At 62.1% G+C, this 57671-nt stretch carries 51 protein-coding genes, 1 tRNA gene and 3 pseudogenes (1 of these 55 running past the window's edge); 34 read left to right on the forward strand and 21 right to left on the reverse strand.

Translation table 11 applies throughout. The features are described from left to right. Together AC1DYK_RS23735 and AC1DYK_RS23740 are read right to left on the reverse strand one after the other, a co-directional pair. Positions 1-1019 (reverse strand): OmpA family protein (locus AC1DYK_RS23735; RefSeq protein ID WP_478168520.1); only part of this gene is annotated, 1019 nt, incomplete at its 3' end. A 597-nt stretch (positions 1020-1616) separates the two neighbouring features. Next, a complete protein-coding gene (locus tag AC1DYK_RS23740) occupies positions 1617-1856 on the reverse strand; it encodes a hypothetical protein (protein ID WP_478168521.1) in 240 nt (79 codons plus the stop codon). A gap of 597 nt (positions 1857-2453) precedes the next feature. On the opposite strand from AC1DYK_RS23740, the pseudogene AC1DYK_RS23745 reads away from it, so the two are divergent. Continuing rightward, positions 2454-2720: pseudogene (locus AC1DYK_RS23745) on the forward strand (hypothetical protein); the annotation flags it as partial. Positions 2721-3681: 961 nt separating this feature from the next. Here the strand turns inward: AC1DYK_RS23745 and AC1DYK_RS23750 are convergent. Then, positions 3682-4204 (reverse strand): annotated as a pseudogene (locus AC1DYK_RS23750) (helix-turn-helix domain-containing protein). Positions 4205-4563: 359 nt separating this feature from the next. Between AC1DYK_RS23750 and AC1DYK_RS23755 the strand changes: the two are divergent. The 4 genes from AC1DYK_RS23755 to AC1DYK_RS23770 all read left to right on the forward strand — a co-directional run bounded on the left by AC1DYK_RS23755 (position 4564) and on the right by AC1DYK_RS23770 (position 6696). Further along, positions 4564-4791: a helix-turn-helix domain-containing protein gene (locus AC1DYK_RS23755; protein ID WP_478168580.1), complete on the forward strand. Its 228-nt coding sequence runs from the start codon at positions 4564-4566 to the stop codon at positions 4789-4791. Between the two features lie 316 nt (positions 4792-5107). Next, positions 5108-5419: a hypothetical protein gene (locus AC1DYK_RS23760; protein WP_478168522.1), complete on the forward strand. Its 312-nt coding sequence runs from the start codon at positions 5108-5110 to the stop codon at positions 5417-5419. A 169-nt stretch (positions 5420-5588) separates the two neighbouring features. Next, positions 5589-6071 carry an Hcp family type VI secretion system effector gene (locus tag AC1DYK_RS23765; protein WP_478168523.1) on the forward strand — a complete coding sequence of 161 codons (483 nt, stop codon included), beginning with the start codon at positions 5589-5591 and terminating at the stop codon, positions 6069-6071. A 106-nt stretch (positions 6072-6177) separates the two neighbouring features. Continuing rightward, positions 6178-6696 (forward strand): peptidoglycan recognition protein family protein, encoded by a 519-nt coding sequence (locus AC1DYK_RS23770; RefSeq protein WP_478168581.1) that lies wholly within the window; start codon positions 6178-6180, stop codon positions 6694-6696. Between the two features lie 242 nt (positions 6697-6938). On the opposite strand, the gene AC1DYK_RS23775 is transcribed toward AC1DYK_RS23770, so the two are convergent. Both AC1DYK_RS23775 and AC1DYK_RS23780 read right to left on the reverse strand, forming a co-directional pair. Beyond that, complete coding sequence (locus AC1DYK_RS23775) at positions 6939-7484, reverse strand: hypothetical protein (RefSeq protein ID WP_478168524.1); 546 nt, start codon at positions 7482-7484, stop codon at positions 6939-6941. 35 nt (positions 7485-7519) lie between these two features. Continuing rightward, complete coding sequence (locus AC1DYK_RS23780) at positions 7520-8152, reverse strand: chemotaxis protein CheB (protein WP_478168525.1); 633 nt, start codon at positions 8150-8152, stop codon at positions 7520-7522. Between the two features lie 112 nt (positions 8153-8264). Here AC1DYK_RS23780 and AC1DYK_RS23785 point away from each other — a divergent pair. The 12 genes and pseudogenes from AC1DYK_RS23785 to AC1DYK_RS23840 all read left to right on the forward strand — a co-directional run. After that, a pseudogene (locus tag AC1DYK_RS23785) lies at positions 8265-8585 on the forward strand (low molecular weight protein tyrosine phosphatase family protein); the annotation flags it as partial. 267 nt (positions 8586-8852) lie between these two features. After that, a complete protein-coding gene (locus tag AC1DYK_RS23790) occupies positions 8853-10193 on the forward strand; it encodes a tyrosine-type recombinase/integrase (protein ID WP_478168526.1) in 1341 nt (446 codons plus the stop codon). A 94-nt stretch (positions 10194-10287) separates the two neighbouring features. Continuing rightward, on the forward strand, positions 10288-11211 hold the full coding sequence (locus AC1DYK_RS23795) for a hypothetical protein (protein ID WP_478168527.1): 924 nt from the start codon (positions 10288-10290) through the stop codon (positions 11209-11211). Between the two features lie 161 nt (positions 11212-11372). Then, a complete protein-coding gene (locus AC1DYK_RS23800) occupies positions 11373-11621 on the forward strand; it encodes a hypothetical protein (RefSeq protein ID WP_478168528.1) in 249 nt (82 codons plus the stop codon). Next, on the forward strand, positions 11621-12439 hold the full coding sequence (locus AC1DYK_RS23805; RefSeq protein ID WP_478168529.1) for a phage antirepressor KilAC domain-containing protein: 819 nt from the start codon (positions 11621-11623) through the stop codon (positions 12437-12439). Before AC1DYK_RS23800 ends, AC1DYK_RS23805 begins: the two co-directional genes overlap by 1 nt. Beyond that, entirely contained in the window at positions 12439-12621 is a 183-nt protein-coding gene (locus AC1DYK_RS23810) for a hypothetical protein (protein ID WP_478168530.1), read from the forward strand. The genes AC1DYK_RS23805 and AC1DYK_RS23810 overlap by 1 nt, the downstream gene beginning before the upstream one ends. An 11-nt stretch (positions 12622-12632) precedes the next feature. Continuing rightward, a complete protein-coding gene (locus tag AC1DYK_RS23815; RefSeq protein WP_478168531.1) occupies positions 12633-13496 on the forward strand; it encodes a helix-turn-helix domain-containing protein in 864 nt (287 codons plus the stop codon). After that, complete coding sequence (locus tag AC1DYK_RS23820) at positions 13441-14049, forward strand: hypothetical protein (protein WP_478168532.1); 609 nt, start codon at positions 13441-13443, stop codon at positions 14047-14049. The genes AC1DYK_RS23815 and AC1DYK_RS23820 overlap by 56 nt, the downstream gene beginning before the upstream one ends. A 513-nt stretch (positions 14050-14562) precedes the next feature. After that, positions 14563-15201 carry a hypothetical protein gene (locus tag AC1DYK_RS23825; RefSeq protein WP_478168533.1) on the forward strand — a complete coding sequence of 213 codons (639 nt, stop codon included), beginning with the start codon at positions 14563-14565 and terminating at the stop codon, positions 15199-15201. Positions 15202-16169: 968 nt separating this feature from the next. Next, complete coding sequence (locus tag AC1DYK_RS23830) at positions 16170-17210, forward strand: hypothetical protein (RefSeq protein ID WP_478168534.1); 1041 nt, start codon at positions 16170-16172, stop codon at positions 17208-17210. A 6-nt stretch (positions 17211-17216) separates the two neighbouring features. Continuing rightward, complete coding sequence (locus AC1DYK_RS23835; RefSeq protein ID WP_478168535.1) at positions 17217-18362, forward strand: hypothetical protein; 1146 nt, start codon at positions 17217-17219, stop codon at positions 18360-18362. A 14-nt stretch (positions 18363-18376) separates the two neighbouring features. After that, complete coding sequence (locus AC1DYK_RS23840; RefSeq protein WP_478168536.1) at positions 18377-19843, forward strand: pre-toxin TG domain-containing protein; 1467 nt, start codon at positions 18377-18379, stop codon at positions 19841-19843. Positions 19844-20288: 445 nt separating this feature from the next. On the opposite strand, the gene AC1DYK_RS23845 is transcribed toward AC1DYK_RS23840, so the two are convergent. Continuing rightward, positions 20289-22901: a hypothetical protein gene (locus tag AC1DYK_RS23845; protein ID WP_478168537.1), complete on the reverse strand. Its 2613-nt coding sequence runs from the start codon at positions 22899-22901 to the stop codon at positions 20289-20291. Positions 22902-23233: 332 nt separating this feature from the next. Here AC1DYK_RS23845 and AC1DYK_RS23850 point away from each other — a divergent pair, with 332 nt between their 5' ends. From AC1DYK_RS23850 to AC1DYK_RS23890, 9 genes are all read left to right on the forward strand, one after another. After that, positions 23234-23776: a recombinase family protein gene (locus tag AC1DYK_RS23850; RefSeq protein WP_478168582.1), complete on the forward strand. Its 543-nt coding sequence runs from the start codon at positions 23234-23236 to the stop codon at positions 23774-23776. Positions 23777-24414: 638 nt separating this feature from the next. Beyond that, positions 24415-24528, forward strand: coding sequence for an LCI fold-containing protein (locus tag AC1DYK_RS23855; RefSeq protein WP_478168538.1), 114 nt, complete (start codon positions 24415-24417; stop codon positions 24526-24528). Between the two features lie 102 nt (positions 24529-24630). Further along, positions 24631-26208 (forward strand): hypothetical protein, encoded by a 1578-nt coding sequence (locus tag AC1DYK_RS23860; RefSeq protein ID WP_478168539.1) that lies wholly within the window; start codon positions 24631-24633, stop codon positions 26206-26208. Between the two features lie 9 nt (positions 26209-26217). After that, complete coding sequence (locus AC1DYK_RS23865; RefSeq protein WP_478168540.1) at positions 26218-26775, forward strand: hypothetical protein; 558 nt, start codon at positions 26218-26220, stop codon at positions 26773-26775. Between the two features lie 20 nt (positions 26776-26795). Then, entirely contained in the window at positions 26796-27512 is a 717-nt protein-coding gene (locus tag AC1DYK_RS23870; protein ID WP_478168541.1) for a hypothetical protein, read from the forward strand. Positions 27513-27705: 193 nt separating this feature from the next. Continuing rightward, entirely contained in the window at positions 27706-28194 is a 489-nt protein-coding gene (locus tag AC1DYK_RS23875; RefSeq protein WP_478168542.1) for a hypothetical protein, read from the forward strand. Between the two features lie 1455 nt (positions 28195-29649). After that, positions 29650-30837 (forward strand): DUF262 domain-containing protein, encoded by a 1188-nt coding sequence (locus AC1DYK_RS23880; RefSeq protein WP_478168543.1) that lies wholly within the window; start codon positions 29650-29652, stop codon positions 30835-30837. Then, the gene (locus AC1DYK_RS23885) at positions 30837-32315 is read left to right on the forward strand and encodes an AAA family ATPase (RefSeq protein WP_478168544.1); all 1479 of its coding nucleotides are present in this window, start codon (positions 30837-30839) and stop codon (positions 32313-32315) included. Before AC1DYK_RS23880 ends, AC1DYK_RS23885 begins: the two co-directional genes overlap by 1 nt. 407 nt (positions 32316-32722) lie before the next feature. Next, a complete protein-coding gene (locus tag AC1DYK_RS23890; RefSeq protein ID WP_478168545.1) occupies positions 32723-36598 on the forward strand; it encodes a hypothetical protein in 3876 nt (1291 codons plus the stop codon). Positions 36599-37061: 463 nt separating this feature from the next. Here AC1DYK_RS23890 and AC1DYK_RS23895 read toward each other — a convergent pair whose 3' ends face one another. The 9 genes from AC1DYK_RS23895 to AC1DYK_RS23935 form a co-directional block, all read right to left on the reverse strand. Next, positions 37062-37805 (reverse strand): hypothetical protein, encoded by a 744-nt coding sequence (locus AC1DYK_RS23895; protein WP_478168546.1) that lies wholly within the window; start codon positions 37803-37805, stop codon positions 37062-37064. 104 nt (positions 37806-37909) lie between these two features. Then, positions 37910-38362, reverse strand: a complete 453-nt coding sequence (locus AC1DYK_RS23900) for a hypothetical protein (RefSeq protein ID WP_478168547.1) — start codon at positions 38360-38362, stop codon at positions 37910-37912. Positions 38363-38964: 602 nt separating this feature from the next. Continuing rightward, positions 38965-39942, reverse strand: coding sequence for a hypothetical protein (locus AC1DYK_RS23905; RefSeq protein ID WP_478168548.1), 978 nt, complete (start codon positions 39940-39942; stop codon positions 38965-38967). A 320-nt stretch (positions 39943-40262) separates the two neighbouring features. Then, positions 40263-40338 (reverse strand) — tRNA-Thr (locus tag AC1DYK_RS23910). 11 nt (positions 40339-40349) lie between these two features. Then, the gene (locus AC1DYK_RS23915; protein WP_477650560.1) at positions 40350-41360 is read right to left on the reverse strand and encodes a class 1 fructose-bisphosphatase; all 1011 of its coding nucleotides are present in this window, start codon (positions 41358-41360) and stop codon (positions 40350-40352) included. Positions 41361-41381: 21 nt separating this feature from the next. After that, positions 41382-44072: an aminopeptidase N gene (pepN, locus tag AC1DYK_RS23920; protein ID WP_478168549.1), complete on the reverse strand. Its 2691-nt coding sequence runs from the start codon at positions 44070-44072 to the stop codon at positions 41382-41384. Beyond that, positions 44059-44742: an HAD family hydrolase gene (locus tag AC1DYK_RS23925; protein ID WP_478168550.1), complete on the reverse strand. Its 684-nt coding sequence runs from the start codon at positions 44740-44742 to the stop codon at positions 44059-44061. The genes pepN and AC1DYK_RS23925 overlap by 14 nt, the downstream gene beginning before the upstream one ends. A gap of 158 nt (positions 44743-44900) precedes the next feature. Then, positions 44901-46005, reverse strand: a protein-coding gene (gene prfB / locus AC1DYK_RS23930) for a peptide chain release factor 2 (protein WP_442284071.1) whose coding sequence is annotated in 2 segments (ribosomal slippage) — positions 44901-45923 and positions 45925-46005 — 1104 coding nt in all. Because the reading frame shifts where the segments join, the coding sequence is not laid out codon by codon here. 94 nt (positions 46006-46099) lie between these two features. Continuing rightward, a complete protein-coding gene (locus tag AC1DYK_RS23935; RefSeq protein ID WP_478168551.1) occupies positions 46100-47017 on the reverse strand; it encodes an alpha/beta fold hydrolase in 918 nt (305 codons plus the stop codon). An 87-nt stretch (positions 47018-47104) separates the two neighbouring features. Here AC1DYK_RS23935 and AC1DYK_RS23940 point away from each other — a divergent pair, with 87 nt between their 5' ends. The 4 genes from AC1DYK_RS23940 to AC1DYK_RS23955 all read left to right on the forward strand — a co-directional run bounded on the left by AC1DYK_RS23940 (position 47105) and on the right by AC1DYK_RS23955 (position 49935). Continuing rightward, the gene (locus AC1DYK_RS23940; RefSeq protein ID WP_478168552.1) at positions 47105-48166 is read left to right on the forward strand and encodes an aldo/keto reductase; all 1062 of its coding nucleotides are present in this window, start codon (positions 47105-47107) and stop codon (positions 48164-48166) included. Between the two features lie 249 nt (positions 48167-48415). Then, entirely contained in the window at positions 48416-48907 is a 492-nt protein-coding gene (locus AC1DYK_RS23945; RefSeq protein ID WP_478168553.1) for an aminoacyl-tRNA deacylase, read from the forward strand. 34 nt (positions 48908-48941) lie between these two features. Continuing rightward, positions 48942-49571 (forward strand): glycerol-3-phosphate 1-O-acyltransferase PlsY, encoded by a 630-nt coding sequence (plsY, locus tag AC1DYK_RS23950; RefSeq protein ID WP_478089396.1) that lies wholly within the window; start codon positions 48942-48944, stop codon positions 49569-49571. A gap of 10 nt (positions 49572-49581) precedes the next feature. Further along, a complete protein-coding gene (locus AC1DYK_RS23955; protein WP_478168554.1) occupies positions 49582-49935 on the forward strand; it encodes a RidA family protein in 354 nt (117 codons plus the stop codon). Positions 49936-49992: 57 nt separating this feature from the next. Here the strand turns inward: AC1DYK_RS23955 and AC1DYK_RS23960 are convergent, their stop codons facing one another. Then, the gene (locus tag AC1DYK_RS23960; RefSeq protein WP_478168555.1) at positions 49993-50631 is read right to left on the reverse strand and encodes a retropepsin-like aspartic protease family protein; all 639 of its coding nucleotides are present in this window, start codon (positions 50629-50631) and stop codon (positions 49993-49995) included. Positions 50632-50641: 10 nt separating this feature from the next. After that, complete coding sequence (locus AC1DYK_RS23965) at positions 50642-51127, reverse strand: YajQ family cyclic di-GMP-binding protein (protein WP_442284064.1); 486 nt, start codon at positions 51125-51127, stop codon at positions 50642-50644. A gap of 76 nt (positions 51128-51203) precedes the next feature. Here AC1DYK_RS23965 and murB point away from each other — a divergent pair, with 76 nt between their 5' ends. Further along, positions 51204-52256 carry a UDP-N-acetylmuramate dehydrogenase gene (murB, locus tag AC1DYK_RS23970; protein WP_478168556.1) on the forward strand — a complete coding sequence of 351 codons (1053 nt, stop codon included), beginning with the start codon at positions 51204-51206 and terminating at the stop codon, positions 52254-52256. A gap of 6 nt (positions 52257-52262) precedes the next feature. Here murB and argG read toward each other — a convergent pair whose 3' ends face one another. The 4 genes from argG to AC1DYK_RS23990 form a co-directional block, all read right to left on the reverse strand. Next, positions 52263-53603, reverse strand: coding sequence for an argininosuccinate synthase (argG, locus tag AC1DYK_RS23975; RefSeq protein ID WP_478168557.1), 1341 nt, complete (start codon positions 53601-53603; stop codon positions 52263-52265). Positions 53604-53618: 15 nt separating this feature from the next. Further along, positions 53619-53942: a pyrimidine/purine nucleoside phosphorylase gene (gene ppnP / locus AC1DYK_RS23980; RefSeq protein ID WP_478168558.1), complete on the reverse strand. Its 324-nt coding sequence runs from the start codon at positions 53940-53942 to the stop codon at positions 53619-53621. 127 nt (positions 53943-54069) lie between these two features. Next, positions 54070-54666: a hypothetical protein gene (locus tag AC1DYK_RS23985; RefSeq protein ID WP_478168559.1), complete on the reverse strand. Its 597-nt coding sequence runs from the start codon at positions 54664-54666 to the stop codon at positions 54070-54072. A gap of 80 nt (positions 54667-54746) precedes the next feature. After that, a complete protein-coding gene (locus AC1DYK_RS23990) occupies positions 54747-55100 on the reverse strand; it encodes an ArsC family reductase (RefSeq protein ID WP_478168560.1) in 354 nt (117 codons plus the stop codon). Between the two features lie 34 nt (positions 55101-55134). Here AC1DYK_RS23990 and folC point away from each other — a divergent pair, with 34 nt between their 5' ends. The 3 genes from folC to AC1DYK_RS24005 all read left to right on the forward strand — a co-directional run. Continuing rightward, positions 55135-56442 (forward strand): bifunctional tetrahydrofolate synthase/dihydrofolate synthase, encoded by a 1308-nt coding sequence (gene folC, locus AC1DYK_RS23995; protein WP_478168583.1) that lies wholly within the window; start codon positions 55135-55137, stop codon positions 56440-56442. 69 nt (positions 56443-56511) lie between these two features. Continuing rightward, on the forward strand, positions 56512-57369 hold the full coding sequence (locus AC1DYK_RS24000; protein WP_478168561.1) for an SPOR domain-containing protein: 858 nt from the start codon (positions 56512-56514) through the stop codon (positions 57367-57369). 14 nt (positions 57370-57383) lie between these two features. Further along, positions 57384-57671: the 5' portion of a CvpA family protein gene (locus AC1DYK_RS24005; RefSeq protein ID WP_478089385.1), read on the forward strand. It continues 198 nt past the right edge of the window; the window shows 288 of its 486 coding nt (coding positions 1-288); its start codon is at positions 57384-57386; the stop codon falls past the right edge of the window.

Here is a 57671-nt window from a genome sequence, read left to right on the forward strand (position 1 = left end):
TGCATGCAATCGGCCTCGGTGACCTTCAGGTCCGCCGGGCCGCGGCCTTCGGTCTGGATCACGTTGGCCGGCACGCCCTGGCTGACCAGGTAGTCGCGCACGGAGTTTGCCCGTGCCACGGACAGGCGCTGGTTGAACTCGAGGCTGCCTATCGGGTCGGTGTGCCCGACGATGGAGATCGAGCGCAGCCGGATGCCCGAGGACTTGAGCTCCGCGAGCGTGTTGTCGATGCGGGTGCGGCCGGCAGGCGTCAAGGCCGACTTGCCGAACGCGAACGTGCCGTCGGCCTTGAGCTCAAAGCTGCGCRCGGCCGGAGGSGGCGGCGGCGGTGGCGGTGGCATTGCCGCCGGCGGGGCGGGCGGCGGGGCCGCCTGCGCCACGCGCGGCGCGGGTCCGAAGGGGATCTGCAGGCCCACCGAGAASAGCCAGTCGTTCATGCTCTGCCGGTTTTGCGTCCTGCTGTTGTTGGCGTTGTCGACATAGCGGTAGCGTGCGTCGGCCACCATGCGGCCCCAGGAGGAGAACGGCCAGACGATGCCAACGCCCGCGTTGGCCATGAAGCTCGAGTGGCTGTCGTTGATGCCGAACGCCCGCTCCACCTTGTTGTCGATGGCACCGATCCCGCCCACGAGATAGGGGTGCACGCTGTTCGTCTGCCAGCGGTTGATCCCCTGGCGGCCCAGGAAGAACCACTGCGCGTCGAGCGTGCCGCTCCAGTTCTTGTACTTGTCAGTGCTGTTGAAGGCGCCAAAGCCGGTACCGAAATTGCCGTCGAGCTCCTCGTACTGGCCACGCAACTCGATGTTCCAGCTGGGGCTGATCGGCTTGCCAATGGACACGCCTCCGCCCCAACCGTTGTCGGCGTTGCGGTCACCGTCCGGATGAACGTAGGCACCGAAGGGCGTGATGTACCAGCGGTCGTCGAAGTACTGGTCCGCTGTGTATGTGGTCTGCGCAAGGCAGGCGCCATACGGGATGGCAAGTACACAGCAAGCCGCGAAGGTGCGTCGATCGAACATGAAAACCTCCTCACGAAGTAGTACTGGGTCAGTGTTGATGAGAGCTTCAGTCCAAGCCAATAGGCCGAAAGATGGATGGGCAAGCCGGCATTTCGCGTGCATGCGACTGACTGGATCGTCCGCACAGCAGGCGCAGGGCACCTTTGGTTTCACATATTTCAGCGTGCCGCGCCGCGCGGTTTGCGCACCGCGGCTGCGTTGGAGACGCTTGCAGATTCGCAGCTTTCAAGCGCTTCGCTTGAACGTTCGGGAGCGGTGCCAGGGCAGATCAGCGCGAGGTATTTGTCCTGTTCGGCGGCCGCTGCCGACGTCAGTTGACGGTTATCTCTGCAGCGGTTGCTTCGCTTGGATCACACGCGAACTTCGATCTGTAGACCGGCCGTTTGGGTGCGCGGCTAAGAGCAGCGTGACTGGAGCGCCACAAATCCTGCATCGAGCGCCTGGTCGTAGTCCCGGTAATGCTCCGATGACAGGGCAATAGGTTCCGCAAGGCCACCGCTGCTCGGTTGTCTTAGCAGTTCCCAACAGAACTTGTTCGGCCCGCACTGACGAACGGTAACCTTCAGCTCACTACGCGGAATCACGGTTTTGAGCCCGCTAGTGGCGCGCACCGGATCCGTACCCATACCCATACCCGAAGGATCTGGTTGCCGTGCGCCCCAGTGGCGTGACTTCCGCGACCGTGGCCGAGGTCCGATGATTGCGCTGGAACGGCTCAAAGCTGACCTTCCAGTAGCCTGCGTCGCGCAGGTCCTGAAGGCGGGCAGTGTCCGTAGGCACGAGGAAGTGCATCGGCAGTTGCCCGTCGACCACGCGCTTGAGGATTTCCTGAGTCATGAACTCTCTTTCCTTCCGTGCGAGAGGTCATTGCATGGCCCTCGACGTCCTCAATATTTGATGTACATCAAGCATTGAACACACGCCATCACGGTGGCCACTCGGCGCCGACGGCGTTCCGCCCTGGATTTCGATGCCGGCAGCCTCCAGCTTGGCCCGCACGTCGGGCATCCATTGGCGTCAATCGCAGCCCACGCGCTTCGGCTTCTACGCGTCATGGGGACCTATGCGAGGGGCGCAAACCATTGATGGAGGTACTCAAGGCGACCAAAATGCCGTGTCGATCACTGAATCAATGCTTGGAGACATTTGATGACTTCCATCAGCGCGACCAACGGCCCATCGGTTTCCGAGCCCAACGACGCAACCGAGCCGGCAGTGGTTGGTCCGCCGGTCCAGCCGCCGGCAGAGGCTGCAATCCCTGTCGCAACGGAACTGGCATCGAACCCGCCAGCCGAGGTGCTGGTCGCTCGTGAGGTGTTGGAGTTCAACAAGGCGCCGTGGCCCAGTGTCGAAGTAGCCGCCACCAGCGAGCCGGCCGCCAAGACGCCATCGTCTCGAACGACCGTGCCGACACAATCGGCGGTCACTCCGTCCTCGGCAGAAAGGGCGACGCCGGCCAATAAGGCGGCACCGACCAAGAAGGCAGCATCGGCCAAGAAGGCAGCACCGGCCAAGAAGGCGGCACCGACCAAGAAGGCGGCACCGGCCAAGAAGGCAGCACCGACCAAGAAGGTTGCACCGGCCAAGAAGGCAGTACCGGCCAAGAAGGTGGCACCGACCAAGAAGGCAGCATCGGCCAAGAAGGCGGCACCGACCAAGAAGGCGGCACCGACCAAGAAGGCAGCATCGGCTAAGAAGGCGGCACCGACCAAGAAGGCGGCACCGACCAAGAAGGTAGCACCGACCAGGAAGGCAGAACCGGCCAAGAAGGTGACACCGACCAAGAGGACGGCACCGACCAAAGTCGGCGTCAAGGCCGCCGCGCTGCCCCAGAAGAAGATGTCAGCGAAGAAGGCTGGACCTTCGAAGGCCAAGGCGGTGAAGGCCGTGGTCGCGCCGCCACCGGTCTCACCCCGTATTGCGGCAGAACCGGCAACGACGACCTCCTTGCGCACAGCCACGCCCGATGCTGTGCGCGACGACGCCAAGACAAGAGCGAAGTTCGTGCGCGACCGTTTCGCGATGCCCAAACAGGACTTCAGGCTGATCGCCGTCCTCAAGGACCGCACGCTAGGTTTCAAGCGGCCCGTCAAGAAGAATGAACTTCTGCGAGCCGGGCTGCAGGCCCTTTCAACAACCCTCACCGACACCCAACTGCATCGTGCGCTCGATACGCTGTCCCCGGACGCCAAAATCAAAGCCAAGCTCGTGCGTGACGATTTCACGATGCCCGAACAGGACTTCGAGCTGATTGCCGTCCTCAAGGTCCGCGCGCTAGGTTTCAGGCGGCCCGTCAAGAAGAATGAACTTCTGCGAGCCGGGCTGCAGGCGCTTCAACGACTCACCGACGCCCAACTGCATGGTGCGCTCGATTCGCTGTCCCCGCTGAAAGCTGGACGTCCCAAGAAGAACGCCAACTGAAGGCCGGGCGCAGCGTTCGTGCAGGCGATGCCTTCCCCCGAGGGCTCATGTGGGGAGGCGGTCGCTGGGTTCAGTGCGAGACGTCCGAGATGCCCTCCCAACTGCGCCTGCCGCCTCTCAAGAGATGAAACACCCTCGAAGCGCCTGCGGCGCCCCGAGTCGCTGCCAGAGGCAGCGGCTCTTCGGGTCCGTCCGAGCCTGCGCAGAGTCGCAAGTCGTCGATAGGCCACCGTAGAGGAAGTCATCGCCTGAAGGTGAACACCACCGAAAGGTAAGACACCGGCTGCGAGCCGATGTGCTCGATGCCATGCAGCGCGGAGGCATCGAAGAGCAGCGAGTCGCCGACATCGAGGTTCACGACCTTGGTGCCGTAGCGGTAGGCGATGCAACCCGAGAGCAGGTAGACGAACTTCAGCCCGGGATGCTGGAAGGTGACGTAGGGCTCTGCGCCCGGCAGCAGCGTGACCAGATAGGGCTCGACGAAGAGGTTGCCCGAGAGCAGGTGGCCGAGCAACTCGTACCGGTAGTCCGCCACCGCGCCGATGCGGTCGACCAGGATGCCCTTGCCGGCGCGCACATGGCAGAAGTCGGAGCGGTGGGGGCTGGTCGGAGAAGAAGCGCGAGATCGGCACGTCCAGGCCGGCGGAAATGCGGGCCAGCGTCTCGACCGAGGGTGAGACCACGCCGTGCTCGATGCGCGAGAGCAGCGAGCGGGAGATGCCCGCGCGGCGGGCCAGTTCGCCGCCGGAGGCGCCGCTGGCGATGCGCAGGGCGCGTATCTGGGTGCCTATGAGGGAGGCGGATTCGCTGCGGGTGGGCTTCGGTGGTGCGGGGCGCGGGAGCGCGAGGGACGGCGGAAGTTTGAAGGGCTTGGCGGTGGGGAAGGGGGAGGCGATTCGTCTTGTCATGCCGTTGCTCCTCCCCGGGGCGCTGGCACGTGCGAATTGGGCGGCATGAGCGGCGAGCAGGATTCGGGCGCCGAACGATAGCAGCGGCTTGCTCTAGACATCTTCATCTCCCTGTGCCCATCAGTAGTGGGCATATATGCCCATGAGTCTACTGCAAACTTCTTTTTCGCCAAGAGTGGCGTATTGAAAGAGGACGTTTGGCAGATCGGATAGCTTTGTTCGGGGCGGCGATTCAGATGCGGCGCAAAGAGCGCGGCCTCAGTCAAGCCGAACTCGCGGCCAAGGCCGCGTTGTCTCCGAGCTTCGTGTCGCGCATCGAGCGTGGGGTCAGTCCACCTGCCTTGGACACGATTTGTGCATTGGCTGACGCGCTTCGTGTGAAGCCATCCGTCTTGGTTCTCGAGATGGAGAGGTTGGCAGCGTCAAATTCCGTTCGACGCTAGAAGCGAGCTGAACGCAACGTCAGGGCCGCTCAGTTCCACGCAGCGCGGCTCTGCAAAAAAAGCCCAGAAGTCTTCCCAGCACGAGTCAATGCTTGGTCGGTCGCGCTGGTCGGACTGGCAATCTCGACAGGCCAACTGATAAAGCGCTGGAGCCCGTGGGAAAACCGGTGAACTAAGGAAGGCAAAGCGCCGCGTCTCGATATCCTGCGCGCGGCCGGCCTGCGCCTGGAGGTGGCGCCTGGGCGGGTCCTGACGGTCACACCGCGCAGCCGGATCACCGACGAGTTGCGCGGACTGATTCGCGCCTACAAGACTGGTGAGTTGGCTGGAGGCCGCCAACGAGCCCGATCCTGATCGCTGGTGCTGGCCGAACGACCCGAGCCCAGACGCCGCGATGAATGGCGCGGAGATCGAAATGCTGCAACGCCGCGTCGATCACTTTCAGCGGCAGCGCATCGGCGCCGATGTGAGCGAGATGCTTGCCGACCGCCTGACCCAGCGCGACCGCGAGGGCGATGACTGGCGAGCATGCGCCGAGTGCCGTCATGGCAACGCGAGACGCTGTGCTGACGGCGCTCCGCTGCCCATCGGCATGTTGCACCGCTGCGACCGCTTTCGCGCTGTATGAGGGCGCGCGCTCAATTGTTCCAAGACTCGGCGGCGATGCGAGACAGGTCTTGTTTTGTCGGAGAGTGTTCCGAAAGTGCAGCAGTCAATACTGGTTGCGCTTGCCATGCGATACCGTGGAGCCGGTCAAGCGCACGTCGCTTGCCTGACATTCAGGGAGGAAAAAATCCATGTCGCAAGATATTTTCTTGAAGCTGACCGGCATTACCGGTGAATCACAAGACGCCAGTCATAGGGATGAAATCGAAGTCTTGGATTGGGAGTGGGAGATCACCCAGCAATCCACCATGCACGCCGGCAGCGGGGGCGGCGCAGGCAAGGCCACCGTCAGCGACCTGACCTTTGACCACTACGTGGATCGAGCGAGCCCCAATCTGCTCAAGTATTGCCTGACGGGCAAGCACATCGACACGGCCACCCTTGTCGTCAGAAAGGCCGGAGGCTCGCCGCTGGAGTACCTCACTATCACGATGGGTGATGTGATCGTCACCAAGGTTGCGCCAGCGCTCACTGCCACCATGTCGCGAGCGAGAGAAGCAGTCAGCCTCGCTTTTGCCCGCGTGAAGCAGGAATACGTCATTCAGAACCAGCAGGGCGGCTCCGGTGGCACCGTATCGGCAAGCTACGACATTCAAAAAAATCGCGAAAGCTAAGGGAGATTAGGAATGACTCTTTTCATCAGCCGTGGCGGAATCGTCGATGCAGAAAAAATCAAGGTGAAGATTTTTTGAAAAAATCGAGCGCGGAAAGTTGGATGCGGTGAATGGCATCGTGGTGCACCAAACGAACGGACCTACCGCCGAATCAGCTTTTAATAGCTACAAGATAGTCGGGGCGAAGGGCGCCCATTTTCTCATCGATAGAGACGGAACCATCTATCAAACTGCTTCGCTTTATAAAGTGACCCATCATGTGGGACTGGCTCAATCGAGGTGTCTTCATACTCAAAAATGCACCCCGGCGGAATTCAAGCATGTTAAGAGCTTGGAAGACCGATGGAGGCCGCAGGAAATCTCAAATCGAGAATATAAAAAGAAATGGCCTGACAGATACCCTCTCAATATGGATTCTATCGGGATTGAAATTGTAGGCGCCTCAAAAAACGTTCCAGGCGAACGGTATCCGCAGTATGAAGTTGTCAATGAACAGCAGAATGCATCACTGAAATGGCTGGTCAAGGAACTTGCGGAGACTCTGAATGTCTCTATGTCCGAGATCCACAAACACCCGGACATTGCAAGAAAAACGCCGACCGAAGCGTCTAGCGCGAAATGGTGAGGCCAAGCATCATGCCAGGGCGAGTGATCGTCCTCTGCTTTGCGCTTTTCATGACAGGGCACGGTTACGCCCGAACTGTCAAGAGCCTTGAAATTGAGGCAGTCGGCCAGCATGACGAAAACTTAAAAAATGAAGCCGCCGAAAGGGCGTGCAAGAGGTTTAAGCCAACAAAAAAACAACTTATTCGTTTTTTTAACCAAGCATATCCGGTTGAGGCCGACAAGATTCTGCACGAGCGCTACTCAAATTGCTATGCGTACGGCTCCTTGAGGTTCAGCGACGATTCTTTTGGAGCGTGGGTTATGTATTCCAGTGGTGTCGCGAGATTCACTTTTAACAAAGGTGATGTGGTTTATTTGTTTTACAAGAACAACAAATGGCATGACCCCAATGCATGCACCTACGGATATGCCGAAGAAGGAGAATGCTGACATCAAATCGGAGCGACGCCAAAATTCGCATGGGGTGGCGTAAAAAATGGTGGGGCTACGGCGGGCGGAACCTGACGGCAGTTCGCACACAAAAGGGCGGGGTCGCAAAGCAGTGCGGATGAAACCTGCACAGCGGGCCGTAGCCCGCGCCACGTCGGTATCAGTCGGTTCAGGTCCAACATCGGGCAGATCAGGCGGTTCCCCGTCGGCAACGAAAAAGCCCGCCACCAGGAATACGGAAACCGTTGAGGTGATCTTGAGCGACCAGCGCCGCAGGCGCTGAACCTGCCAGGGGCTCTCATTGAAGGCGGCCAGACGGTGCGAGCAATACGGTTCAGGTTGTTCCGTGGCGCTCAACCGTCCGGCAGAATCCGGCGCATCCGGCCTTCGGGTCAGCTACTCCGCTGCGGGGAATCGCCCATAAGGCGCCGCATCGGCGACTGCACAATCCTCTTCAGAACAGCGGCGATGTCGTCCACCATCGCTATGTAGTTTGGATGGTCGCCCAGTACGGCGCTGGACGGCATTTGGGGGCGCTGCGAGTTGCTGGGGCTTTGCACGATTCGAATGCCACCCTGCTTGGTAACCTCCGTGAGCCCTCTGGTACCGTCGTGACCTTCTCCGCTGAGCACTACCCCAATTACTCTCTTCGCATAGACCGCCGCTGCTGTTCCTAGGGCCAAGTCGCCGGGGACGCTTATGTGCTTCGTCAATTTCGAAAGCCCAATGGTGCCGTCAGCCTTGATGAAGATGCTGCTGTTCGGAGGTGCGACGTAGCAGTTCGTCGCTGTCGGTGTCAAACCTTCACGGGCAAAGGTCATTCGAGGCCCGTTTTGATATTTGAGAGTTCGACTGAATTCTTGGCTTAGCTCCTCTTCGAGTGACAGAGCGAGAATAATGGGAGCAGGAAAGTCGATGGGCAGACTGCAAAGAATAGTGGATGCGGCTCTCGCTGAGCCTTCACCCCCCGTCATCACAACGAGCCAGTCAATCGCGGGTGGGAGCCTGCCTTCTTCGCCTCGCATCTGAAACCCCAATCACAGTGTCGGTCAAACCCGGACCAAATCATGCGATTTTGCACTGAAAGTGGGGCAATGCGCTGAGGGCTGCCGGGCTAGCGTCGCTTGGGCATCGTCCGTGCAACGCGTGCTTTTCGTCTGCAGCAGGAACAAGCTCCGCAGTCCCACCGCCCAAGACCTGTTCGCCGGCCCGGGAGTCGAAACGGATTCCGCCGGCCTCGCGCCCGATGCGGACTGCGTGCTGAGTGCAGAGCAAGTCGAATGGGCCGATCTGATTTTCGTGATGGAGAAGCAGCATCGGGCCAAGCTCAGGCAGAGGTTCGCGGCGTCCTTACAAGGAAAGAAAGTCGTTTGCCTGGATGTCCCTGATCGGTATCAGTTCATGCAGCCTGAACTCGTGACGCTGCTGCAGCAGAAGGTGGGGAGGCATCTGCGACCTGTGTGCCGACAAATGCAAAAAGCCCCTGACTCTTGCGAATCAGGGGCTTTTGTTTGGTGCCGGAGAGATGAATCGAACACCCGACCTTCTCATTACGAATGAGCAAATAAACGGATGGATGTTCGTTGATTCATGTTGATCTCCGAGTGAAGCGTCAGAGGGAGAATCCTAACAATCGACGTGATTGACGCATCGCTGTTGATCCGAATATCGAAAATTCTCTTACATCGGCCGTTACTTCCTGGGCCGATGTAAGAGAATGGCTGAATGGCCAAACTTGCACTCACCGCGCCGCGCGTCGCCGGCTTTTCGTGTCCGCCTGGGAAGGCGCAGGCGTTCCTATGGGATAGCAAGGCGCCTGGGCTCGGACTGCGCGCTACGCCGCGCGGGACGCCGGCCTTCATCTTCCAGAGTGTCTATCAAGGCAAGAGCCTGCGCATCACGATCGGCGACGCCCAGGTGTGGCGCATCCCCGACGCGCAGGCCAAGTCGAGGGAACTGCAGCGTCAAATTGATGAAGGTCGTGACCCGCGCGAGGTAAAGGCCGAGGTCGTCGCCGCCGACGTGGCGAAGCGTGACGCCGAACGGCAACAGGCGGTGACGGTCGGCGAAGCGTGGCTCCAATATTTGGCCCGCGGGAAGCCCAAGAAAAAGGCCGCTTGGAAGCCTCGCTACCTGATCGACCTGCACAAGATGGCGTCCGTCGGGGGCGAACCGAAGAAGCGTGGCAAGGGCGTGACTTTGCCTGGCCCGATCGCCGCACTGCTCTCGACCAGTCTGAAGGACATCAATCCGAAGAGCCTGCGCGCGTGGCACCAGCGTCAAGCAGAACGCGGCCCGGTGCAGGCGGCGCGCGCCGTCCAGATGTTCTCGGGCTTTCTGCGCTGGTGCAGTACTCAGGACGAGTACGACGGCATCGTCGACCCGCTCGCCGCTCGAGATGCGAAGGTTCAAGACGCGCTTCACTCAGGTGCTGGCAGCCGGCGCACGGACGCCATCGAGGAGGCCCAGTTGGCGACGTGGTTCGCCGGCGTGGGTCACCTGCGAAACACGACCGCTGGTGTTTACCTTCAAGGACTTCTCTTGACCGGCGCACGGCGCGAAGAGCTTGCAGCGCTCAAGTGGACCGACATCGACTTTCGCTGGGGGCGGCTCACGATTGCGGACAAGGTTGGGGATACAAGGACGCTGCCCCTCGCGCCGTACCTTCAACACCTGCTCCAAACCTTGCCTCGCCTCCAGGACAACCCGCATGTCTTTGCGGCGCGGGTTGCGAAGGCGGGTCGCATCGCAGATCCGCGCAGCGCCCATGCCGAGGTGCTTGCCCATGGGGGCCTGCCGCACGTAACTATTCACGGGCTGCGCCGCACGTTTGCCCTCATGGGCGAGGCCGCGGGCTGCCCGGCAGGCGCCATTGCGCAAATCATGGGGCATCGGCCAAGTAGCATGGCTGAGAAGTACAAACCGCGGACCATCGACCAACTTCGGCCATATATGGCGCAGGTCGAGCGGTTCATCGTGGAGACGGCTGTCCTGCCATTGGATTTTGATGCGGTTCCCGAAGGGCGTGTCAGCAATGTGACGACTCTCCGGAAGAGATCTGCCTGAACGTTTTCGCTCCAGCTAGGTTTAGCGGCTGAAAAGCGGGACACCTTCACCCGCCTGCTGGGGCACCCTTTGAAGGGCACCGGAAGGGGTGCGTGTGAAGATCATTGTTGACATAGGTGGCCGTGAGGCGATTCCAGTCCGGGCTATCCCTTTCGCCACGAACTGGGATTCCATGGGTCCCGACGAACTGGCTGACGCTTTCGCCCAGGCGGATGAACACTCCTTCGGCTATAGGGGGCTGAAGACGTACTGGATAGAGGAAGGTGAGGTTCATACGTTTCGACCGATCTGGTGGGAGAACTTTGCCTGCCGATCACTCGCCGCCTTGCACGAGCGTCTCAAGTCTGAAGAAGAAGCCGGCGTGATCACTCACGAAGAGGGGTACCAGCGATGGAGACAGGAGTCGATCCGCTTGCTTCCGCCAGGTTCGTTCGTATGGAGGGATGAGTTTGAACCTCGCTATCTCGTCCGACACGGATCAGAAGGCGAGTCGCTATTGGTGGCCGCGGCCGACGGCGAGGAGCCGGAATGGATGTCCCCGGACGTGCAGGATGCTCGCGTCTTGCTCGACCTGAACCCGTTTTTGGCGTCGCCGGAGCTTCGCAGCGTCGTGATGGAGGGGTTCGAGTCCCGAGCCACGACATCCAACCCCATGCGTGAGATCGTCGAGAGTCTTGACGATGGCCCTGAAGTGCTACATCTCCCGGATCTAGCCCGGCCGGAGCCATTGACCACGGGTGACATAGCGTTTTGCTTCAACGGCCTGCGCTGGAATGAAACTGGTTGGAAGAAGCCGTTGGGCGACAAGCCGAAATGGCTTCGGGCGTGCGTTGTTGTTCCAGCCCGTCGTGGACTAAGTGAAACCCGATGGGACCCCGTGCTGATCGGCGCAGCGCTGATAAGGGGCGGGGATACGCAGGCTCGATCCGTCCGCGCCAAATTCCAAACCAAAGCCGCGTTGGCGCCTTGGCTGGACACGTGGAAATCCTATGAAGCCGAATACTTCGACAGCGACTAGAACGCTGTCAGAACCCCGGGGGTGAACCCCGGAAAATACGGGGTCATGTGCCGCAAACCCGCATGGATGCTCGATTCTAGAACCCCGGGGGCATTCGCATAAATACGGGGTTTTCAAAATTCGTCGATACCCAGCCTGTGCCGCTGGGTTTGAGACGCAACATGCAAACCGCGACCCTCCACAGCGCCGCAACCCGCCGCGCTGCTACTGAGCCCCAGCAGTACCCGTCGCTGGAGTCCCTGACCCGCCCCACGGTCCCGACGGAACAGGCCGGCTACTACCTGGACCGCCGCCCGCAGACGATGCGGGCCTGGGCCTGCCTCGAGTGCGGCCCGTTGCGCCCGATCCGGGTTCACGGTCGCCTCGCCTGGCCGGTGGCTGAAATCAAGCGCGTCCTGGGCGTTCAGTAATGAAAACGCCCGACACCACCAAAGCAATGCCGAGCGCCCCGAACAAGCGCGAGTTTATCGGTAAGAACCGCCGTTGCGAAGCCCCGCACCACACGGCCAACGTGCGCCGCGCAGTCGACGAGGCGCAGCAACACCCTTTGCTTAAAGCGCAAGTGATGCCGGTGCTGATGAGCAGCCGCGAGATCGCGGATCTCGTCGAGAAGCGCCATGACAACGTGAAGCGCACCATCGAAACCCTAGCCGACCGTGGCGTGATCGGTCTCCCTCAAATTGAGGAATACGCCGACAGCCTCGGGCGTCCCGCTCAGCAGTACCTGATCGGCAAGCGCGACAGCTACGTGATCGTCGCGCAACTGTCGCCGGAATTCACCGCCAAGCTGGTCGATCGCTGGCAGGAACTGGAAGGCGGCGCACCGATGCGAGTCCCGCAGACGATGTCGCAGGCACTTCGCCTCGCCGCCGAGCAGGCCGACCAGATCGAGGCGCAGGCCGCGCAGCTTGCCGTCGCGGCACCCAAGGCTCATTTCGTCGACAACTATGTATCGTCCACTGGCAGCAAAGGCTTCCGCGAGGTCTGCAAGCTGCTGCGCGCCAATGAGCGCGAGTTTGGGCCGTGGCTCGAGAGCGCCCGCATCATGTATCGCCTGGACGGCGAGCGCATGCCCTATGCACCTCACCTCGATGCCGGGCGTTTTGTCGTGAAGGCCGGCACTTCCTCGCCAAGTGGCCACGCCTACAACCAGGCGAAATTCACGCCCAAGGGCGTTACCTGGATCGCTGGCGAATGGGCGAAGCACCAGATCCAAGGCGATGCCTAGTGAACACGCCGTACGACGCGAAAGACTTCGCCACCCCGGCGGCCCAGTACGCGTTGCTGAGCCGCGAGACCTGCGCGGATGGCACCGTGTGCTATCGCGCTCCGCGCTGGGACCTGACGCGGCTGCTCGATGACTTGAGTGCTGGCCGCGCCTTCCTGCAGCAGATCGGGGGTGCCCTGTGAGCATTCGCGTCATGAAGCGCGTTTGGGCCACCAAGATCCTGCCGGCCGGCCGCAAGCTGGTGGCGATGAAGCTGGCGGACGCTTGCAACGATGACGGTGGCAGCCTGTTTCCGTCCATGGCAAGCATCGCCGGAGACTGCAACTTGTCTCGAGCGCAAGCCCAACGTCACATGCACTCGCTGATCGACGAGGGCTTGCTGTCGGTGGTGTCCCACGCGAACGGAGGTGCACCAGGGACAGTCCCGCACTACCAGCTCCACGTTGATCGCCTCGCCCAGCCGAAACCACCAAGGGGCAGCGTCTACGCGACCCCAACGGGCGACATGGATGCAACGGGTAGCGCCGGTGCGACGGGTCGCATGGATGCGGCGGACGGGTCGCATGGATGCACAGGAGGGGTAGCACCCATGCAGCCGACGGGTAGCACCCGTGCTACTCAACCCACCATTACCCATCAAGTAACCACCAAGAAACCAAAGAAGGTCTCCGCATCCAAGAAATTCGCATTGCCTGATGACTTCGCCATTTCCGATCAGGTTCGCGCATGGTCGACCGTGAAGGGCTTCACTGACCTCGAATCGCACTTGGAGCACTTCGTCGGCTACGCCAAGGCCAGGGGCGCTATGTACGCAGACTGGGACCAAGCCTTCATGAACGCCATCCGCGGCAACTGGGCGAAGGTTGATCGCATGGGCTCGGGCGAGCGCGAACAGCCGGCAGCAAGCAATGGTCGCGGCGGCGGCGCGCCGCCCGGTCGACAAACGCTCTATGACCGCCGCGCCGCCACCCTCTCGGGATTGGCAGACACAGGAGAATTCCATGCAAACCGTTATGACCGCACTTTCGACATCCCAGCTCGCGTCGTTGCCGCCTGATCCTCCGTTGCCGCAACGCGCGGTCGCTGAGGTGTTTCGCAGCCTGAACGCACAGTTCGGCGCGAAGTTGGCAGACCTCTATGCGGGCGTGCCGGCAGCGGACGTGCAAGCCGAGTGGGCGACGCGTCTGGCGGGCTTCCGCCGCCACGAGTTGGAACGCGGGCTCGCGGCTTGTGCCGCGCGCACTTTCGCGCCGACGCTCGGGGAATTTGCCGCGCAGTGCCGGCCGGCGCTTGATCCGGAACAAGCGTGGTGGGAGGCCGAGGCTTGCATGCGCCAGCGCGACGAAGGCGCCATCGGTGAATGGACGCATCCTGCGATCTACCGCGCCGCTTGCTCCATGCCATTCGAGCTCCGTGGCGGCGACCTCAAACAAAACCGCAAGCGTTGGGCAGCCGCTCTGAAGCGCGAGTTGGCGATCGGCTTTGGCGACGGAGTGCCGCCGCCGGCAATGCGCCTCGAGCAAACCGTGAAAACCAGTCCGCCGTCCAAAGCGGTTCTGGAACAGCTCCGCGCGCTGCGGGCCACCTTCCGGCCGACGCCCGGGAGTTAGCGCGGCGTCGTTTACGCATCTGCCGGACAGCGAGCACGCACAGGTGTTTGCTGAGGTCCTCGACGAAGGGCACCAATGCACGGGCGCGCATGTCGCCCAGAATTCTCCTCTGCGCACCAAAATCGGAGCGACTGTGTGGCAAAGCCGTGGCAAGGCGGGTAGCAAATGGATAGCAATTGCTATGCGCAACACTTCCTCGTGCCAGCAAAGGCGGGGTCTTGCCGGATTTTTATGAATGCGATCTGGGGAACTCGCACGCCCCCGGTATCGCCGAGAGCCATGATCGCCCGCCCGCCCAACCACCGAGCACCGGCAGGGCTCAACAGCAGCGTCCCCGCGCAACGTGCGACTGTGCAGTTTCCCATGTAGGGTTTTGAGGTAGCGGGAAATTCATGGACCATCCCATCCTATGAAGCCTAACACCTTCCTCAGCGTCGTCTCCGACAAGGCAAACGCAGTCCTCGCCCTATGCGCCGCTCACGCTGACCGGCGCCTCGTCGCAGAGCTCCCGTAATGGCCCGTCGATCTGATATTGACTGGGACGCTATCGAGCGCGAGTACCGCCTTGGCCAGAAATCCAACAAACAGCTGGCCACCGAGCACGGCGTGCAGCCGTCCTCCATCGGTCGCCGGGCTGAGAGGTACGGGTGGATCCAAGACAAGGCCGATGAGGTTCGTTCCCGCGCTGCCAACATACTCGTACAGGCCGCGGCGGCCGATGTCCCCGGCAATGCAACTCCGAATGCAAACCCCAATGCAACCCCCAATGCAACCCCCACAGAGCAGCAAATCAAAGTTGCAGCACGCGTGGCCGCTGACGTGGTGCTCGGACACCGCAGGGGCTTGACCAAGCTTTCGCGCTTGCGCGACGCCATGCTCGATGAGATCGAGGCGCAGACCGAAGCAATCGACACTCTCGCCCGGCTTGTCGAGATGACGCGCGAGCCGGCCCAGAATGGCATCGACAAGCGCAATGACCTGCTACAGCGCGTGATCAGCTTGCCCAGCCGAGTCGAATCGCTCAAGAAGCTCACCGAGGTCGACGAAAAGATCCGTAAGGGCGAGCGCGAAGCCTTCGGCATCACTGCTGACGAGGACGCTTCAGCAGAGAAGGCCCGTGTGGTGTGGATTCCGAGGAAGGACGTCGATTGAACTGACAAACCGGTGCACCCCACGGCCTGACCGAAGATGACAGTAATGGGGCGCTTTCAGCGTTGCACGCCGAGCCCGAGAACCGGGATTCGAGTCTGGAGAATCACTACCGCCAGCACCGTGGCACGCAACCCACAGCCGGCTGTGCAGTTCGATGTGGAGAGAAGTGTCCTGCGGGCAGAATTGCCTGAACTACAAGAATCGCCGATGGCCCGCCACAAAATCCAGCCCTGCCGAAGACCTTATCGACATAGTTGCGCTGCTCCCTTGGTACGCAGGCGTTGTCTTGGCCATTGTCGGCTACCTTGTGCTCCATCGCATGGCGGTAGCGCCATTGGTCGCACTCAAGCCTGGTGACGTGGGCGGTGCGATGTTCGGAGCCGTGGGGCGCGGACTTGCTTCTGCCGGGCAGTACATCGTGCCGCTCCTCTGCCTCGCGGGTGCTGCGATTTCCGCCTGGCGGCGCCGCACGCGTCGATCGTTGATCGAACGCGCGACGCGTTCCGCGGGCCCAGACGTCCTAGACGGAATGAGTTGGCGCGAATTCGAGATGCTCGTGGGCGAGGGTTCGCCCTGTCGAATGTCGGCGTGCAGACGAAACCAGACCTTGGCATCCTTCTTCGCGTCCGGCCGGTCTACTTTCGGACTTGACCTTCGCCACATCGTCGAAATTCATGGCTGGCAACGGACGACCTGAGCGAAATTGCGCGTGAATGGCTGCGTCCACATGTCGCGAGCCCGCGCTCCGGGCTCGAAGCCGGCTTTCGGAGATTTCCTTGGCGAGCGGCATTGGCGATACTGTGCCGCGATCTCATCGGCCAAGTCACCTCTGCGATCGCCAACTTCCTCAAATACCCTTGCTTCGCGGTTCGGCGAGACTCATACTCAGTCCGTCCAACTGCAACTTCGCGCTGAGCCGGGCGAAATGATGTTAGTCAAGTGCTGATCGACGGCTTTTTGGGGGTGCTATGACATTGACCTCGAGATGGGTCTCTCAGGTGACCTGCGCCAGTCTTCTTGCTGCCGTGTCTTGCCCGACTTGGGCGGGTTGGATTGGCGACGCATGGAACGGGCTTGCAGACGCCGGGCACGACGTGGTCACCTTGGGTGAACACGGTCGTCAGAGGGACCGTGAACGCGCCGAAAAGGATGCCCAAGCCTCCGCAGCGGCGGCCGCGGCCGCGGAGGCGCAGCGTCAGTTGCAAATCACCGCTATAACGAAGGATGTCGTGCTTCTCCGTGATGTAACGCGATCTTTCGAGAGCAGCGCCACGGCCGTTGCGGACATCACCAAGCTTCAGGACGAGGTAACGAAGGCCACGCAAGCAGAGATCACTAAGCGGCAGGCTTCGATGTTCTTGATCGAGAAAGTCAGAGACTACTTTCGCAGTGACAACGACGACTTGATGAAAGTGGTCAGGGCACTTGACACCGATTTCGCACGAAAGACGGACATGGAGCGCTCCTTTGGGAAGGCCGCCGACGTTACGACCTTGAACAGCGTGAAGGCGAAGCAGGACGAGTCGATCACGACGCTCAAGACCAAGCTCGACGTCCTTAAGACTGCCCATCTAACCGAGGACGCCTACTTGGAAGAGTCAATTCAGAAGCTCAACACCTCAGGCCTTGAGCAGGTTCTGTCGTATACACAGCAATCTCGCACTCGCCTCAACAGTCTTGCCCTGGAGCTTGAACAGTCACGCAAAGAGTACAGAGGTCAGCTGACTACTCAACTCGACTCGCTTGCGGTAATAGCCAAGTCCGACCGAGCTGCACTTGCAACCCAGTATGAGGGTGGACTGAAACCGAATGCGCCATCAACTCCTGTTGCCGGCGGCGCTTCCTCAGGCTCCTCAGCTTCGGCAAATTTCGGCCCAATTTCCGCGTCAGCGAGTTTCGGTGCCGCTGCTGCCGTTGTCCCAATCGCAACTGGTGCGATCACCCAGACGCCCCCGAAGAAGGTTTGCTTGTCGTTTGGCGGTAACTGCTTCATGGTTCGAGTTCCGTAAAGCGCCATGCGATCGCTCATGCGCGCAGTGGTCATGGCCGCTGCGATTGCGAGCAGCTTTGCGGCTGCAGGCCCTTACGAGGACTCCGCTCTTCGCGATGTAGCCTTGAAGGGTGCAGAGTCTTATGCCAAAGACCAGGTTGCGAGCTACGTCAATAAGCAGGTTGTGACCACGGCCCTTCCCGCGGGAAGCGGCACCACGGTCCTCGCGACGATCGATCTTGGCTCGGCCGTGTATGACTTCAGCAAAGCTGAGAACGACAAACAGCGCGCATACGCTGGAAGCCGGGCCGCACTCGCGGGCTATGCGCTACTCGGCGGCCCGGCTGCGCCGGTTCTGGCTGCTGTACTGCTCGTCGCGTCTATCGCTGAGTCAAGCATGGCCGCTCAGCACCAGGCCGAGATGATGAAGATTTACAAACAGATCCAGGAGAACTACACCAAAGTCGTTCAGATTCAACAGCTTCAGCTCGAGGTTGACTGGATCGAATTTCGCTACCTGACAGCCACCGCCACGGGAGCTTTTGCTGAGAACGAATTCTTCCTCGGTACCTTCAAGTCCGCCTGCTCGACAACGGCCTCGGTGCAAAACATGGCGCAGCTTGACGACTGCGTCGCTTGGTTGGGAAGGGCGGTCTATGCCGCCGACCGCTACGTCAGAACCATCGAATCGATCGAACTGTGGCGCCGTCAAAAAGGGCCATTGATCAAGAATTTCTCCGATGCTGCAGGGGTCGATCTTGACAAGATCATCGAGGCCAAAAACGCCCAGAAAGCGAGCCTTGTCGAACTCAAGGAGCGGTATCGCTCAATCTTGACTTCTTTTAGCGACGTTGCGGCCAAGCTCACCGTGGCGCAGGCCTTTGAACAGCCCATGTTCACGACGGACGAATGGGTTCACATCAGCTGCATAGATCAGGCGATGAAGCACGTAAGGTCGGGCACCACGCTCCTTCTGGAAGCGAGGCAGCAAGCACCACGCATTACCAAGCTCGCGCGGCAGTCATTTCTGGATGGTTTTGAGGTTTACAAGAGCACCGTGTGCCTGCGAATCGGCGCTGACAGCACCCAAAAAACCTTGGGCGGTGTGCTCAGGAAATGGAACGCCATCGCGAAGCAAACCCGTATGCAAGTCGCTGCGTTGCAGCCATAACAAGGTACGCGCCCATGGCTCCCGCAATTCGCGTGCTTCTGCTTGCTGTCGCAGTTACTTCATTCACGTTGAGCAGCAGTGCCCAGGAGCTGCCTTTGGTTCCCCATGACATCGGCAGCGATGACATCGAAAAGATCGCAACCTATAAGAAAGGTCAAGTCATCACCTTCTATTCGCCTGAAGGCGACTTGATCAAGGCCACCTTCGTGGGGCAGATTTCCAAGGGCTCGGCGACCGAATCAGCAAGATTTCAGGTCGAAAACGTGATTACGGTGGCGCCCCCGGGCGGGGGAGGTTTACAACAACCGGGGACCCCTGCGCAAGGCACCCCCAACGGGCCAGGGGCGGGCGCGGGTCAAGGGCAGTCGCGAGAGGGAGGTGCCACCTCTGGCGGCTCAAGCGCGGTTGGGGCATTTGGGGGCGCTGCCCTCGTTGGCATTGGTGCCTATATCGCAATTCCACCGTCGCTGCGGGAAGAACTAAAAGAGCGATCCGGCGCTCTGCAGGCTGCGATCACAGACGGTCGAATTACTATCCAAAAATACCAGACCACGCTGGAGAAGTCAGTGGCCGGCGCAGAGATCGGGCTGCGCGGATTGCGTGATGTTTCCAAAGGGAAGGCATTCGAAGTTCCTGCGCCATTGGCCCTTGGAACACCCTTGCCGATGCCGGAGTTCCCCAATGCATCTGACGGATTGCGCCAGTCGCTGGTCTCGTCATATGTCGCGCTAAGTACAACAAGAGCCCCATCGGTCGCGCACGCTGAGATCCGCGCTACAGGACTTCATGCAGTTGCTTTTGCGCAAAGCAGCCTGCGCAACGGAATCCTTCCTGAGGCGACCGCTGCGGCGGAGATCGCGCGAGCGGCAGCCGCAGTGTTGACCCAAACGGCGGATCTTCTCATCGCCTTCAACCCTCTAACTTCCATGGCGCGTGACGCCACGGAGTTGATCACCGGCCGAGACCTGTTCAGCGGGAAGGAGTTGTCGGAGGGCGACATGTGGCTGCGCGGAGTGTCTTTGGGCGTATCTCTTGTTACCGCTGGGGTTGGCAGCACCGTTCGGCAGTCGATTTCCGCGATCGCGCCGATGATTGACGAGGCGAACGGCTTGCGCAAATTGCTTGATCGGACGCTCGACGTTACTCCGCACATGTACGAACGCTGGTGGCGCGCCAAGAAAGTACTAGGTGTTGCAGACGGCGAGCATGCGATTAGGGACGTGGCCTACGAAGCCATCACGCGAGGAAAAGCTTACTGGGATCTGTCAGAGCCGAACACCGTCGCATTTTTCGTCCGTACGGACCAGAACTACCTTCGATTCATCATCAACGTGCGGGAAGGCAAGGCAGTGACCGTCGTCACAGACAAGTTGAGCTATTCATTTCCCCGCACTCGGTGGATTCCCTTGGATGACGTGCCTCTGAAAGCCATCAACGGCGATCCTATCAAGCTGTTTCTGCCAGGCGGTGGACCCCCATGATCTCGAGTCCAACAGTAAGCGCACGGTGGGCGCCCGTCTTGACGACAGTACATTTGCTCTTGCGCATCTTCCGCCGCGGGTCGTAGCCAGCGCTGGAGCTCCGCAGGAAGGGAGGTCAATTCTTAGACTATCGGCCTTTGCCGCGTTCATCGATGGCGAGATCTCTTCGGCTCCTGATTGACCGGAATCCGCCACACAGTGTAAGTTCAGCGAGGCCGGGGAAGGTCAGAAACCGCTTCGGAGGCGCCCGACAGCGGTCGTTGCTGGCGGAGTGAGATGGGCCCAACGCCGTCGGACGGCGCCTTCGTACGGCTGGTCCGCAGAGGTTGCTGCCGCTTTACCAGAGCAGTCAACTCACGCTAACCGATACAGAGCGACCATTGCGCCGATCTAAATGGGCGATGACAATCTCTCAAACAGCGCAGCGCCAAGGACACCGACGACTTCATGAGAAGTGACCCTCAAGCCGAGCAATCATTTGTTGGACGGACGGGCCGCGCTGGGTCCCATCGCGAAGGAAATCGAGTAGTTCAGTCCTGAGTTCCATGCCAGCTTGACTAGCTCCGACTACGCTGGACCATGGGGCGTACAGGTGATCAGACCTGCCACCCGTCGTGAAGCCGACACTTTCAAAGAGCTTCTGTAGCTCTTCCTGACCGGGGGCGCCGGCAGGCATGCTTCCCCGACCAAGTGCTGACAGCCTCGTATAGCGACGCGCCTGCAGAGTTCTGCCGTCACCGATATGCGACGGGAAGAAGGCACGAAGCGCGCGTCGCAAGCAGGCTTCCGCATCGCTCATTGCTTGCACACTCCTCGTGCTCATGCCGCTCGCGGCGTCTTCCTTGGCAGACCATTCGCCATGAATTAACTGGGTTACGGCAACGTCCGAAATGCAGTCTTCGAACACGACCGGCGGCCCATAAGTGGTCTCGCCGTAGGCCGCCACGTCCTGGAGGAGTAAGTTCTTGTCGCCACTGAATGTGCAGTCAGCGAACTTCAGCGCCGGTTTCTTATTAGACCTAGTGTTCTTGATCCTCACCTCGGTCAGGTCACAGCCTTCAAAGGAAATTGGACCTTCGCAATCGACCAACTCGACGTTCGCAATGGCGCAGTTTTCGAACGAGACATCACGCAGGGAGACGTCTTGGAGTCGCACGTTGGAAACGGACGAATTGACGAACCGGTTGCCGTCGAGGAAGAAGTCGCTGCCGCTGAGCTCACTGTTGATAGCGAAGCCCGTGAACTCGACATCTGTAATCTCCGCCAAGGGCAGCGGAGGGTGCACCGGGGCAGACAAGCTCTCATCGCCTACTGCTGCCCGCAGAAACCATAGATTGGCGCTCGCCGACTCACGGCCGGCTGCGATCGCACGTTCGAATGCCCGCCGCCATCGGTCATTCACGACGTCCTCGTTGAGGGCGGACGGCAGGAGGGACTCAAAAGCGTACTTCGCTTGTTGAGCCGAGGCGGCCAACTCCAAGGCCTCGTCAGGATCCAGGTGACCTAGCGAAGTGCTGGCGCTAAAGATCTGGGCCAGAAGGGCGCAGCGTATCCAATCGCTTAGGAACTGTGGGCGATAGCCTCCAACTGCCTCCGTGGCGTAGAGAAGAGCGTGTTTCGCGTTCTGCCGCGTGATAGCGACAAGAACCTCCGGTGAGTTGACGGGGTCAACATCGAATGCGCCCGGCACGAGCTCGTTTGGCGTCGGTGCCATGGCCCCGAGTGGCGCAGAGGAGAGCACAGCCAACCCCTGCAGCGCCCGCATCTGGTTCTTAACCGAATACTCGTGAGCGGCGATGGGGTCCACCTTTGATGCTTCTCGAATGCAGGCGAATACAGCCGCGCTGAGGCAGACGTCCCAGACTCGGGGAACAAAAATCCTGTCGTCTTGATGCAATGACGCGCGGTTGCCGGATCGACGACCGATGGCGATCGCCGCCAGGCCCTGGATGAAGAACAACGATGGCTCCTTCGCCACCTCAGGGAAAACTTCGAGGATCCAATCTACGATGTCATCCCTCTCGCGGACGACCTGCTCGTCAGCCGGTCTGGTGCCGATCAGCTCCTCGTACTCCTCCGGCAGCTCGATTGCACCGGTAGCTCTGCTCTGCGAGACGAGGCGGTCGAACACGGCGCCCACATAAGCCTTGAAGTCGGCACTGCTGGCCTCGGGCAAATCGACGCTGAGGATTGTCCAGTCTCTGCTGTCGAGATGACGAGCCTCGGTGCGTCGGCCAGAAAGGATGACGACCGAGTCCGGCGAGCCCAAGCGTTGGGTGATCAACTCGAGCAGGTCCCGAATGAGGCTCTTGTCGTACCGCCCGGCGACCTCGTCAATTCCGTCCAGGAATACAGCGACCAGTCCAGACTTGACGGCCCGAACCAATCGGTCCGCGCCCTCGCCGACGATGCCGATCAGCTGGGTGATGCTGTCCCACGCAATACCAGCCGTGAGAGGCAGCTTCCTCAGCGGAATGAAAACCGGCAGCTTTCCTCGCTTGTCCATTCGCAGCCTTTGGGCTGCGGATGCCAGCAAGACAGTCTTGCCCTTCCCGGCCTCGGCTTCGATGAAGGCCAGACCAGAACCCAAGCAAACGTGCTGCGCTAATTGATCCGCGGCGTCAAGCTTCCGCTCGCCCTGCTGATCTACCAACGTCATTCGCACCGGTGCAATCCCCAGCGCGCTGATGGGTTCCAACGCCTCAGTGATCAGCGCCTCCTGTGAGGCGTCAAACGTCGAGGGAAGGTCGAGAAGCTTGCGCAGCGCCATTCTCACGGTTTCAGCCGTGCGGCCAAGTCCCAGTGCGACCCGCTCCTCGTCGGTCGGAATCCAGTCGACGAGTACGTAGTGGATAGCAACGACACTGTCCTTCAGGGGTGCCTGGGTGATGCTCGTCGCTCCCTTCAGCTGTTCAGGTGTTGAGATGGAAGGGTCGCTGACGAAGATCCATAGCTCGCCCTCCAACTCGATGGCACGGGCGCCCGGCGCAAATTCGTCAAGGCTCATCTCCAACGTGCGTGCGATGGCCGCGGCAACGTCGAATTTTGTCTCGTCCATGGTTTCCCTCTTTGTGTGTTGCACCGGCTGGATTGACCCCCGCTCTGCGGCCATCCTTATCGCTCAGTTTATGTCAGGTGCCACGGTCCACTTACTCCTTGCGCCAATCAACCAGTCGCTGACGTGCCAAGGCCGAAATGTCAGCAGTCATGGCCGGTATGGAGCACGGGCAAAGTCTGGAATGGGATGACCCGACATTGGAGGCCCGGAACGCCGGCAGCTCGGAGACATCGGCATCGTATTCCGGTAGACGAACGGGATGCGCGCTCTTTTATGGGCCGTTCTGTCAAGCACCGTAGGCGCGAGTCCAGCTGGAGTACACCGGAAAACGCATCGGCTACGTCCGGGTTTCGAGTGCGGGCCAGAACGATGCCCGGCAACTGGATGGCGTCGAGTTGGACAAGATCTTCACGGACAAGGCGAGCGGCAGGGACACCCATCGACCTCAGCTTCAGGCGATGCTCGACTACGTACGCGAAGGCGACCACCTGTTAGTGCACAGCATGGACCGCCTTTCACGATCCTTGAGGGACTTGCAGGATGTGGTGGAGGCGCTGACGGCCAAGGGGGTGTCGGTGACGTTCATGAAGGAACGTCTTACTTTCGCCAAGGACGACAGCGATCCGATGTCGATGCTGATGCTTCAGTTGCTTGGCGCCATCGGACAGTTCGAGCGGTCTCTGATCAAGGAACGCCAGCGTGAAGGGATCGCAATCGCGAAGGCCCAAGGGGTCTACAAGGGGCGTAAGCCAGTACTCGACGCTGACGCCGCCAGAACGCTTCGGGAGATGGCTGCCCGGGGCGTACCCAAGGTGGACATCGCGGAGACGCTCGGCATCTCCCGTGCCAGTGTGTACGGGTATCTGAAGGCATGACGAACTGGGCCACCAGCAGCGAGCAATCAGGCACTACAGCGCCTACAGACGGCTGTCGAAGTGACCGTGCAAACGGTCTCTCTATTCATCACGCCTTGGACCCCGGCCCGCGTTGGCGCAATGCCCACAAGTCGTATGCGGCCGCGACTATAAAAATGGCGTTCAGCCTTTCTCATCAAATTTGAGTAGATCTTTCGGCCTAGTTGACGCGATCTCGTGTTTTGAAAGTGAGTAGGATCAGCACAGGGAGAGCGTCATCTTTGCCTGCTTGGCATGGAGGTGCATATGACATATCGCTCAGCGATTTTTTCTGCCCTTGTGGCGGCGTTTTGCTGCGGTAGTTCCGTGGCACAACTGCAGGTAGATCCACTGGTAGATAAACAAGCGAAAGCCTGCTTAGCCCCCAACCATTGCGCCGCACCCGTAGTTTCGTCGACTGGACTGATCTTGATCCAAGCGCAGAAGCCGCCTTATACGACAACGATCGGTTGCAAGACTGGGACGCGCGTTAATTGCTCCACTGCATGGAAGTGTTGCGATAAAGGGGGCTCATGCGATAGTGATGGCTTCCCGCAATGCAAATGAGTTGAGGCCTCAGTTCGAAAAGGCTTCGCCTATGAGGTGCTGCTGCGGCCAAGTTGGAGCATGCCGGACGAGGATCCGCAAGGATTTATAAGCTCGATCAGGTCCAATCCTCCACTGGCACATTTACTAACAAATTTCAGCGGGATGGCGGGACGGCTTATAGATAGTGGGATCACAGTACGGTGCAACACGTTCGGTGCACATGTCCAAGCATTACCGCACGGTGCAGTGCCCGTGAGTTGGAATGACAACATGTAAATGGAGGGGTCGTGAAAATTCGACATCTGCTTTGCGCCGCGTGTCTACTCGCCCTTTACAGACTAGCGTTCGCCGCTGACTACGGATTTCCGACCCCCCTGCGCTTTGCCGCAGGCGTTGATCCAACCAATCCGACCGAGCCATTTCCATATTGCTTCGACTATCAGGAACGCCGCGTTTCTGGATCGAACGCCGCCTCATCGTTTCGCGCGACCATAGTGCAAGACCGACGGCAGTTCTTACGAGAGCTGAACGTGTCCGCCTCAGCCTCTGGCTCCTACACATTCTTCAGCGGAAATGCTTCCACCACGATTGACGAGCGGTATGCTTTTACGTCTGACTCATTAACCTGGATCGTCCTATTTCAATCAGATCTCGGGCGGAAGGAGGTGTTCGGGGAAACGCCGAAACAATTTGCGCAGGATCTGCTAGACGCGGGCCGCCACTCGGAGTTTTCGACAAGGTGCGGCACGGAACTGGTGATTGAGGAGTACCGGATCGTAACAGTCGCTGCGGTTTTCACGCTCAAGAACCTTTCAACGGAACAAAGGTCCTCGCTGGCCGCGAAACTTAATGCGTCGGCCACCCTCACGGCGTGGAGTGCGAGTGCAAGTGCAAGCTATCGGAGTTTTGTAGAGGAAGCATCGCAATCTTCGCACATCAACCTTGAAGTAGTTACTGTCGGCGGAAGCGGCGTGGCTGATCTGGCGCCGCTGTTCACGGACTTGGGCGACCTTCAGCAGGTCAGCGACATTCTTCGCTCCTACGCATCAAAGATTAATTTCGACAATGCACAGGCCACCAAGTTTACGACCACAAGCATGAAACGCTACGGATGGAATGGCGCGGCCCTTGACATTGGAATCCAAGACATATCTATTGGGGACTACTATCTGTTGTACAGGGACTCCGAGATCATCAAAGAACGTGCTCGATCTCTTTTGCAGGAGTTTTCCGCCGGGCGTATCTCACTATCGGCCAGTCAAGAAGTCGCACTGCGTAAAGCCTTCTCAGACAGCGACAAGTTGATGCGTCGACTCATTGTTACTGCAAAAGCGTGTCGTAAGGATGAAGCATCTTGTGTCCCCGTCTCCCAGTTGCCTGTCCTTCTGGCAAGTTGGCCAAAAACAGATCCTGTCGGAATCCTCGTGCAAGACGGAAAGCGGCTACGGTGCGATTCGAACGGGCAATTTCAAGACCTGCAGGCGCTATTCACATGCACTCAGGAAGTTCGATACCTCGCATTCGCACGCTGGGGTGACGTCGCCGGCGTCGACGTGAAGGACCGATTCGGTCAAACGGTAGTCCCTGTCTTTGGTGAATTACAGGCGTTGGCAGATTCATACGAAGCCATGCGGAAAAGAGTTGGACCGGACCTGACGGAAATCAAATTCCTAGAGATGGTTTCTGGGGAAAAACTGAGTTCCCTCGCCGAAGCGCAGACCAAGGGGTGGAGCGCGCGGGTGTTGACAGTCACCTTCCTCTTCGGTGCGCAGAGCGCGAACACCAGTGGGCTAAGGACCACCTTGAATTTTTTCTTCACAACTGGAACGGGATTGCGTACAGAGCGTCAGCTGTTTATGTATTAAGGAGAAAACATGAAGAAATTTCTTTACTTGGTGCTGGCGCTTTTAGTGCTTGGTGAGCACGCCTACGCCGCGGATAGCTGCGTAAGTGCTGGCCGGGACGGGAGGCAATTGATCGACGATACATACGTGCCGAAGATCGACCTATGGATTAGGGTGAGTAAAGGAATGCAAGACAAAGGATTGGATCCGAGAAAATACCCGGTCATTATGCCAGACGGCAGCATTGAGATCTTGGATTTGATCGACGTGGTGCAAAAATTGACCAATAAGCGCGTGGAAGGCTATCAAACAATTGGGGACGCCGAAAGCGATTGCGAAAAGAAAATCAAGCCGTATCAGCAGGTCACTGATGCTGCTACCTTCGTTGCAACGGGAGGTCTTTCTGCAATTCTTCCGAAATCGATGACACACGTGGATGCGAGCCAGTTTTTAAGTGGCAAACCTTTGGGCCCTGATAACGCCTTGATTCCTCAACTAAGAGAGCAACTCTTAAAAGGTTTCGGTATCGGAGGGGATGTCGCTTGCGCTATTCGAGATCCTCTGCGGGCCGCTCGTGGACAGTGTTAAAACAACTTGCGGGGTCGACGATGAAAAAACTTTGCATTTTTCTGCTGTCGCTACTGGTGATATGGGAGGTGAAGGCCCAAAATGTCTGTGCGGCGGAAGCTGGCCGAGCGGATCAAGCAATACGAGAGCAATATCAGCAGACAATTGATTATTTCTTGAAGCTCGCCGCTGCCGCAAGGCTTAAAGGCATTGATCCTAGACGTTTTGCACAAGTTATCAATGGGCAGGTGGAGATACTGGACCTTGTGCAACTCGCGCAAGATGTCTCCCTTAAGCGCGATGAGGGCATCCAAACCGTGTATGCAGGTTTCCAAGCCTGCCAGCGAGGCGTGGCGCCGTATCAGGCGATTATTGAGCCCACTATGTTCTTTCTTAGTGGTGGATTGAGCCAGGTTGTTCCAGACAAGGCTTTGCACATCGATGCCAGTAACCTTCTGGCTGGCACTCCGTTCGGCGGCCCCAGCGCACTTATCCCACAAGCCAGGGAGCAGATCTTCTCTATGTTGGGTATCGGGGGTGACGTGGCATCCGTGATTCGCAATCCGTTGCAAATAGGCCCCGGTGGACCAGTTCGCGCCCCTTGGGTGCCCATGTTAGGGCAAGGCATGCCAAACATAGGTCTACCGAATTTGCCGCCGATCGGGATAACACCGCCAAATGTTGCACTGCCAAATCCACCGCCCCCCATCCAGTTGGGTAATGTGGGTGGGCATAGGGTGTGCATTCCGTGGTGCTGATTTTGCACCCTAAATGTCACATGCCTTTCCACATGCCGCCCTGTCGCTTTTTCCGAACCAATCTGCGTATTCAGGGCATCGTGGACGCTGTTTCAGGCTGATCGTGGACGACGTTTCAGCCTGATCGTGGACGATCCCCGGTTGCGCGCGGGTGTCTTGACCGTGGGCATGCTGGCGGATTTTACGGCCTGCCATGCCTGCCACCAGGTGCGCCTGCACCTCGAAGCCGGCCTGCCGGCGACAACCTCGCAGGGTCAATCCGGCTCCTGCTGCGTTCGGCCAATCCTGCGATTCCTTCGCGCTATCTCATGAGGGTGAACCGCAACCACGACGTCAATGTGCAATTCGCCACGTTGACCACGAGCTCGGCCACCTGTTCTTGGGGCATCTGGGCAGCGACAAGTACCTGAACATTCCGGATCGCCCGAGGCTCGAGCACAGACAGCGGGAGTTGGAGGCCGAATCCGTCGCCTACATCGTCTGCGGCCGCAACGGCGTCGAGAACAACTCGAAAACGTACCTCGCCGCCTATGTGAAGGAAAACACGACTGTAGAGACTGTAGAGACCCTCGACTTGTACCAGGTCATGCGCGCATCCGGGCAGGTTGAAACCTTGCTTGGGTTGGCGGCGCGCGCCAGGTTCGACCGGCCAAGCAAGCAAGGCGCAGGCTTGTTGTCTTGACCGGAGCGTCATTCAAATGGGCTTGGGGATCTCAGACAACTGCAGGCATGCCTGCCGCTAAGCGCCATTGGTGCGGATCACCTCCGCGTCGGTCCGTGAGCGCCCTTCCTGGGCCGCTTGCCCGGTTTCGCCGGTGACTTCCGAAAGGATCTCCAACGTCATCTTCTTCGACGGCACGTCGACCAGCGCTTGACGACCGAATCCGTACCGGTAGGGTCGTGATGCTAGCACCGTGGAGACAGTGCTACTGACGAGCAGCGCAAGCTACCCATGCTCACGGCTATGACTGGTTCGAGTAATGCCGCGATGGCAGACACTCGAGGTGACCAAGAAGACCACGACGCCGACGGCAAGTCGAAACGCGGTGCTGAAGTACATTCCAGCCGCGTAGAGGATTCCTCGTAGCAGGTCCCACTTGAGCGCAATCGCCAATGCCGTCGCCACGATGCCGCTGGGCGACATCACCCAGAGGCCCAAGGCACCCGCCAACCCCAGCGCGAGGAGGGCCACGACGCGGTCACGCGCGGTGCGAGGATAAATTGCGGAGCGGCCCAGCCTCCAAGGCGAGAGCATGAAAGCGAGAGTGCCGTCGGCCACCGCGCCGAAATGCCCACGGACGGGCACGCGCGTGACGCTCGTCGGGGGAGTAACCAAGGGATTTGCGCTCGCCATGGTTCATGCTAGCAGCGCGCCAAGTCGAAACGACCGATTAAAGGCGGCAGACCGAAGTGGGCTGTGAGGGATGATGTGCGCTATCGCACGACTGAAGGCCTTGCGTGGCCCGACCCTTGCGCTTGCCGGGCGGGGCTACTCCGTCGTCGGGTTAGACCTGTCGACAAGGGAAATCGAACGGGCACGGTGCGAGGCGCACATTCGCGGTTTGGCCGCCGACAAAGTCGGCGACATGCGCACGGCTCATGCGGACCATGGTGCGGGATATGACTCGTCATTTCGTGTGGCAACTCGGTCCCGCATCTGCTGACGGACAACGACTTGAAGCTTGCGGCGCGCCAGTTCCTCGCGTGCTTGTGGCCCGGCGGCAGATGCGTCATCACGGTCGGGGTCTATGGGATGGTCACCGGTGTCGCCGGGACGTATGGCAGGATGCGGGCCACGAGCGGACGGTCAGGCAGTCAAGAAAAAAAGACCGCTTCCAGACTGGGTGCAGCCGCTCAAACTCCGCCGCCGACTGACTGAACTCGACCCGTTTTGAGCTTTTGGTTCGCCGACTTGGCCCCCCAACGAGGAACATCGGGAGCAGGTCAAGCGCAGCGTCAGGAACGCATGGGCTCCCAAGGAAGATTGATAGGGTGTAATGCGTCTGCAACGCTGCACCCTTGGACGAGCAATCAGCCCCCCATTTGGAATCCTCTCGGATGCGCTGATGGTCGTAGCTTGTTGCCATCCCCATGAAGCAGCTATAAATGAACCTATCCAGACCGGAGCAAGATACAGATGCGTTTTTTTCCTTCAGAACCGGACATAGCGACAGTCTTCAATCGCATTCGAGATGGTGACATTGATCTGCAGCCGGACTTTCAACGCAATGAGGTGTGGCCGGTAAAGAAGCAGCAACGACTGATCGATTCGATCCTGCGTTCATGGGTCATTCCGCCTATCCTCCTGATCTCAAACGGACACCGCTTGCAGGTTCTTGACGGTCAGCAACGGCTTGCGTCGATCCGAGACTTCAAACTGAACGAATTTGCTGTCGACGGTGCGATTGAGCCCACCAACCCGTCGATCCAAGCGTTGCATGGATTCAAATATTCCAGCCTTCCACCCGAAATTACGAAAGCGTTCGACAGGACGTCGCTTCGGATGTACGAAATCGCTGACTTCTCGCCAGAAGAACCAGCAGAGATCTTCTTTCGGCTAAATCAACCGACTACGTTGACGTCAGCGGAACGGAGAAACGCTCTTTTTGGCCCCGTCAGAAATCAAGTTCGCGACTTGGTGGACATGTTTGAATCTAGCGGTGAGGCGTCGAAACTTTTGGCATTTAGCAATGCCCGCATGGCCTACGACGACGTGCTGGCGAGATTTGCATTCACTCTTGAAGAGCGGACGCTGAGGAAGAGGGTAACCGAGGCAGCCGTAAGTCAGATGTACCGCCGACCGGAGCCGCTCGATGGAGAAATCTGCGAAAAGCTGGATCGATCACTGAGGCTGCTGCTCGGTGCGTTGAAGGCTGCCGCGCATGCCGGAATGACGAGAGGGCTCAGACTCAACAAGGCGGCCTTCTATTCCTGGTTGATGTTCTTTGCACGGTTGGACGCCACGGGAGACCCTGGCACCACTGAGCGATTCTTCGTTCACTTCGAGTCAGTTAGAGCCGCATTTCACAACCTAGATGACGGCATGGAAGCGGTTGCTTCACAGCCCGGCTCGTTCCCTCTGCTCCTTCTATTCTCCGACCGCGCGACTGCTCGCGTGTCGGATGTATCTTCGGTCCTATTGAGGGATTTCGCTCTCTGGGCCTCATGGTATGAGTTCTCGGGAGGCACTCGTGGAGGTAGCTTCGATCCTGCTTACCGCGAGATTCCTAGGCTTCTGAGCGCGCTACGCGGTGTCAGACCGGATCAATATGAGCCCGAGGTACTTGCATTCCTTGACGAAGTCAACTGGGGAGTGAGTCTCTGATGCGAAAGGCCGCGATAGATCGAGCATGGGAGCAGTGTCGCGATGTCAACCGTTCCCGACTGGCAGTCGGCGAGATCGCATTTCCTTTTGGCGAAGAAATCAAAAGTCTGGTTGTCAGTTCTCGAGTAGCGGCGTTTGTCGGCAAGAATGGAGCTGGGAAGACATCGCTCTTGCGAGCACTTTCTCAACTGCTGGCACTAGGTCAAGCTTCAGCGCAGCGCACGATCGTTACCTCACTTTCAGGTCGATATAACGGAAAGGGCTTCCGGGTACCGGAAGCACAAGGAGAAGTTCGGAACGCGCCGGCCGCGCTGTTCATCGATGCATCCGCCCAGGCGCATAGACTGCTGGAGTTCTTCAGAGTCCAGAAGGACCTTCCCGAACTGCTCGCATCGTATGGCTTCAAGCGAATTACTCAGACTGAAGCAGTTCCCTTCAACTTCCTTTGTGGGCGAACATATGAACACATCGAGATTGCCGAAGTGGAAGGTCCCGCTCCGACATCGGCCATCCTTGCAGAACAAGTCGAACCAGAGATCGTGCCCTTCTTTAAGGTCCGTTTCGAAGGAACAGATTACGACACACTCTCGATGGGATTTGGTGAACTGTGCGCCTTCTACGTTATTTGGTCGCTGAACCGTGTGCAGAAGGGCTCGGTAGTGCTATTCGACGAACCGGACTCGCATCTTTCGCCGGTGGCGCGCCGGGCGCTTTCAAGCGTTATCGCTATGCTTGCTGCGGATCGGGAGTTGTGGATAGCGTTTAGCTCCCACTCGACGGAGGCATTGGAAGCATTGGACGACTCGGAGTTGTTCCTAGTCGATTCCTCACAAGGTTCTTCATCGCTTCCGGTTTCGCTTGCCGGGGCGAGGCGCCGCACGTTGCGGGCGCTCGGGATCGCCCCGGTCAAGAGGCTTCTGGTGGCAGTAGAAGATATCGATGCTGAAGAGGTTGCATACCAGATCCTGAATAGGTTCGCGGAGGATGTGTCGGGCGCGGTGGACATTCAGAAATTCGTCGCGGGAGCCACCGAAGTCGTCCGCTTTGTGGATGCCTTCCCAGCCGAGTCCCGGATCGGTCAATGTGTTGCCTTGCTCGACGGTGACAAGCGAGCGGATTTCTCCACGAACACGCACGTGCTTTATCTCCCTGGAACCGCTGATCCCATAGCCGCTGCTCGTAAAGTCGTAACGGCAGATCCGTCGCAGTTCGCGGCGCTGTTGGGGGTCGCGGTCGAGCGTCTGACCGCAGCATTGCGAAGCGTTCACGCGGCGGATCATCATGACTTTTGCTCGGCATTGCTCGAAGAGCTTCGCCTTGAAGGCATTCGAGTTCCTGGAGTTCGTCGGGCGCTGGTCGGTGCTTGGCTATCTGACGAAAGTACGGCGGTCGAAGCGCAGCGCCTTGCTGCAATCCTAGTTGAGCTCGTTGACAAACTGCCGTTCCTTGATTGGAGTCGCAGCGCTGTTAGGGCTTGAGGCCGTGTCGATTCGGCATTTCATGCCATCTGATTTGACGCCGTCCTTAGCGCCGCTCTTGTCCGACTGCGTGAGGTTGGGGTCCAGCGACAGCCGACTGCACTGGGCTGCATAGCGGTCGCCGGCGATTCCAGAGCGAGGACTGCGATGGCCCGTTGCGGTCGGTTGGATTGCGAGCATCGACGACTGGTCTGCGCCGGATCGTTGCCGATCGCAGGCAGCGTCGCGGCGCGTCTCTAAGGGCAGCCGTACCGCAATGCCCCTAGCAACTGTCTCCACAGCCTCGATCACGCCCGGGTCGTAGCGGTGCGTGAACCCGACGGTTCCAACGGCGCGGAAGCACTGCAGACCGCAGGCGTTCGGACTGCGGTGCATGAGACACTAGCCGGCTCACCAAAGAGGCAGGAATGACCCTACCGACCGATACCGCTGGACCTTTCGACGTCAATACCGACGACTTGGCAAAGATCAACGCGCAGCAAGCCGTGGATCTTTTTCGACAATTGTTGGTGATCGAGGCTGCAAGGGTTGGCGTTCCCATTTCGGGCGTCGATGTTCCTGCTGACATCAACGTTGCCGATGGCGGCATCGATGCTGAGGTTGCAACCCTGTCCGGGTCGCAACTGCCGGGCGGCCTGATCTCGACCGGTCGAACTTGCTACCAGATCAAAACCGGCAAGTTTTCGGCTTCGACGCCGTCAGACATCCGCTCCTTGCTCGTGCAGCCCAAGTATGTGGCCGGTGAACACCAGCGCACCAAGGAGCAACTCCAGCCTCGCGTGCTCAACTGCTTCGAGAGCGGCGCCACCTTTGTGGTCGTTCTCTTCGGTACGGATCTGGTCGGTACGTCTGACGACCATGGCGTGAAGCAGATCAAAGACTTCATGGCCGCCATCGATCCTGCATTCGGGGCGGTCGACGTTCGTATCGTCCGTGCCAACCAGTTGTGCGCTGCCATCAAGATGCTCGCGCCCGGTATCGCCTTGCAGCTGAACCGGGTGGAGGGCTTTGACCGTGCTGTGTTCCAAGACATCAGCTTCATGGCGGAATGTTGTGACCTGGAGTTCGGCGGTTACCAGCCCACCGCGGCCCTGACGCTCGCCGCGGAGCAGATCACCCAGGTCGCTGACGGATTGAGCGGGTTCAAGCACGTGCGCGTTCTGGGCGATGCAGGCGCAGGAAAAACCCATCTCATCTACCGCGCATTGAGTGAGTCCAAGCTCAAAGGCTGTGTTCTGTACTGTCGCGATCCCGAGGATGCCGTAATGAGCAGGCCTCTTGCGACGTTAACGAGAATGGCGGCGGACACGACCATCATTCTGGTTGCCGACGAATGCAGCCTCGAAACAGCCGAGGAGCTGACTGCGCTCTTCAAGCGTCGGGCGAGCAAGATGCTGCTGCTGTCTGCCGACAATGTGGCTGAGTCCACTTCAGCGCATGCCAACGTGGAGCTCATTGACGTTCCGCCACTGGAGCAGACGGTGATCGCGGAGATTTTTAGAAGCTACGACATCCCCGTTGACGGTGCAAACTGGCTGGCAACGCTGTGTGAGGGGTCGCCCCGTGCGGCGCACCGACTTGGCCAGTATATGAAAGCGCACCCTGAGGAGCAGCCGGCGCAGCAGTTGGCGCACTTGGATGGCTTGTGGGATCTCGTCGTCTGCGCCCCTCACAAGGTCGCGTCTGCAGAGGGACGAGAGAAGCTGGCGGTAATCCGTACCCTCGCGCTGTTCCGGCAGGTCGCATGGGAGACAGCGGAAGGCGCAGCGACCCAAGGTGCGGTGCTGGCAGTGCTAAAGAAGCTGGACAGCGGCTTCTCCCCGCACCGACTGGCCAGCGCCGTCGAGGCGCTGCGACGCAAGCGGGTGCTGCAGGGCATTCGAACGCTGCTGATCTCGCCCAAGCTCCTGCACGTAGCCATGTGGCGGAGTTGGTTTGACCTGTACTCGCCCATGATCGATGTGGTCGCGCTGCGCGATGACCTCGGTGTTGGCCGTATGCGGGATCACTTCGACGAGATGCTCACATATGCCAAGGAGTCGCGTGCAGCGACGGCGCTGGCCGATCGGCTCATGGGTGACGGTGGACCTTTCGCTTCGCTGGCGGGCTTCAGCGCGGCCGGGGGCGCAAGTCTTTTTTTCGCAGTAGCGCAGGCTAAGCCCAAGGTAGCCCTGCGCCGATTTGCCATGGCCTTGGGGGCGGAAACGGTCGAGGTTCGCAAGGAGTTCATAGGCGACGGGCGCCGCATGGCCGTGCACAGGCTTGAGCAGCTGGCGGTCCCGGCCGAAACCTTTTTCGAGGCCGCGGACTGCCTGCTCCTGTTGGCAGAAGCCGAGAACGAAAGCTGGTCAAACAACGCGACTGGTGTATTCGTGTCTCTGTTTGGGCTGGGATATGGCCCCGTCGCCGCGTCCGAACTCTCGCCTCGCTCGAAGACGGACTACCTGCGCCGCTTACTGGCGAGCGATTCGTCGTTCCGCAGGCAGATCGCCGTGCAGGCGTTGAGCAAGAGCCTGGATCCGTTCATGAGCCGGACGGCCATCGACGAGGTGATCGGCCTCAGGCGCCTGCCGGACCGTTGGCACCCGAAGAACTATGGCGAGCTCTTCGATGCATTCGCGGCCCATGTTGCCTTGCTCGAAGGCGCCATCGGTACGCTGCCTCCAGACGAATCAATCGCGGCGGCCAAGGGCATTCTGGAGCATGTTCGCAGTCTCGTCTGCATGGAGACGCTCGGCCCGACGATCATCGCCTTTCTGCGCCGCGCCTCGACGTTGCCGGGGTTGCGCGAGGTGACCATCGAAGCGGTGGTCGCCACTCTCCACTACGAAGGCAAGGAGCTACCCGAAGAGATCGTCGCGCGGCTTGAGGAGATCTGCACGGAGCTGACCGAGTCCTCCTTCTCAAACAAGCTGCGCCGGCGAGCAGCCATGAAGCTCATCGAGGACAACTTCGATGCCGACGGCAACTTTTCTGACGCAGTCAAGCCGGAGCTGGAGCAGCTGGCCGCGGATGCTTTGGCGGCACCGATTTTGCTGGAGTCTGAGCTTTCATGGCTGGTGACCGAAGAGGCCAAGAACGGGTACCAGTTCGGCGTGGTTCTTGGCCAAGCTGATAAGGATCATGCGTTATGGAGCGTGATCCGCGCAGCATGGGTCGCCGCGGGTCCCGACCGCTCGGACTATTTCATCGGTGGGTATCTGTCCGCCCATCATGAGAGCCGCGCTGAGGTTTGGGAAAAGCTCGTGGATGAGCTTCTCGCGGACCCCGTGTTGCGGCCCTCGATGATGGGGCTGATCTGGCGCTCCGGGATGACCGATCGCGTCGCTGCGTCGCTGCTTGCGTTGGCGCGAAGTGGCGAGATTGATGTGAAGGGTTTCAGGCTTCTGACCTACGGAGGCATCATCGATCAGTTGCCGCAGGATGTGTTGACGGGGGCTATCGACCTGCTTTTGGATGCGGGTGATGCGCAGGCGATGGAGGCAACGCTGGACATCCTGCTGGGGAGGTTGCGCGGTGCGCCGGGAGAGATTGGCGTGCTGTCCCGCCGGATCGAGCGCACCCTCAACGCTGCATCGTTCGTCGAAGGCGGGGAGCGTGCCCTCTCGAGCAACATGCTTCAGTACCAATGGAATGCGCTTGCCAAACGGTTTCTTGGATTTGACGCTGACCGCGCAGCGCAGCTTGCGGTTCAGTGCATCAGGAGTTTCGGAGCCGACAACAGCGTGACGGCCGGTTATCACCCGGAGTCGCTGAAGTTCCTGACCGACGCTGCGCAAGCGAAGCCAGATGTCGTGTGGGCGGCCATCGCACAGCGTTTGATCGAGCAGCGGGGTGGGGTTACCACTTGGTGGCGCATGCTGAGTTGGTTGCGAGGCGGCCGATCGCAGCGTGATGACGGTGCGTCGGTGCTTGACGTCGTTCCGGAGGGAATAGTTTTTGAGTGGGTCGATGCCGACACTGTGTACCGAGCCAGGACACTGGCGGAGTACTGTCCGCCCTACGTTTCCCAGCCTGGTGAACCGACGTCGTTCGCACGGCGGCTACTTGAGCGTTACGGCGATATGGAGGATGTTCGGCGGTGCCTTCACGCGAACAACTTCACCGATAGCTGGGGCGGGCCAGCCAGCGAACACTACCGGCGCAAGCTGGAGGCGGTCAACGCACAGCTTTCGATCGAGACGAACGAGAATGTCCAAATGTGGCTGGAGGAACATAGGGAGCGGCTCGAGCACAGCATTCAAAGAGAGGTCGAGCGCGAGTTGGACGAGAGCGAGGGCTAGTTTGGCGCAGGCGGTGGCATAGCAAACGAGGCCTTATCCTATGCAGCGAACGGCCAAAATCTCTCGCGGTGTGACGGTCGCCATGCGCTGGTTCGTTACGGGCAACGCACCTGCTGGCGTTTCGGCCTATTTAAGACTGCGCTGCGAGAGTCGCCGCCAGCTAGGAAGTCAGGGTGCTCAGGGACGCTGACGCGACTGGTAGTCTGATCGTCTGATCTCGGTCAAAAAGCCCACACCGTTCTGCGTTCATGCAGCCGGAACCTGAGCGGCATGGCGTCGGCGTTCCTCGCCCCGCAAGTTCAGGGATCGCGACAACGCCGATTCCAACGGCTGCTTTCGGCCCTACCGGCCATCCACCGCCAGATTCAAGCTGACGCCTCTTGGCCGACCCCGGCATGTCGTGCCGCATTCGTCAACGACAAGATCACGCCTGCCGGCGACGTCACCGCTCTGGCCGGCTCCCCTATGCGCTTAGCGCATTGAGATCCCGATGTAGTTGGAACGCAATCCCAAAAGCGTGGTTCTGCATCGCATAGAACGCGGCTTCGAGCCTTGGTACGGCCCAACACGAGAGCTGCGGGGCTGAGTGATGTGAGAACCCACCAATCCTCAGGCCGTGCTTCCGCTCCTCAAAGGAAACTTCCACGTCGACATTGATGGTGTTGTTGTGCTTGGTGTGGTTCGTGAATTCTCTAACGTATTGGAGCTCTTTGTCCTCGCGCATCGCGAGCACTCGATCACGCAAACCACCGGCGCGTAACCTCTCCATGACATTAAAGAAGTCGATGTACCTGGGCTTCAGCCTGGTCTTCGCCGTGGCATCGAAATCCAGGCTGTAGTAGATCGTGTGAGCCAAGTAGTCTTCGATCGGATGAAGGCATTGAAAGAACGCCGTCAAAGCCGCCTCACTGGACAGTACCGGATATCGGTCAGGTGCATCTGGCGCTTTGGACTGTAGGTTCCACACGAACATGGCGGCTGTCCCGGAGTCCATATCCGCCAGTTCATCGGCTATGAGGCGATGAACCTCGGAGTGGTGGTACTTGGCAAATGCCACCCGCTTTGAAAGCGACACTGCGAATCGGTAGACAAGCTTGGAAGTTTCTTCGCCGCGAACCTTGGCGACCGCGTCTCGGAAGGCGAACATGTCCCACCGTTGTCTAGGTCCGTGAATCTCGGGAGCGATGGCTTGTTGTTCGTTGAGCATGCGTCGGACAATAGCTCAATCGGTTCGCCGCCGTCTGCGGATTGTGGGGGCCGAGATTTTTCCCCCACGACCAGCCAACCAGTAGCCGCGAACCTGGTATTCGGTCAGAGCGGATTGAGGACCGGCTTCGCGCCGAAGGTCGTGCCGTTCCGGCAATCACGCTCGATGCGGAAGGCATCGGCGGCAGACTCTGCGATGGCGAACTGGTACTCCAACCGGTTGTGGATGTACTTCTTGGTGAGCTTGTCGAGGTTGAGGGCGCCAGACGCGAACAATGGTAGCTGCTCAGGCTGCAGCGACGGGATCACGAACCGATTGGCGACATAGACGCAGAACTGGTTGCCGCTGAGCCTGCCATTGGCGTGCGCACCTAGTCGGTTGACCAGCCCCACCTTGATTCGTCCAGCTGAGACGGATTTGTCAAACTCCCTCCCAGCCATGCCGCAATAGATCAGCTTGTCCTGGTCCCAGATGGCATACACGCCGGCCGCCACATGGGGAATCCCGATGTTGGGCCAGTGCTCGAACCTGTGGCGAGAAGAAAACTCAGGACTCATCCGCCGATTCTTACACTGCCTTCACGGTTCTCCGTGCACTGGTCTGCACAGCCACACCCTCCACACATCCACACTGTCTGATGAGCGAGTTCGGTGCCAATGGCGTCGAGGCAAGTCTGTCGCGAGCGCCGCGTTTGACCCCAGCGACACCAGCGGTCTCTGCGTTGCGCCAACCATGCTCGACGACATGCGCAACGCAAGACATCTGCCGTGCCAACACCCGGTCGTTCTAGGCGACGGGCTAGTTTTGCCAGTCTTACTCGCCGGTGCACGCGTATCTGCACTTGCGCATCCGCGCTCGTGTGGGCCGCTACGCCGACACGCACCCGCTGACGAGTCGGATGCAGAAGCCCGACCCGAATCTCGCATCCGACCAGCAAGGCAAGCGCAGCGATCGTGCCGATCGAGGTGTTTGATGCCGGGCCCGCGTAGCGCGGGCTCGTTTGATACGTTCGCAAAACTTGCGGACTTAGGTGCCGTCCCGCCGTCGCGTTGATGAACCGGACCGCGGCAGGCATTGATCCAGTACACACGTATTTAGGGTTGTCCTCGATCGGGCTGAGCCAGTAGATCGCGCGTTCGCCCGCCCAGCATCGTTAGGTTCAAAGTATTTCGGCCAGCCGCCGCTGCGTTTCGTCACGTGCAGCGCTGATGGTTTCGAACTGCCCGGAAAGCAGCGTGTCAATCGCGCACCACACGCGCATCGCTCGCACAACGTTGCCATTCTTGACCTCGATTGCGGGGCGCATGGCTGGGCCGAGGCGATACACGAAGTTGGCCCGGTCGTTCTTTACCCACAGCGGATTGACCGCGGTGAGGTCGTCGACAACTTGGAAGCTGTCGATGTGATGCACCGACCGGAGCCTTCCACCGTAACGAAAGCCGACGTAATTCGGGGGTTGCACTGGCCAATGATGGCCCACGGGATGGAAATAGCAGCCGTCCTTCTCGACCACATCGATCCAAGTGCGCGAGCCGCCGTCGACCATGGGCGCCGAGCCCAGCGAGACGACGAACACTTTGTTGTCGGTTAAGCGTTCCATGGACACGAACTCCCGAAGATGGCGTGTGAAGTGGCGCAGCCACAGTTTTTGCTCGAGACTTCCGGTAATGCGCAATGCATGCGATGACATGCGCTGAAGGTCGGTCCAAGACAGGTGAAACAGACGAACGTCGCCCATGGCGCCGGGCAGGCGCCGGAGCGCGTAGTCGGCGTCCGCAGCGCTGATCGAGACGAGGCGCTTGTGCGCGGCGCCCCCAGCAATCAACCGCGGGTGATAGCGCTCCAACTGGACGGTATCGGGCACTTCCCAACCGCGTTTTGCTTCGAACACGACGTGAAACTCAAGGCCGGCTTGAATTTCGATGTCGGTGTAGCCTCGATCGTCGCCGTGCTTCTGGAGGGTGATCGCAAAGTCGTCGCTTGCCAAGCGCTGACCGAACACAGCATCCAGCACGATCTGGCGGAAGGCCGGGCATTGTTCCAAGAGCCAACCCATCGCAAAGCTCGCGCTGTTTTCGTCCGCGTGCGCAAGTCCGAAGACGCTTGTGGGCTGGGTGCCTCGAATCGTCAGAGCCATGGTCGGCGCTCAATTCCACCAAGTGAAAACAACTGCCAGCCGTTAGACACCATGGATGACCTCAACGAGGCGGAGCCTGGCGCAATCGTCACGCCGCCCCGTCCGCGAGGTGGCTGCGAAACGCTAGCCGACATCGCGTGAGCGTGGCGAGCTTCTGCCGTAGCTCGGATGCAACGTCGATCGTCAGCATGCTCAAGATGTACTCCTTGCCCGCGGGCTCGGTATCGATGCACCAGAAATCCTCTTACATCGGCCATTACATCACCCATAAGAAAGGCCTCGTTGCTATCATTTGAATAGCAACGAGGCCTTGCTGTACATGGTGCCGGAGAGATGAATCGAACACCCGACCTTCTCATTACGAATGAGCTGCTCTACCGACTGAGCTACACCGGCTAAGCCTATGATTATAGCGGATCGTGATAGCCGGTCAGCCGCTCGACCTCGTTTTTCGACCCCAACACCACAGCCACGCGTTCATGGAGCTTGCTCGGCTCCAGGTCCATGATGCGTTTGCGTCCGTTGGTCGAGGCGCCGCCGGCCTGCTCGACCAGCCAGCTCATCGGGTTGGCTTCGTACATCAGGCGCAGCTTGCCGGCCTTCTCGGGCTCGCGCTTGTCCCAGGGGTACATGAAGACGCCGCCGCGCATCAGGATGCGGTGCACGTCGGCCACCATGCTGGCGATCCAGCGCATGTTGAAGTCCTTGCCACGCGGGCCATCTTTCCCGGCCAGGCATTCGTCGATGTAGCGCTTCACCGGGGCGTCCCAGTGCCGCATGTTGCTCATGTTGATCGCGAATTCCTTGGTGTCGGCCGGGATCTGGATGTCCTCCTGCGTCAGCATGAAGGAACCCTGCTCGCGGTCGAGCGTGAACATCGCGACGCCGCTGCCCACGGTCAGCACCAGCGTGGTCTGCGGGCCGTAGATGCAGTAGCCGGCCGCCACCTGCCTGTTGCCCGCCTGCAGGAAGTCGCCTTCCTGCACGCCGGGCGTGTCGTCGGGCTTCTTGAGCACGCTGAAGATGGTGCCGATGCTCACGTTGACGTCGATGTTGCTGGAGCCGTCCAGGGGATCGAACAGCAGCAGGTATTCGCCCTGCGGGTAGCGGTTGGGCACCACGTAGATGCTGTCCATTTCCTCGCTGGCCATGGCCGCCAGGTGGCCGCCCCATTCGTTGGCCTCGATCAGCACCTCGTTGGCGATGATGTCGAGCTTCTTCTGGATCTCGCCCTGCACGTTCTCGCTCTCGGCGGTGCCGAGCACGCCGCCGAGCGCCCCCTTGTTGACCGCCTGGCTGATGCTCTTGCAGGCGCGCGCGACCACTTCGAGCAGCAGGCGCAGCTGGCCGGGGATCAGGCCGTCGGCGCGTTGCTGCTCGACCAGGTAGCGGGTGAGGGATATCTTCTGTTGGGCCATGTATTTGGGTCCTTGATGGGGTCAGTTGGACAGCGCGCGGGTCACGACCTCGTGCGTGTCCTTGCTCAGGTCGGGCCGGGCGGCGACGCGGGCGATGGCTTCGCGCGCGGCGCTGCGGTAGGGCTCGGCCAGCTTGCTCCAGCGGTCGAGCGCGCGCGCCAGGCGGGCCGCGACCTGCGGGTTGATGGCGTCGAGCTCGATCACGCGGTCGCTCCAGAACACGTAGCCGGCCGCGTCGGGGCGGTGCAGGGCACCCGGATTGCCGCTGCAGTAGCTGAAGATCACGCTGCGGGCGCGGTTCGGGTTCTTGATCGAGAAGTCCGGGTGCTTCATGAGTTGCTTGACCAGCGGCAGGATGTCGCCGCCGCGGTCGGGGGCGCCGGCCTGCAGCGAGAACCACTTGTCGATCACCAGCGCCTCGTCCTTGAAGATCTCGTGGAAGCGCGCCAGCGCCTGCGCCGCCAGCGCATGGCCCGACGACACCAGTGCGTTGAGCGCATTGAAGCGGTCGGTCATGTTGCCCGCGTCCTTGAAGCGCTGCAGCGTCTTGCCGGGCCACACGGTGTCGTCCGAGGCGCGCGCCGCGAGGCACAGGTGGGTGAGGGCGATGCCCGCCAGCGCGCGCCGGCCCGAGGAGACCGGGTCGGGCTGGTAGGCGCCGGTGTCGCGGTTCTGCTCGTAGGCCTGTTCCCAGTCGGCGAACAGCGCGGTCGCGAGCTGCGCCCGCATCGCCTCGCGCACCACATGGACGCGCTGCGGATCGACGACGTCGAGCTGCTCCGCGATGTAGGTTTCGGAAGGCAGGGTGAGCACCAGTTCCTTGAACGCGGCATCGAGCTGCGGATGGCGCAGCACGCTGCGCATCGCGTCGACGAAGGCGGCGTCGAGCGGCTGCTCGTGGGCCGCGGCCGGCTCGGCGATCGCGCGCACGGCGGCGCGCAGCGCCAGGCGCTGGCCGGCTTCCCAGCGGTTGAAGGGGTCCGGGTCGTTGGCCAGCAGGGTCAGCAGCTGGGCGTCGCTGTAGGCGTAGTCGAGGATCACCGGCGCGCTGAAGCCGCGCAGGATCGAAGGCACCGGCTCGGCGTCGATATCGACGAAGGTGAACTGCTCGCCGGCGCGCGTGAGCACCAGGGTGCGCGTGCCCTGCGTGGCCTCGGCCTCGCCTTCGAGCCGCAGAGGCAGCTCGCGGCCATCGGCGCCCAGCAGGCCGACGTTGACCGGGATCACGAACGGATCCTTGGCCGGCTGGCCCGGCGTGGGCGCGCAGCTCTGCACGATGCTCAGCGTGTAGCTGCGCGCCGCCGAGTCATAGACGCCATGGGCGGCGAGGCGCGGCGTGCCGGCCTGGCTGTACCAGCGCTTGAACTGCGGCAGCAGGCGCGCGAGCTCGGTCTCGGGGTTGGCATCGGCGATGGCCTGCGCGAAGTCGTCGCAGGTCACGGCCTGGCCGTCGTGGCGCTCGAAATACAGCGTGATGCCGCGCTCGAAGCCCTTGCGGCCGACCAGCGTCTGCATCATGCGCACCACCTCGGCACCCTTTTCGTAGATGGTGACGGTGTAGAAGTTGCTGATCTCGATGTAGCTGTCGGGCCGCACCGGGTGGGCCATCGGGCCCGCGTCCTCGGGGAACTGTGCGGTGCGCAGCACGCGCACGTCCTCGATGCGCTTGACCGCGCGTGCCGAGGCGTCGGCGCACAGGTCCTGGCTGAACTCCTGGTCGCGGAAGACCGTGAGGCCTTCCTTGAGCGAGAGCTGGAACCAGTCGCGGCAGGTCACGCGGTCGCCGCTCCAGTTGTGGAAGTACTCGTGGCCGACCACGCTTTCGATGTTGCCGTAGTCGGCGTCGGTGGCGGTGGCCTGGTTGGCCAGGACGTACTTCGTGTTGAAGATGTTCAGGCCCTTGTTCTCCATCGCGCCCATGTTGAAGTCGCTGGTGGCGACGATCATGAAGCGGTCGAGGTCCAGCGGCAGGCCGAAGCGGGCTTCGTCCCACAGCACCGAGTTGACGAGCGAATTCATCGCGTGCTCGGTCTTGTCGAGATCGCCGGCGCGCACGTACACCTGCAGCAGATGGTCGCGGCCGTTGCGCGCCTTGATGCGCTGCTCGCGCGCCACCAGCTTGCCGGCCACCAGCGCGAACAGGTAGCAGGGCTTGCGGAAGGGGTCGACCCACTTGGCGAAGTGGCGGCCCTCGGGCAGCTCGCCCTGCTCGACCAGGTTGCCGTTCGACAGCAGCACCGGGTAGGCGGCCTTGGCGGCGCGCAGCGTCACGGTGTAGCTCGACATCACGTCGGGCCGGTCGAGGAAGTAGGTGATGCGGCGGAAGCCTTCGGCCTCGCACTGCGTGAAGAAGGTGTCCTCGCTCACGAACAGGCCCATGAGCTTGGTGTTCTTGATCGGACAGCAGGTGGTGAAGATCTCGAGCTCGAAGGTGTCGGGCAGGTTGTCGATCACCAGCTGCTCGGCTTCCATGCGGAACGATGCGCCCTGGCCGTCGACCAGCACGCGCGCCAGGTTGAGCTCGTCGCCGTCGAGGCGCAGCGGCTCGGGCGCCACCTCGGGGTTGCGGCGCAGCCGCATGCGGTTGAGCACCCGCGTCTTGGCGGGGTCGAGATCGAAGGTCAGCTCGACCGTGTCGATCCAGTAGGCCGGAGCGCTGTAATCCTCGCGACGGATCGCGATCGGTTGGCCTTGGGCATCACGCAGCAGCATCGAGTGTCTCCAGGAAGTTTGAGTTATTCAGTTCGTCGTAGTCGCGCACGGCCGCGATGACATGCGGCCCCGCGAGTTCAGAGGCGCTGTGGGTGGTGCAGACCGCCACCGCGAGCATGCCGCCGCGACGCGCGGCCTCGATGCCGAAGGGCGCATCCTCGAAGACGATGCAGCGCGAGGGCTCGACGCCGATGCGGCGCGCGGCCTCGAGGAAGATCGCCGGCTGAGGCTTGCCGGGCAGCCCCTCGTCGCCGCCCACGATCGCCAGCGGCGCCGGGTCGGGCCGCAGGTTGGACATCGTGAAGGCGATGTTGTGCTTGTCGCCCGCGGTGCCGACCGCCACCTTCAGCCCGCGCGCGACCGCGGCGCGATTGAAGGCGCTGAAGCCCGGCACCTCGCGGAACTGGGCGCCGAAGAGCTCGCGGTAGATCGATTCCTTGCGGTGGGTGATCTCGGCGCTCTCGGCCTCGCTCACCTCGCGGCCCATGAGCTCGCAGGCGCATTCGAAGGCGGTGCGGCCGGTGGTCCGGCGCATGAAATGCGGGACGTCGATCTCGATCCCGTGGCGCACGCCGTACTCGACCCATGCCCTGGCGTGCCAGGGCATGGAGTCGACCATGGTGCCGTCCATGTCGAAGATCAGGGCTTGCACCTTGTGCAGAGTCCTCATTCGGAAACCCCCAAGTTGTCGATCGATCCGCGACGCAGAGCGCCGGCGCGGCCGAGGCCAGGAACACCGCGGAACCGGCTTTGCCGGGCCGCCGGTGTTGCCCCCGGCGAGGGGGTGTGCGGCCACACGAAGTGGGCAAGCCTGGGGGTGGGCTTCATCTACACGCCCTGTTTCAGCGAGGCTTCGATGAAGGCATCGAGGTCGCCGTCCAGCACCTTCTGCGTCGCCGAGATCTCGACGTTGGTGCGCAGGTCCTTGATGCGGCTGTTGTCCAGCACGTAGCTGCGGATCTGGTGGCCCCAGCCGACGTCGGTCTTGCTGTCTTCGAGCTTCTGCTGCTCTTCCTGGCGCTTGCGCATCTCGTGGTCGTACAGGCGCGAGCGCAGGCGCTTCCAGGCGACGTCGCGGTTGCTGTGCTGGCTGCGGCCGTCCTGGCACTGCACCACGATGCCGGTCGGGATGTGCGTGAGCCGCACCGCCGAGTCGGTCTTGTTGATGTGCTGGCCGCCGGCTCCGCTGGCGCGGAAGGTGTCGGTGCGCACGTCGGACGGGTTGATGTCGATCTCGATCGAATCATCGATTTCCGGGTAGACGAAGATGCTCGCGAAGCTGGTGTGGCGCCCGCCCGAGGAGTCGAAGGGCGACTTGCGCACCAGCCGGTGCACGCCGGTCTCGGTGCGCAGCAGGCCGAAGGCGTAGTCGCCCTCGACCTTGATGGTCGCGCCCTTGATGCCCGCGGTGTCGCCCGGCGTCTCGTCCTCGATCTGGGTCTTGAAGCCCTTGCGCTCCGCGTACTTCAGGTACTGGCGCAGCAGCATGCTGGCCCAGTCGCAGGCCTCGGTGCCGCCGGCGCCGGCCTGGATGTCGACGAAGGCGTTCAGCGGATCGGCCGGATTGTTGAACATCCGGCGGAATTCGAGCTGCTTGATGTCGGCTTCGAGCTTGGCGGCGTCATCGGCGATGGCCTGCAGGCCGTCCATGTCGCCGTCCTCCTTCGACATCTCGAAGAGTTCGGTGTTGTCGGACAGGCCGCTGGTGAGGCGGTCGAGCGTCACCACGACGTCGTCGAGCGACTTCTTTTCGCGGCCCAGTTCCTGGGCCTTCTTGGGGTCGTTCCAGACGTTGGGGTCTTCGAGCGACGCGTTGACCGTCCTCAGGCGTTCGGCTTTGGCATCGTAGTCAAAGATACCTCCGTAAATCGACCGTGCGGGCGCTCAGGTCCGCGAGAGTTGCGCCGATTTGGTTGATTTGCTCTGCATCCATGGGGTGTCCTGACGGTGTTCGGGGAAAACCGGGGATTTTCTCATGCCGGGCATGGCCCGGTTCCGGAGAGGGGGGAGGGGGCCCGGGGCGGCCTTCAGGACGAAAGAAAATCCTCGATCAGCCGGGCCACCGCGGCGGGCTGGTCGTGGTGCAGCATGTGGCCGGCACCCTCGACCCGCGCGATGCGCGCGTTGGGCACGCTTTTCAGGCGCTCGTGGTATTCGTCCAGCGTGTAGCGGCCCTTCCACCACTGGCCGAGGCTGTCGTCCGAGGCCTCGACCGCCAGCAGCGGCGCGGCAATGGCCGCATACAGCGCCAGCATCTCGTCGACCCGGAACAGGTTGGCGTTGATGATCTTGTGGGCCGGATCCCCCAGGATTTCCCAGCGTTCGCCGCCCTCGGCGTGCGGCCGGCCGGCCGACCAGTGGGCGGCCAGCCAGTCGGCCTTGTCTGGCGTCAGGCGCGGGTTGGTCTTCATGAGCCGGCGCGCCACGCCGTCGACGCCCGGATAGCTGGCCAGCGCCATTTCGCCGCGGTGCAGGCGCTTGAGCTCGTCGATCCACTTGCCGAAGCGTTCCGGCGCCTGCTCGGGCTTCAGCGCGGGCATGCCGAAGCCTTCGAGGTTGATCAGGCGGCGCACGCGCTGCGGCCGCACGCCGGCGTACTGCATGACCACGTTGCCGCCCATGCTGTGGCCGACCAGGTCGACCGGGGTGTCGCCGGCGTAGTGGTCCAGCAGCCAGTCGAGGTCGGCCAGGTAGTCGGGCATCCAGTAGTTGTCGACGCGGCCGCCCTCGGTGAGGCCGAAGCCGCGCCAGTCGGCCGCGACCACGAAGCGCTCCTCGGCCATCGCATCGACCACGAACTGCCAGGAGGCCGCGACGTCCATCCAGCCGTGCATCAGCACCAGCGGCGGCCGGGAGGCGGAGGGCTCGCCCCACAGGCGCACGTGGTAGCTGAGGTGGCGGACGGGGACGAACTCGCTGCGCGAGGCACGGAGGGCTTGGTACATCGCGTCCGATGATACGGACCCGGGCCGGGCCATGCAGTCGACTGCACGACACGACACGCCTTCGCCTCAGCGGGTAGCATTTCGCCCATGCAAAAAATCCAGCTTGGTCAGAGCGACCTCCACGTCACGCCGATCTGCCTCGGCACCATGACCTTCGGCGAGCAGGTCGACCAGGCCACCGCCCACGCCATCCTCGACCGTTCGCTCGAGCGCGGGGTCGACTTCATCGACACCGCCGAGATGTACGCGGTGCCGGCGCGCAAGGAGACCTTCGGCGCCACCGAAACCATCATCGGCCACTGGTTCGACAAGAATCCGGGCGCGCGCCAAAAGCTCGTGCTGGCGACCAAGGTCGCGGGCCCGTCGCGCGGCATGCCCTGGGTGCGCGAGGGCAGCGGCATGACGCCGGCCGACATCGCCGCTTCCTGCGAAGCCAGCCTGAAGCGGCTCAAGACCGACGTCATCGATCTCTACCAGATCCACTGGCCGGAGCGCCACGTGCCGGCCTTCGGCCAGATCTACTACGACCCGAAGCGGGAAAGCTCGACCACCCCGATCCACGACCAGCTCGAAGCGCTGGGCAAGCTGGTCAAGGCCGGCAAGGTGCGCGCGATCGGGCTGTCGAACGAGACGCCCTACGGCGTGCACGAGTTCGTGCGCCTGGCCGAGCAGCATGGCCTGCCGCGCGTGGCCACGGTGCAGAACGTGTATTGCCTGATCAGCCGTGCGCTCGAAAACGGCCTGGACGAAACCATGCACCGCCTGGGCGTCTCGCTGCTGGCCTATTCGCCGCTGGCCTTCGGCCTGCTGACCGGCAAGTACGACCAGAGCGGCACCGAGGGCCCGGAGGCGCCCAAGGGCGCGCGCATCTCGAGCTACGAGTCGGTGCGCAAGCAGCGCTGGGGCCGCCCGGATGCGCTGAAGGCGGCGCGCCGCTACAACGCGCTGGCCCGCGAGCACGGGCTCACGCCGGCGCAACTGGCGCTGGCCTTCTGCTACACCAAGTGGCAGGTGGCGAGCACCATCATCGGCGTGACCTCGGTCGCCCAGCTCGACGAGGATCTCGACGCCTGGGGCACCACGCTGTCGCCCGAGCTGCTGGCGGAGATCGACAAGATCCGCTGGGAGTTGCGCGACCCGGCTGCCTGAGACCTTGCGGGACAGAGGATGAAACACCCCCGAAGCGCCTGCGGCGCCCCGAGTCGCTGCCAGAGGCAGCGGCTCTTCGGGTCCGTCCAAGCCTGCGCAGGCAGGCTTGGAGCCGCGGACCTCAGCCCCTCAAGGGGGCGATACCAGCGGCCCGGCAAAGCCGGTTCCGCGGTATCCCTGGCATTCGGCTGCGCCGGTTTCATGCATCGCGGGTCACGCGTTCGGGTAGTGGACCACTGACTAGAAACCGTGGCCAAGAAGACCCACGTCTCCGAAACCCCCGCCACCCAGCTGCTGCGGGCGAACGGCATCGCCTTCACCGAGCATCCCTACGAGTACCTCGAGCACGGCGGCGCCCAGCACAGCGCCGAGGTGCTCGGGCTCGACCCTTTCACCGTGGTCAAGACGCTCGTGATGCAGGACCAGGACGCCAGGCCGCTGCTCGTGCTGATGCACGGCAACCGCACGGTGTCGACCAAGAACCTGGCGCGGCAGATCGGCGCCAAGTCGGTCGAGCCCTGCAAGCCCGAAGTCGCCAACCGGCACAGCGGCTACCTGGTCGGCGGCACCTCGCCCTTCGGCACGCGGCGCGCGATGCCGGTCTACATCGAGTCGACGATCCTCGAACTGCCGCGCATCGCGATCAACGGCGGGCGCCGCGGCTACCTCGTGGGCATCGATCCCCAGGTGTGCCTCGGCCTGCTCGGCGCCAAGCCGGTGCAGTGCGCGCTGGCAGAATAGCCGGTTGCCTCGACCGGAGGCGTCCGGAGACACCGTGAGTTCCTATTTCCCCTCGTTGATCGCGATCGTCCTGTCCTACCTGCTGGGATCGCTGTCCTTCGCCGTGATCGTCAGCAAGACGCTCGGCATGGCCGACCCGCGCAGCTATGGCAGCAAGAACCCGGGCGCCACCAACGTGCTGCGCTCGGGCAACAAGGGCGCCGCGCTCACGACGCTGCTGCTCGACGCGCTCAAGGGCTGGCTGCCGGTGTTCCTGATCCAGCAATTCGGGGCCGCCTGGGACATGGGCCCCGGCACCGCGGCGGTGGCCGGGCTGGCTGCTTTCCTCGGGCACCTCTACCCGGTGTTCTTCGGCTTCCAGGGCGGCAAGGGCGTGGCGACCGCGGCCGGTGCGCTGTTCGGCATCAGCCCGCTGCTGGGCCTGGCGACCGGCGCCACCTGGCTGATCATCGCGGTCTTCTTCCGCTACTCGTCGCTGGCCTCCATCGTGGCGGCGTTCTTCGCGCCGGCCTACTATCTGATCGGCGGCCAGATCGCCTGGCCACTCGATCTCGTGGTGCTGCTGGCGCTGGTGTCGATCAGCCTGTTGCTGGTCTGGCGTCATCGCGAGAACATCCGCCGGCTTGCCGCCGGCACCGAGTCCAGGCTCGGATCCAAAAAATAGGAAACAACCCATGGCCACCATCCAGCGCTTTCATGTCGGTCCCCGCCTCAGCGAGACCGCGGTCCACAACGGCACGATCTACCTCGCGGGCCAGGTGCCCGACGACCTGTCGCAGGACATCCGCGGCCAGACCGCGCAGGTCCTGGCGATGGTCGACCGCCTGCTGGCCGAGGCCGGCAGCGACAAGTCGCGCATCCTGATGACGCAGATCTTCCTCTCCGACATCACGGACATCGCCGCGATGAACGAGGTGTGGGACGCCTGGATCCCGGCCGGCAACACGCCGCCGCGCGCGACCGTGCAGGCCGCGATGGCCAAGCAGGGCTACAAGATAGAGATCGTCGTGACCGCAGCCGTAGCTTGAGACATTGCGGGACAGACCAAGAAACTGCGCAGCAGTTTTTGCTCTGTCCTCAACTGATCAGAAGCGCTTCTCAAGGACCATCTGGTCGGCGTCCCGGCGCATCGAGAAGCGGCTGATGAAGCTGTTGCCCAGCAGGATGTAGGGCATCGGCTGCTCCGAGACGATGGCTTCGACGTCGTAGACCTCGACGTCGCCGACCCGCACCGAGGCGAGCCGCAGGCGATAGCCCGGCGCGATGCCGTTGGCGGTGTTCATGCGCACCGGCTGGCCCTTGCTGAAATCGAGTCCGATGCGCTGCGCGTCGGCGGCCGACATCGCGATGGTGGTGGCACCGGTGTCGAGCATGAAGCTGACCGCGCGGCCATTGATCGCGCCCTGCGCCATGAAATGCCCGCCGCTGCTCACCGGCAGCACGATGCGGGTGCCGCCGCCCCCGGAGCCGCCGTTGCCGCCGATGCTCACCGGCGTGTCCATGCGCAGCGCGACGCGCTTGCCGCCGGCCTCGACCGTGGCTTGTTCGCCCTGCAGCGACACCAGTTTCACGCCCTGGAAGGCCTCGCCGACGGCCAGCGTCTTGGGCGCCCCGCCGTTCACGATCAGGATCGCGCGGCTGCCGATGGTGCCGGTCAGCGTCACCGACTGGGCGTGCGCGAAGGTGCAGCCTGCGGCGAGCAGCAGCGGAATGAGCGCCTTCATCGGGCGGGGGCTAGTCGCGGAAATTGTTGAAGGAGAGCGGCATGTCGGGCACGTCCTTCTTGATGAGTGCCATGGCCGCCTGCAGGTCGTCGCGCTTGGCGCCGGTGATGCGCACCGCGTCGCCCTGGATCGCGGCCTGCACCTTGAGCTTGCTGTCCTTGATCAGGCGCTGGATCTTCTTCGCGGTCTCGGACTCGATGCCGTTCTTGACCTTGATGACCTGCTTGACCTTGTCGCCGCCGATCTTCTGGACGTCGCCCTTGTCGAGGAAGCGCACGTCGACGCTGCGCTTGGTGAGCTTGCTGCGCAGGATTTCCTCCACCTGCACGAGCTGGAACTCGGCGTCGCCGATCATGGTGATTTCCTTGTCCTTGAGCTCGACCGCGGCGGCGGTGCCCTTGAAGTCGAAGCGCGTGCCGATTTCCTTGGCGGTGTTCTCGACCGCATTCTTGACCTCGGGCAAGTTGGGTTCACAAACGGTGTCGAAAGACGGCATGAAGGCTCCGGCAGCAACAAAAAAAGGAATGCGCCGCGCGCAGTGTCGCGCGGCGTGCGAATGAGACAATTCTCCCATGATCGTGGAGCACAACGTACCGCTGCAGCAGCACAACAGCTTTGGCATCGTCGCGCGCGCCCAGCACCTGGTGCGCATCACCGGCGAAGCCGACGTCGCGGCGCTGCTGGCCGACGCGCAATGGCGCGATGCGCCCAAGTTCGTCCTCGGCGGCGGCAGCAACATCGTGCTGACCGGCGACGTCAAGCCGCTGGTGCTCAAGGTGGAAATCAAGGGCTTGCGGCTGGTCGAGGAAAGCTCCAAGGCCTGGATCGTCGAGGCCGGCGCCGGCGAGGTCTGGCACGACACCGTGCGCTGGACGCTCGACCAGGGTTTTCCGGGCCTCGAGAACCTGGCGCTCATCCCCGGCACCGTGGGCGGTTCGCCGGTGCAGAACATCGGCGCCTACGGGGTCGAGTTGCAGGACCGCTTCGAGTCGCTCGATGCCATCGACCTGCAGACCGGCCGCGCCTTCACGCTCGATGCCGCCCAGTGCGCCTTCGGCTACCGCGATTCGGTGTTCAAGCACCTGGCCAGCGGCGACAACGATTTCGGGCTCGCGGGCAGGGCGCTGATCACGCGGGTGCGCTTTCGGCTGCCCAAGCCGTGGAAACCGGTGCTCGGCTACCTCGACCTCGAACGCAAGATGGACGAAACCGGCAATTTCACGCCGAGCGCGATGGACATCTTCGACTGGATCTGCGCCATCCGCCGCGCCAAGCTGCCCGACTGGCGCGTGCTGGGCAACGCCGGCAGCTTCTTCAAGAACCCGACCGTGACGCCGGAGCAGTGCGCCGACATCATTGCCCGCGACCCCAAGATCGTTCACTACCCGATGGCCGATGGCAGCATCAAGCTGGCGGCCGGCTGGCTGATCGATGCCTGCGGCTGGAAAGGCAAGTCGGTGGGCAATGCCGGCGTCTACGAGCGCCAGGCGCTGGTGCTCGTGAACCGGGGCGGCAAGGCCAACCCGGTCACGGGCGGTGAGGTGATGACGCTGGCCAAGGCGATCCAGACCAGCGTCTACGAGCGCTTCGGGATCCGGCTGGAGCCGGAACCCGTGGTCGTCTAGAGCCGTTCAGCTCTTGTCGTCGTTCTTCAATTGGGGCAGCGACGCGCCCTGGCTGGTCGACAGCAAACCCGTCTGCGTGTAGATCGCCAGCTTGTCGCGCGTGTCGATGATGTCGAGGTTGCGCATGGTCAGCTGGCCGATGCGGTCGAGCGGCGTGAATGCGCCTTCGACCTTTTCCATGCTCAGCCGCTCGGGCTTGTAGGTCAGGTTCGCCGAGGCGGTGTTCAGGATCGAGTAGTCGTTGCCGCGGCGCAGCTCGACCGTGACTTCGCCGGTGATCGCGCGCGCCACCCAGCGCTGCGCGGTCTCGCGCAGCATGATGGCCTGCGGGTCGAACCAGCGGCCTTGATAGAGCAGGCGGCCCAGGCGGCGGCCGCTTTCGCGGTACTGCTCAATCGTGTCCTCGTTGTGGATGCCGGTGATCAGGCGCTCGTAGGCGATGAACAGCAGCGCCAGGCCGGGCGCCTCGTAGATGCCGCGGCTCTTGGCCTCGATGATGCGGTTCTCGATCTGGTCGCTCATGCCCAGGCCGTGGCGGCCGCCGATGCGGTTGGCTTCGAGCAGCAGCTCGACCAGGCTCGGGTACTCGACGCCGTTGAGGGCGACCGGGCGACCGTCCTCGAAGCGCACGGTGACTTCTTCCCGCTTGACTTCGACTTCGTCCTTCCAGAAGGCGACGCCCATGATCGGCTGCACGATCTTCATGCCGCTGTTCAGGTGCTCGAGGTCCTTGGCCTCGTGCGTGGCGCCGAGCATGTTCGAGTCGGTCGAATAGGCCTTCTCGGTCGACATCTTGTAGGCGAAGCCGGCCTTCTGCATGAACTCCGACATCTCGGTGCGGCCGCCGAGTTCGTCGATGAAGGTCTGGTCCAGCCAGGGCTTGTAGATCTTCAGCGCCGGGTTGGTCAGCAGGCCGTAGCGGTAGAAGCGCTCGATGTCGTTGCCCTTGTAGGTGCTGCCGTCGCCCCAGATGTGGACATCGTCCTCCTTCATCGCCGAGACCAGCATGGTGCCGGTGACCGCGCGGCCGAGCGGCGTGGTGTTGAAGTAGGTCAGGCCGGCCGTGGTCACGTGGAAGGCGCCGGCCTGCAGCGCGGCCAGGCCTTCGGCGGCCAATTGCGTGCGACAGTCGATCAGGCGCGCTTTCTCGGCGCCGTAGAGCATCGCCTTGCGCGGGATCTCGTCGTAGTCGGGCTCGTCGGGCTGGCCCAGGTTGGCGGTGTAGGCATAGGGGACGGCGCCCTTGTTGCGCATCCAGTGCAGGGCCGCGCTGGTGTCGAGGCCGCCCGAGAAGGCGATGCCGACCTTCTGGCCGGCGGGAACGTTCTGGAGGATGGTGGAGGACATGCTCGGATTTCCGGTTCAGCCGAAGTGGCAGATGTAGCTGTAGGGCTCGCCGCTGACGCGGATCTGGAAGCTGGAGTTGCCGGGCACGCTGAATTTCTCACCCGCGCCTGAGCCCACCCATTCGCTGCTGCCCGCGAGCAGGTACTCGCAGCGGCCGCCCGCGCCTTCCATGATCTCCGGCGCGCCGGTGTTGAAGGTCAGGGTCGACGGCAGGATCACGCCCACCGACTTCTTGCTGCCGTCGGCCAGCGTCAGGTTGTGGCTCACGCATTTGCCGTCGAAATACACATTGGCCTTGGTCGAGACCGTGGCGCTCTGGAGGGATTCGGTAGTGCTCATGGGTAGGAGGGGCTGGCGCGGGTGGCGCTCGGCAGGTTGCGGCGCGCCTTGGCAGGCGCGCTCGTGCCTCAAGTTGCAAAGCCCGTGATTTTAGGCTCGCCGGCCGGCCGCCGGCTCGATACCGCGATCAGCGCCAGCGGCCGCCGCCCCAGCCGCGCGAATAGCCGAAGCCCAGCGAGATGCCGATCGGCGGGTAGGCGTAGGCCGGCGCGGGGTAGTAGGCCGGCGCCGGGTAGTACGGGTACACGGGGGCGGGCTGCACATACACCGGGGCCGGGGCATAGACCTGCGCCGACGGGGCGTAGACCGGCGGCGGGGGCGCGCCGCGGCCCGACACCACGATGCCCGGTTCGGGCACCACGTTGCTCCAATCCGGCTGCTGCTGCTGCTGCTGCTGCTGCTGCTGCTGCAGTTGCTCCTGCGGGGCATAGGCGGGATTCGCCGCCAGTTGAGACTGCGGTGCCACCGGCGAAGGGGTCGCGATGCCGTAGGCGCCGGCGTCGACCCAGATGCTGGCGCCGGGCGGGGTGTTGACGCGCGTGTTGTATTGGCGGCCCGCGTACTCGTAGGTCACGTTGTAGCGGATGCTGCCGTTCGATTCGGTGACCGGCGAGGTCGAGATCACCCGCGCCTGCACCTGTTCGGCCTGGGCCAGTGTGGCGAATCCGGCCAGGGCGGCCAGCAGGGTCAGGGCGGATACGGTGCGAATGTTTCTTGTGGTCATGTCAAATCTCCTGGAATCCCCGGGCGGGGGCGCTTCGCGCAAGTTCGTTGGAGGCCCATCGGCGCCCGGGGTTCAATGATTTACAAAGCGTGGCCATTCCACTCGTTGGCGTCGAACCCGGTCGTAACGTCCCGGCCGGCCCCCCAGTTGACCACCGGGCGCTTGATCAGGCTCGGGTTGGCGAGCAGGACGGCGCGGGCCGAAGCCGCATCGACCACCGACTCCCGGGTGGCGTCGTCGAGCCGCCGCCAGGTGGTGCCGCGGCGGTTGACCAGGGCTTCCCAGCCCGGTGTGGCGAGCCAGCGGTCGAGTTCGGTCTCGGGCACGCCGTCCTTCTTGAAATCGTGGAAGCTGTAGGCGACGTTGTGGTCGGCCAGCCAGGCGCGGGCGCGTTTGACGGTGTCGCAGTTGGGGATGCCGTAAAGGGTTGTCATCTGGCGATGATGCCCGCGGCCCCGGTCGGCGACAATTCCGGGCTCCATGAAAACCCTAGAAGACTGGCTGGCACACGCCGAGCACCTGCATCCCAAGAACATCGAACTCGGGCTCGACCGGGTCCGCACGGTCGCCGTGCGCCTGGGCCTGGCCTTCGACTGCCCGGTCATCACGGTGGCCGGCACCAACGGCAAGGGCTCGACCTGCGCGATGCTCGAGTCGATCCTCACGCACGCGGGCTACCGCACGGCGGTGTTCACGTCGCCCCACCTGGTGCGCTTCGAGGAGCGGCTGCGGCTGTCCGGCGAGGCGGTCGACGGCGCCGTGCTGGCGCCGTTCTTCGAGCAGGTGGAGCAGGGCCGCGGCGACATCGCGCTGACCTACTTCGAATTCACCACGCTGGCGATCCTGCTGTGCATGGCTGCAGCTAGGCCCGACGCTGCGATCCTCGAGGTCGGCCTGGGCGGGCGGCTGGATGCGGTCAACATCGTCGATGCCGACTGCGCCGTCATCACCAGCATCGACCTCGACCACATGGACTTCCTGGGCCCCGACCGCGAGAGCATCGGTTTCGAGAAGGCCGGCGTGATGCGCGCCGGCCGGCCCGCGATCGTCAGCGACCCGGTGCCGCCGCAGAGCGTGGTCGACCATGCCGAAGCGATCGGCGCCGATCTCTGGCGCGTCGGCCGCGACTTCAACGTGATGGGCGATCAGCAGCAATGGGGCTGGAGCGGACGCGGCCGGCGCTACAGCGGGCTGGCCTACCCGGCCCTGCGCGGCGCCAACCAGCTGGTCAACGCAGCCGGGGTGCTGGCGGCGCTCGAATCGCTGCGCCAGCGGCTGCCGACCACGGCCCAGGCGGTGCGCAACGGACTCGCGATGGTCGAGCTGCCCGGGCGTTTCCAGATCGTGCCGGGCGAGCCGGCGCTGGTGCTCGACGTCGCTCACAACCCGCATGCGGTGGCCGCGCTGGCCGAAAACCTCGACGCGATGGGCTTCTATCCGACCACGCACGCCGTCTTCGGCGTGATGGCGGACAAGGACGTGGGGCCGATGTTCGCGCGCATCGGGCCGATGATCGACCGCTGGTACTTCACCGACCTGCCGACCGCGCGCGCCGCCAGGGCCGACGACCTGATCCTGCGCTGGCAGGCGCAGAACAAGCGCAGCGACGTCTCGGCCAGCGTCCACGGCGCGCCCATGGAGGCGCTCCAGGCGGCCATCGATCGCGCGGACCCCGCTGATAGAATCGTCGTCTTCGGATCGTTCTTCACCGTGGGTGGTGTGCTCGAGCACGGAACACCCCGTCTGGGAGCCAGGCACCTGTCTCCCGGCTCCTGAAACAGCCTGATTTCCGGCGCCTTCTTCCCGTTTCAACCGCACGCTGCACCCATCAGGAAAACGAATTTCATGGCGTTCTTCAAGTTCCGCACACGCGGTCCTCAGGGCAACGAAGGGCGAAGCGCCGTCGCCGCCGCGCCGGCGGAGAGCATCGAAGCGATGCGGCGCCGCGCGCGGCATCGGCTGCTTGGCGCCGCCGTCCTGGTGCTGGTCGGCGTGATCGGGTTCCCGCTCCTGTTCGACACCCAGCCGCGCCCGATCTCGGTCGACATTCCGATCGAGATCCCTGACCGCACCAAGGCCAAGCCGTTGGCCCTGCCGACGCCCCCGGCGCCGGCCGCCGCCAGCACCGACAAGCCGGTCGCCGCTGCGCCCGCATCTTCGGGCGGCGGCATGATCACCGAGACCGCCGACGGCACCGAAATCCCGCCGGGCAAGCTGGCATCGGCCGCGCCGGTCGCCGAGACCCGCTCCGACCCTGTGCCCGACAAGCCGGCGCCCAAGGCCGAGGCCAAGCCCGAACCCAAGCCGAAGGCCGAAGCCAAGACCGAGCCCAAGCCCAAGCCCGAACCCAAGCCTGAACCCAAGCTCGCCACGCCGAAGCCGGAGTCGGCCGACGACGCGGCCCGCGCCCGCGCGCTGCTCGAAGGCAAGCCCACCGCCGTGGCGGCCGCCGCCGCCAAGCCCGACGACGACAACGGCCGCTTCGTGGTCCAGGTCGGTGCGTTCGCGGACGCGGACAAGGCCCGGGAAGTGCGCCAGAAACTTGAAAAAGCCGGGCTCAAGACCTACACCTCCGTGGCGAAGACGGCCGATGGCGAGCGCACGCGTGTGCGTGTCGGCCCCTTCAGCTCGCGGGCCGAGGCCGACCGGGCCGCCGGCAAGGTCAAGGGCTTGTCTTTGTCGGCCGCCGTCCTCAGCTTGTAGGCTCGCTGACCGACGTGGCCACGCTCGACTGGATTGCCGTCGCGCTGCTCGTGGTGTCGATGCTGCTGGGCCTGGTGCGCGGGCTGGTGTTCGAGGTCATCTCGCTGGCGGGCTGGGTGGTGGCATTCGTGGCCGCGCAGTGGCTGGCGGAGGACGTCGGCCGCTGGCTGCCCATCGGCGACCCCGAGGCGAGCTGGCGCTATGCGGCCGGTTTCGTGCTGGTGTTCGTGGGCGTGGCCTTCGGCGTCGGCTTGCTGGCGGCGCTGACGCGCAAGCTGGTCGCGGCGATCGGGCTGCGGCCG

Source organism: Variovorax sp. P2_H12, assembly GCF_056403395.1.

Coding starts and splice junctions, on each gene's coding strand:
- AC1DYK_RS23740 (WP_478168521.1), bottom strand. CDS start 1,856: ATGACTCAGGAAATCCTCAAGCGCGTGGTCGACGGGCAACTGCCGATG.
- AC1DYK_RS23765 (WP_478168523.1), top strand. CDS start 5,589: ATGTCGCAAGATATTTTCTTGAAGCTGACCGGCATTACCGGTGAATCA.
- AC1DYK_RS23780 (WP_478168525.1), bottom strand. CDS start 8,152: ATGCGAGGCGAAGAAGGCAGGCTCCCACCCGCGATTGACTGGCTCGTT.
- AC1DYK_RS23790 (WP_478168526.1), top strand. CDS start 8,853: ATGGCCAAACTTGCACTCACCGCGCCGCGCGTCGCCGGCTTTTCGTGT.
- AC1DYK_RS23800 (WP_478168528.1), top strand. CDS start 11,373: ATGCAAACCGCGACCCTCCACAGCGCCGCAACCCGCCGCGCTGCTACT.
- AC1DYK_RS23805 (WP_478168529.1), top strand. CDS start 11,621: ATGAAAACGCCCGACACCACCAAAGCAATGCCGAGCGCCCCGAACAAG.
- AC1DYK_RS23815 (WP_478168531.1), top strand. CDS start 12,633: ATGAAGCGCGTTTGGGCCACCAAGATCCTGCCGGCCGGCCGCAAGCTG.
- AC1DYK_RS23820 (WP_478168532.1), top strand. CDS start 13,441: ATGCAAACCGTTATGACCGCACTTTCGACATCCCAGCTCGCGTCGTTG.
- AC1DYK_RS23825 (WP_478168533.1), top strand. CDS start 14,563: ATGGCCCGTCGATCTGATATTGACTGGGACGCTATCGAGCGCGAGTAC.
- AC1DYK_RS23830 (WP_478168534.1), top strand. CDS start 16,170: ATGACATTGACCTCGAGATGGGTCTCTCAGGTGACCTGCGCCAGTCTT.
- AC1DYK_RS23835 (WP_478168535.1), top strand. CDS start 17,217: ATGCGATCGCTCATGCGCGCAGTGGTCATGGCCGCTGCGATTGCGAGC.
- AC1DYK_RS23840 (WP_478168536.1), top strand. CDS start 18,377: ATGGCTCCCGCAATTCGCGTGCTTCTGCTTGCTGTCGCAGTTACTTCA.
- AC1DYK_RS23845 (WP_478168537.1), bottom strand. CDS start 22,901: ATGGACGAGACAAAATTCGACGTTGCCGCGGCCATCGCACGCACGTTG.
- AC1DYK_RS23865 (WP_478168540.1), top strand. CDS start 26,218: ATGAAGAAATTTCTTTACTTGGTGCTGGCGCTTTTAGTGCTTGGTGAG.
- AC1DYK_RS23870 (WP_478168541.1), top strand. CDS start 26,796: ATGAAAAAACTTTGCATTTTTCTGCTGTCGCTACTGGTGATATGGGAG.
- AC1DYK_RS23875 (WP_478168542.1), top strand. CDS start 27,706: ATGCCTGCCACCAGGTGCGCCTGCACCTCGAAGCCGGCCTGCCGGCGA.
- AC1DYK_RS23880 (WP_478168543.1), top strand. CDS start 29,650: ATGCGTTTTTTTCCTTCAGAACCGGACATAGCGACAGTCTTCAATCGC.
- AC1DYK_RS23885 (WP_478168544.1), top strand. CDS start 30,837: ATGCGAAAGGCCGCGATAGATCGAGCATGGGAGCAGTGTCGCGATGTC.
- AC1DYK_RS23890 (WP_478168545.1), top strand. CDS start 32,723: ATGACCCTACCGACCGATACCGCTGGACCTTTCGACGTCAATACCGAC.
- AC1DYK_RS23895 (WP_478168546.1), bottom strand. CDS start 37,805: ATGCTCAACGAACAACAAGCCATCGCTCCCGAGATTCACGGACCTAGA.
- AC1DYK_RS23900 (WP_478168547.1), bottom strand. CDS start 38,362: ATGAGTCCTGAGTTTTCTTCTCGCCACAGGTTCGAGCACTGGCCCAAC.
- AC1DYK_RS23905 (WP_478168548.1), bottom strand. CDS start 39,942: ATGGCTCTGACGATTCGAGGCACCCAGCCCACAAGCGTCTTCGGACTT.
- AC1DYK_RS23915 (WP_477650560.1), bottom strand. CDS start 41,360: ATGGCCCAACAGAAGATATCCCTCACCCGCTACCTGGTCGAGCAGCAA.
- pepN (WP_478168549.1), bottom strand. CDS start 44,072: ATGCTGCTGCGTGATGCCCAAGGCCAACCGATCGCGATCCGTCGCGAG.
- AC1DYK_RS23925 (WP_478168550.1), bottom strand. CDS start 44,742: ATGAGGACTCTGCACAAGGTGCAAGCCCTGATCTTCGACATGGACGGC.
- AC1DYK_RS23935 (WP_478168551.1), bottom strand. CDS start 47,017: ATGTACCAAGCCCTCCGTGCCTCGCGCAGCGAGTTCGTCCCCGTCCGC.
- AC1DYK_RS23940 (WP_478168552.1), top strand. CDS start 47,105: ATGCAAAAAATCCAGCTTGGTCAGAGCGACCTCCACGTCACGCCGATC.
- AC1DYK_RS23955 (WP_478168554.1), top strand. CDS start 49,582: ATGGCCACCATCCAGCGCTTTCATGTCGGTCCCCGCCTCAGCGAGACC.
- AC1DYK_RS23960 (WP_478168555.1), bottom strand. CDS start 50,631: ATGAAGGCGCTCATTCCGCTGCTGCTCGCCGCAGGCTGCACCTTCGCG.
- AC1DYK_RS23965 (WP_442284064.1), bottom strand. CDS start 51,127: ATGCCGTCTTTCGACACCGTTTGTGAACCCAACTTGCCCGAGGTCAAG.
- murB (WP_478168556.1), top strand. CDS start 51,204: ATGATCGTGGAGCACAACGTACCGCTGCAGCAGCACAACAGCTTTGGC.
- argG (WP_478168557.1), bottom strand. CDS start 53,603: ATGTCCTCCACCATCCTCCAGAACGTTCCCGCCGGCCAGAAGGTCGGC.
- ppnP (WP_478168558.1), bottom strand. CDS start 53,942: ATGAGCACTACCGAATCCCTCCAGAGCGCCACGGTCTCGACCAAGGCC.
- AC1DYK_RS23985 (WP_478168559.1), bottom strand. CDS start 54,666: ATGACCACAAGAAACATTCGCACCGTATCCGCCCTGACCCTGCTGGCC.
- AC1DYK_RS23990 (WP_478168560.1), bottom strand. CDS start 55,100: ATGACAACCCTTTACGGCATCCCCAACTGCGACACCGTCAAACGCGCC.
- AC1DYK_RS24000 (WP_478168561.1), top strand. CDS start 56,512: ATGGCGTTCTTCAAGTTCCGCACACGCGGTCCTCAGGGCAACGAAGGG.